This window comes from Bradyrhizobium sp. USDA 10063 (genome assembly GCF_054063735.1).
Genome location: NZ_JBSSGP010000002.1, coordinates 5,281,829 through 5,338,292 on the forward strand (window position 1 = coordinate 5,281,829; position 56,464 = coordinate 5,338,292).

The window sequence follows — 56,464 nt, forward strand, 5'->3', positions numbered from 1 at the left end:
TGCCGCTGGAGGCGCCTCGGGATTGGACCAGGGCCAACACGCTCACATGCAAATGTAGCGATTGCCGTGAACTGGGCGCGTTCCTGACCGCGCCGGATCAGCAGCAATGGCGCCTGAAGGCGGTTCAGGGTCGCAGGAGCCATGTCGAGGAAAGCGTCCGAAGCACGACGTGCGACCTTGACCTCACGACCGAGAGGCGTGGCAGCCCCCATACCTTGGTCGCCATCAAGAACCAGGCCAGCTACGAACGGCGCGCAAAGCAACGCCGGCAAGACCTGGAGCATGCCTCGGCGCTGGACCGATGACGTTGATCTTACGCCGTACGGAATGGGAAGCTCGAGTCCACAATGAGCCGTAAGAGCCGAATTCCACTCGCTGATCGTGTCGCCGAAGCCGCAGCTGCGGCGCTGGCCGCCCGGCGCTTTGTGAGCGCTATCGACATCCTCGTCGGGATCGGGTGGCTTGATCCTGAAGCGTTGGAGCGTTGGCGCCGCGGGCAGATCGATTGCCTGGAGGAAGTTGTCCGGACAAATCTGCCGCGCATATCGGAAGCCATGCGGCTATTCCGATCTTGGGCAACCGCGAGAGGATTGTTCGCGAGCCAAACCGAGTATGTCGCTCGTACACCGTGGCGCCAGACCCTGCGCTTCAGCCGAAGCGGAAATCCTGCCATCGAGGCGTCGTATCGCACGCATTGGGTCTCGCCCGAGCTTTCCGAGAAGAAGCGCGAGCGGCTGGCGGAAAAAGCAAGCCAAGCTCCGGAACTGGTGGTGGTCCAGCCCTTGAACACCGAATGGACATGCCATCGGTGCGGCGGCAGCGGTAATCTCCTGATGATGGAAACTCCCGGCCCAGCCTGCATGCGCTGCGTCGGCCTCAATGATCTTGATTATCTACCGGCGGGCGATCCCCTGCTCTCGCGGCGCGCGAAAGCGAAGAGCACGCGACATGCAGTTGTCGTGCGCTTCAGCAGGACCCGTCGCCGCTACGAACGACAAGGTCTGCTGATCGAGCCGCGGGCTTTGGCAGATGCGCGGCGCGCTCTCGCCCGATAGATGTGGTCTCGATCTCGGGTTCCCTCGAATCACATCGAAATTTTCAATCACATACGAGTTCGCAGTTTTATTCTGAGTGGCGCGCCATCGTTCTCGATGGCAAGTGAGGCAAAGTTCTTTCCTCGAACAAACGCGAGCCCAGGAACGAGTGCTGCAGGAACAACTCGTCGATGCGCCGCATTAGCGCCGGATCATTGTCGTCGTTCGCCGCCCGCTGCCGGTAGACCCCCGAGCGCGACAGCACCAGCATCGCGCATCGCGCCCGGATCGACAGCTTCGCATCATTGCGATCGAGCATTCCTCTGCGGTCCGCCGTGCTCATCGTCCGGACCTCTTGGCGAAAAAATCGTTCTCGGCCGGCCGATCTTGGCGTGCAGCTTCTCGATCTCCCGCTCGCGCGCCTCGTCCGCCTCCATGCCGACGCCGAACGCTCGCACCGCATTGTCCAAGAGCTGCCTCTTCCAGGCATAGATCTGGTTCGGATGCACCTCATAGCGCTGCGCCAGATCGGCAATCGTCGCCTGTTCCCGCAATGCGTCCAAGGCGATCTTCGCCTTCAGGCTCGCATCGATCTTCCGTCTCGTCTTCTTCTTCATCGTCTCCGTCTATCACGACGGAAACGGCTCCGCTCCAATCAACCGCCTGGTCTCAAATCCGGGGTCCACTTCAGAACTTCGCAATTTGAGCGAGAAACATCTTCGTGTGCTGATGGCGATTTACAACCAACAGTGTTAGACCTAGATAGGCTTGCAGTCCGAACGAAGCGAAGGCCTGAGAAAGAGCCGGCAACGGCAAATATCGCAAATGAGTTTGCTGCGCGTGCGAGTGTTGGCCTGAACGCGAATTCTTTTGCCATTAGATCCGGGTAATTCGGACGCTCATCTCCCGTCTTTGGGAAGATCTCTCCACAGCATTTCTACGTGACCCCGACGGCCGCGCGAGCTTGCACGTGCTCCGCGGCGGCAGCGCCGTTCTCGACGCAAGGAGTTTCTTGTGCAGCAACGCACCACATGTGCGGCTCTTGTCTTCCTGATCTTCGTCGTCCTGGGAAGCAGCGGCGCCCGCGCGCAATGCACATTGCCGTACCAGTTGACCAACGGACAGGTCGTATCTTTGGAAACCTCTACTCCTACGCTGACGGAAAATGCGGTCACAAAGATAGACCCGTGGGGACTCTGGGGATTGGGTTACGTCGCGGGAGGCTCAGCAGAACTTGGGTTCGTCGCGGGCGGGGGCGCGACGGCTTCGGGGGGCGTTGGGGTGTTTTGGGGGCCGAGCGAAATCTGCAATCTGCGGCTGGAGGACATCAACTGGCGGGCGGAGTCGATCCGCATTCGGCACACAAAGACCAAGGCCTGCTCCTTCCTGCCTCTGATGGAGCCGGTCGGCGAAGCAGTGCTGGCTTATTTGTGCGCGGGGCGGTGGCGTGCGATGTCCGGGAAATCTTCATCCGCACGCGTGCGCCCTATCACAAGCTCGGGATGTTGGACAGCTTGGTACGACTCCGGCTGCCGCAAATCTCGTAGAGCCGCTTAAACTAAGGCTCCTCGGAAAAATCCCCTTAGGGAGGGGGGCAGACGTTGAAGAGGATTCAATCGGCTGGCGACGCTCTCGCGCGCGAAACGGCCCGCAGATCCACGCTGAAGATCCAGTGAATCTCGATGGTATCGGTATGGGCATCGTCAATAAGCGGATCTCTGAAACGAGCGTCGACGCGAACATCGGCGCGGCGGCGATGCAGCACGAGATTAAGAAAGTCCCTGCCCCATCTCGCCTCGATGCGGCCGCTTGCGGTAATCGAAGCGAAGAACAGGGCCAGATTGCCGTTCTGGAAGCCGAGCTTCGTCCAGTCCAATTCGGCCCAAGCGTCGGTCGGAGCCGGAAGTTCGGGGAGTTCGATGAAGAGTGTTTCGATCTGGGCGGTGTCATAAGCGAAGCTCCGCCCTCCTTTCTTGCGCCGCGCAATCAGCACATGATTCGTCCCAGGCTCGAGGGCGAGCGCCGCTCGTTCAGACGGATCGACCAGGACGAGGCGGCAACCGGAGTACAATTCGGATCGAATGTTGCCGCCGGCTTTCCAGGGTAGGCTCATCAGCAACTGGTGGCGCGGCGCTACCAGGTCGTGCGGCATCGCACGCGGCTCAAGAACGAGGTGCATTCGATCCTGCACGCGCACCTGATCCCGAAGTGCCCGCATGCCGATCTTTTCAACGCCCGCGGCCGGGCATGGTTGGCCGCTCAACGGTTGCCGGACGATGAGCGCGCGGCCATCGATCGGCATGTCCGTGAGCTTGACCGGCTGGCGGAAGACCTGGCCCTGCTCGACGGCGAGATCGCACAGGATGCCATCGACGATCCCGCGGTCAACAGATTAATGACGATCACGGGCGTGAACCTGGCGGTCGCCGCCGGCATCGTGGCGGCGATCGGCGACATCAGCCGGTTCAACAGCCCGCAGAAGCTGGTGAGCTATTTCGGGCTGAACCCGCGGGTGCGGCAGTCCGGGTTGGGAGCCGCCCACCACGGCCGTATCAGCAAGATCGGCCGCAGTCATGCGCGCGCCATGCTGGTCGAGGCGGCCTGGGCAGCGGCCAAGGCGCCCGGCCCACTGCATGCGTTTTTCGTGCGCATCCGCGCCCGGCGCGGCCATCAGATCGCCGCGGTGGCCGTGGCTCGCAAGCTCACGGTGCTCTGCTGGCATTTGCTGACGAAGGGCGAGGATTACCTGTGGGCGCGCCCGGCGCTGGTCGCCAACAAGACCCGCGCGATGCAACTTCAAGCTGGACATCCGCAACAGAAGGGCAGCCGGCGTGGACCAGCCTATGTCTACAACATCAAAGCGCTGCGCGATCGTGAGATGTTGATTGCCGCCCAGGCGGAGCGAAGCTACGAACGATTGGTGTCGCAATGGAAACCGCGGCGACCAAAACCCGGCGCGCGGGCGCCTCAGCTCGGCAGGACAAAATAGGCAGTCCGGTGACGCTTGCAGCCGACGCGTCACGCTTCGCCACGAGGTCGCCCGCGCCGGACAACCATAGTCGCGGCCGACGGCAAGGTCTAGCCACGCCAGGAACGCAGTCCCGTTCCACGCCAGCGTGCCGTCGTGCTCGGACCGGTCAAGGCCAAGCCTTGCGGTGGCCGCAAATGCGGCCAGCCTTGACCGCCCTGCGCGCGGCGGCTGTGAGATCGGTGGCCGGGACGGAAGAATGGCCCGCAGCGCGACCGAACAAAAGAATGGACTTGCAGCGATCTCCGCAATCGTCGTCTCGGCCATGAAGAAATCGCTTGTCCATCTCATCCGTCGTGTAGATCATTTTGCGGATGCCTGGGGCAAAGGCGAAGAAGAGGATGACCTGCTCCCAGGCACGGCGCCAGGCCTGGCCGACTGCCGGGTAGCGCTCCGACCCGGTTTATCGAACACCGTCAGCGGAATGGTCGCTTTCCCGACATGATGGAGCAGCGCCGCGAGCCTAAGTCGCCCCTACTGGCGAACCAAGACCGCGACCGAACTCCGCGGCGAACACGTAGGCAGGGCTGAAAGGTGGCCCTCGTGACGGTTGCGCGCTTGGTGAGCCCATGCGAACAGCGTCTTTTACTTCGCTTTATTTGGCTGCTCGCAACATTGGCGTGAGCGGCGGCGAGGAACCATGTTGTATTCTACCGATGATCTTGAAGCCGTGGTTTCGATAAAAGGGAATGTGCTCAGGATTCGAGCTTTCAAGATAGGCGGTAATGCCCTGCTCATCGCATCGTTGAAGAGCGTATTTCATCAGTAATGTGCCGAGTCCTTGTCCGACCCAGTTCGGATCGGCCGCGATGAGAGGTAGGTACCAGTGCGGCTCGGGCGGATGATGTTCGGCCATTTCGTGCCGCAGGAGCGCCATATCTTCGGTAATCTCCGGGTTCAAGGACAGTGCCATTATTTCGTCCAACGCGGACTCGTCTTGCTGCACGCCAGGCGGCAGCCACAGGGCTGCGGCGCGGATCCCTCCTGTGACGTACGCCGTGCCATGCTCGAATGCTCGTCCGCCAGAGGCGTTAACGAATTGAGGCATGCTTCGAAGATATTGCCTTACGTCAGGCCAACTCCAGCGCATCAATGGATCGGCGGCAAAGCCGAGCACAATTGTCCAGACGGTGCTTGTTCGAATGTCTGCATTCGCACATGTGATATCAGACTCCGCGAGCATGATGTGGTTTCCTGGTTGTTTTCTATCTGTCAGAGTTAAACGAGCACGACAAATGGCGCTTAACGAAACAGGAAACATCCGGAGCTGCGCCGGATGCGCGGGGCTCTGTTTCGGCCCCCTGCTAACAAGGCTGCCGCGGAAGAGTCCTAGTGACCAGACAAAGAAGACGCGGCCGATCGGCAGATTCGTGATATCGGCCGGCTGCAAATGCTTCTGCCCGCTGATGGTCATGTCGCGTAACAGTTCAGGATAGATCCATAGCCCGGCCCCGGCTCGCTCGTGTTCGGCTTCCCGAGCGCTTTTCTTTCCATCAGTGCAATTGCTATGCCATATTGAGTATCTAGCGACGCCCCTGGCGACTTACCCATCCGATTGGCTGGCAGCTTTAGTGGGATAAGAGCCGCGGTGGTCGGGCGTGAGATCGCACCTTCGGTGTTGCAGCAGAAGGGGCCGGGTAACTCTAGTGCGCAAACCGAAACGCGCGCCGCCAGATAGGCGAAAAGTCGGCGAGCTCGCGCTGAGAGCTACTAGATGAGATAGTTCGACAGGTTGCCGGTAGTGATACATATCGAACCTAACTAGGCAGGACGAGGTCCGGGAGTGGCAGAGCCCGCCTCTCGATCAGTCTACCCGGTCTAGTGTTTCGGTGCCTTGCGGGTCACAATCCGCGACGAGGGCTGGTCCGCAACAAGGCGGTCTATGTCGCGCTGGCGCTCAATCCGGTGGCGAAGGACGTTCACCGGGCGCAAAGGACTCGGTCGAAGGCGCACTTTCGTATCCAGTGCTACGTTCGCTTTCCACCCGTTCGATGATGGCGAGACATGCCCAACACCACGCGCGAAGTTCTGAATGCGTTTGTCGATGGCCATTGAAATTCGTTCACACAAGCTTCATGATTTGAAGCGGCCTACGTTAGCCCGAGACAATGCAAAGCAGGAGGCATGTAAATCGTCTGAAGGACGTCAGCAGGAGCTCTCGACCGCGAGGATGCTGGCGGCCGAAACCAATCGGCTGAAGCTCGAAGTCGGCAAATTCCTGTCGACGGTCCGCGCGGTTGACATGGCTATCCCACGGAAGATTGCGATCATCCTCCATTACGGCGCCAGTCATAGTCTGACTTTGCCGGCTCCAAGAACAAGAGGATGAAACTGCAACACCGCGATTATGCTCACCCGCACCGACAATCGCCGCAACATAGCGGGGCTCTATAAGCTCGATGTTCAGCCGACACTATTCGGTGGCTCGTCCCTGGTGAGGGAGTGGGGACGTATCGGCCGCGCTGGCACCTCCGCTTACAGGCCTATTCTTTGCGCGGTCTGGCCAATCTTGCCTGAACTCGACCAAACATTTGGTGTTCTTGCCCAGAACCCATAGCTCCGCGGCAGCGGCAGAATCAAAGCTCCCGACTAAAGCGGATTCCTGTCATTTAGAAGCATAGCCTGCGTGAGCGAAATAGTTGGTGCATTCGCGTGGGCTTAGTTGTGGGATGAACGAACGGATCGCGCGCGTGAGATGCGGAACTGTTCGTGCCGCGACCTTACGCAAGTATGCCTTAAATTTGCTGTAGGGCAGCTCGATCGGATTAAGATCAGGCGAGTATTTCGGGAGATACCGCACGCTCGCCTTTGCCCTCTCAATCGCGTGCCTAACGGCAGGCGCCATGTGAACTCGGCAGTTGTCCATCACGACGATGTCGTTGCGCCGGAGGGTTGGAACCAAGCACTGCTCAACATAGGCGAGGAACATTTCTCCGGTCATAGCTCCCTCGATCACCATCGGGGCAGTCATTTTATTGTGGCGCAAGGCCGCCACGAAAGTGATGGTCTCCCATGACCCCAGCGGAACGGCGCCGATCACCCTGACACCCCTTGGCGCACGCCCCCGGAGCCGCGCCAGATTTGTGCTGACCGCAGGGTGAGTAGGCCGGGGGATTTTCACCCCCGGCACCGGGTCACCGGAGGCGGTCGCCCGCCCCCGGTTCCCACAGAACGTGGCGTGCGGATTTCCCGCACCGACGCTCTTCGACAGTTGGTTCACAGCACTGCAAGCGCCTGCAGCTCCCGATAAGGGAGGCGCAGCTTAGGCTTTAGCAACGGTGTCCGTTCTTTGATTTGGTTGAAGGCGTCCCAAGTGAGGCGTCGGCCTGCCCAGCTGCGGCTGCGCAGCATTCCGCGCCAGTAACGCTCCACTGCCCGATAAACTTTTACGAGGCTCCGGAGATTTCCGGCGACGCCGTAATAGGTATAGTGGCCGCGTAGGACGACGTTGATTTCATCGGCCTGGTCACTGATCTTGTAATGCCGTATTCGCCGCATCAGCTCCTGCAGAGACATAAGGCTGCGCTTTAGCCGAGATTTCTCGGTACGCATCCCAACCTTGAAGTTGCCTCTTTGGTTTCGCGTGCAATAGAGCGTTAGACCCAGAAAGTAGATTGTTTCCGGGCGGTTTCTGCCGCGTTTGCCCGCGTGTCTTTGCGCGAACCGACCAAACTCGACCAACTTGGTCTTGGTCGGCTCTAGAGTGAGGCCGAACTTCCCCAACCGAAGACGCAAGGCCTCCTGTACGCGGAGGGCGTCCGATCGATATTGGAAGCAGATCACAAAGTCGTCGATATAGCGCACCAGTCGGGCCTCGCCCCGCAGCCGGCCCTTCACCACGCGTTCGAACCAGAGGTCGAGAACGTGGAGAGTAGGCCGAAGGAATTGCACCTTCGGCCTCTCGCAGAACGGTGCATGAGCCTCTCGACTCACACCGCTCCCATCAGACAAACGCGCCGATCCCTCCAAAACGCCAATGGGCGAACAAAGACGGGTTCTGCTCTGCAATTCTTTGCATGAGCATGCTGGCCCGCACTTTGTGTCCACGTAGCCGGCGGTATTTCCGCATGATCCAGGCGCGTATCGTGTAGTCTGCGTGCCTGTATATCGGCCACATCGCCGAGGGATAGAATTGCCCGTAGTAAGCGATCCAACCCCGGAGGATTGGATTGAGAATGCGAGCAAATTCTTCCAAGCTGAGATGGGACTGATTGCGGAGATTGAGCCGCCGCGTGTGTGCCCGCATAGCTTTAAGAGATTTTGTACTGACCGCAGGTGAGAAGCTTGTGAAGAGTACGCCCCTTGCACGCGTTCTGGCACCCCGCGCTCGGAACTCGTAACCTAAGAAGTCAAACTTCATGTTCGGGTACGAATCCCTTCGATTTGAGTCCTTGCAGTAAACAGTCTGCGTTTTATCTGGATGCATTTCCAGGCCACATGCTGCAAGTCGAGCTTGCAGTGCCGCCTTAACGGCGTCTGCTTCCGCTCCAGTCCTGCAATGCACGAGCCCGTCATCAGCATAACGGCACCAAGGAAGGTCTGGAAACATTCGCGTCATCCAGACATCGAACGCATAATGCATAAACAAATTACTCAAAACGGGGCTGACCACACCGCCTTGAGGCGTTCCTCGGGTTCGTTCAACCAGAGTACCGTCTTCTTGTTGAAGCGGCGCGATGAGCCAACGTTTGATGTAAAGCGTTACCCACTTACACGTCGTGTGTTTCTCGAGCGCCTTCAGTAGAAGCGCGTGGTCGATGTTGTCGAATAGACCTTTTATATCAAATTCCAAAACCCAATCGTATCGCCAGCAACGATCGCGGGTGACAGCGATTGCATCCAGCGCCGATTTCTTCGGACGATAGCCAAAGGAATCGGGCAGGAAGATAGATTCTAGAATCGGTTCAAGGTATTGCTTGACAACCGTCTGTGCCACGCGGTCGGCCACTGTAGGCACGCCGAGAATTCTTTCCCCGCCATTCTTCTTCGGAATGGCGACCGCTTTGACCGGCGGCGGAAAATAGCTTCCCGACGTCAGCCTGTTCCAGATTTTATACAGATTGCCCTTCAAGTCCTTTTCGAACTCAGTGATTGTCTCCTCATCCACGCCGGCAGCGCCCGCATTGGCTCGGACGGCCTTGTAGGCTTTCCACACTTGCTGTTTCGAGATATCAAACGGTTTCGCTGCACTCACGCGCCTCCTCCTCTTGCGAGTTGAACGCCAAATACAGCTGTCTGACCCGACCCCTTTGCTCCAGCCGCATTACCAGCCTTCATCGCTCGTACGAGTCGGTCCGTCCCAGTGCTCCGCATCGGGCGTTTCGCCTTGTGGTTTTGGCCACTTGTGCTTTTCCCTTGACATCGGAACGACTGGTTCCCGCAGTGCCGTACTGAAGCCTGAGTCAGAGTCACGCCCCCTATACACCGGCCGCCATCTGCCCAGTAATCAGGTTTCCGACAGATTTGTCCCGGGCTCTGCACTCGCGCCCGGTTTTGACGACGTTTGACTTTAACGACGCGTCTTCGAGGGTTTATTTGCATTCGTCTCTCTGACTCTTACCTGCTGGGGTTCTTCTCCCCACGCTTTACTCCCGCGCTCACGACCATGGCTCTTTACCTAGGCCGCCTGGAGTGGTTTGAAGCCTGCTCCTGAAAGCCGACTTCGGAGGGCCCGCCTCCATCTTCTGTACAGCTTCTTGTTTGATTGGATCAGTTCATTCTGAACTCCTCTCTTACGACTGCGGCACACAATGAAGGTAGAGGTTGCTCAAAAGCACACTGATCGATCCGCCTTGTGGCGTTCCTTGTTCGCTCGGATGCACCGCTCCGTCTTCCAAGATACCCGCTTTCAACCAGCGCCGGATCAAGCTGATCAGGCGCGGATCACCGACTCGATGTTCGACAAACCGGAGGACCCAATCATGATCGAGACTCCCGAAAGACTACTCGACAGACTACCCACCACCGCGCTCATCATCTCGACGACTATCCCGATCAGGTAACCATCGTTCGGTCGCGCCATCCCTTTGAGGGATCTGCGCTTAATGTGCTTGGCTGGTGTCATCGACGCGGCGAACTTCATCTGACGCTTGTACTGCCCGATGGTACCCGTGCCCTTGTACCGGCTGCGTGGACAGATCTGCCTATCGCACAACATTTACCGCGTGCAAGCCCGCAATGCGCTCAAGCGGCATTCCTGGCTTCGCACGCCGAGCTGCTGCACGCCCGGACGATCGTCGACGCTTTGCTGCGGCAGTTGGATGCCGCGCATACTGTCCTGCCACCGCAATCGGAGGACAGCCATGCAGCAGCTAAGCTTTCTCGACCCACCACCTCAGCGCGGGGCCGTACCCGTATGGGAGGCCCTCGATAAAGAGCAGCGCGCACATCTCGTGCTGCGACTCGCCCGACTAATCGCCCGAGCAATCGCCACTGCCGGAGATCACAACGATGAACGAACTGAGCAAGATCACCGCTGAGCACCTACGCCGATGCGCAATCGTCTACGTGCGTCAGTCCAGTACGACGCAGGTCGAGCATAATCGCGAGTCCACTGCCCGTCAGTACGAGTTAGCCGAACGCGCCGCGCGGCTTGGTTGGCGACGCGATCAGGTGAAGGTCATCGATGAGGACCTCGGTATTTCCGGTTCCGGCCTTTCCGAGCGCACCGGCTTCGCGCGTATGACCGCGGAGGTCGGCCTCGGCCAGGTGGGCATCGTGCTCGGCTTGGAAGTCTCGCGACTAGCGCGCAATAATGCTGATTGGTACCGTCTGCTCGATCTATGTGGCCTGACCCACACGCTCATCGGTGATGGAGATGGGATTTACGATCGATCATGTTGATACCTTCATTTGTTTGGTCTCGGGTCGAAAACGAGGTGATCTCGAGCTCCTGTCTTAAGCTCTCGCAACGCAACAATGCTGGCTTCCGTATCAGGAAAGAGGAATCGCTTGTCCCAAGGATCGCGCTGGATATCAATGGTGCCGCTGCGGATACGTCGCTTGATCCAAGAACTCGAAACTCCCAAACGCTTTGCCATTGCGGTCACCGGCAGCCAACCAGCAATGTGACGAGCACGCGTTGCGACGCCGTCCTGCAGTACGCGATGGCGCTGCCGCACGATCTGAACGGTTCGTACTGGAACATAATTTCGGCGCGGTGAGCGGTGCCCCTCCTGGGTCAAGGTGTTGGCGATTTCGGCATCATCGAAGCCCTGGCGGGCCAGCTCAAGGATCCGTGCTTGCATCTCAGTCCCTCGAGTTAGAGCATGCAGTGCATGGACCCTCGGCTCGACTTCCAATTCGGATATCTCGCCACCACACCAGACGATCCGAACCGCGATTCGATCGCGCGTGATGCGGTGGAGAACAACCTTGTCAATCAGCGTTCGTAATAACTGCTTCTTATCTGCCCGGCTCACATCAGGCCGCCGCCAGAGCTCAGGCAAGTGTGGACCAAGCGCAAGAAACTCATTCTGCTCCTCTGGGGTCAACATGGCTGATTTGCTCTTCGTGGCTCGGCGGGTGGTCAGCGCCTCTTCAGCCTGCCGGAGTTCGCGTAACGCGTTTTCCCATCGCCGCTCCAACTCAGCGGCGATGAGGCGATTGTCAGGATCGACCCGATTATACTGTCGTTCGGCCAGGAGTGCCTGATAGCGCAGTCGCTCAACCTGCTGCTCTTCGGCGCGATCAAGCGCTTCGTCAGTCTGCTGCCGCGCATTGAGCGCACGCCTCCAGGCCTCCACCTCAGCGGGAGCGATCGCTGCAAAGAATGCAGCCACCACCTGTGCGTCGATTGGATCGGCGGGAAGATGCTGGCATAGCGTCTTGCCTTGGTGGTTCAACAGGGAATTGCAGACGTAGCGGGACCCGCCCTTGTATTGTATCGACATCTTGTGGCCGCACCGGCCGCACCAGGTGATGCCTTGCAAGATAGCGGCCCCCTCTCGGGGCACGCCACGCGTCTGATTGCGTTGGTATTCGGCATGGTTATCGCGCAACATGGCCTGGATCCGCTCAAAGCCATCCCAATCGATGTATGCAGGATAGCGGTCCTTTACTACTACCTTCCACTCTGCCATTGGGCAGCGGGCCGTCTTCAGTTTACCACTCGTATAGGTCGTGCGGCAGGACTTGGTGCGGCCATAGACGAAAGCGCCAGCATAGGCCGGATTCCTCAAAATTCCGGAAATCATGCTGGCCGATGGTGTCCGCCACGCAATATCGCCGAACCGGTCCCGCCGCGGTATAGAGAGCGCACGATCTCGGAATGACCGGATTACCTTGCCTACGGAGCCTCCCTCCAGAAATGTCGTGAAAACCAGTGATATCCGCTGCTGCACCTCCCTGCTCGGATCCTTCGATGCCACACCATTGGCGTCACGTTCCAAACCCGCCGGTAACAGTAACGTCAACTCGCCGCGCTCGGCCTTGGCGCGCAGCCCCGCCGTCAGACGGCCGCGCAGTGTGTGCAACTCCACTTCGGAGATTGTGCCCTTTAAGCCGAGTAACAGGCGCCCATTGGTTGAGCCAGGATCGTAGACGCCGTCGCGATCCGCAATGAGGCATTGCCGGTAGCCGCACAGATCGAGTAGCGGGTACCAACCAGGCAACGATCGGACGGACTATAGCATCGAACTGGTTGAACCGGGTTCGGTAGATCCCCGCCATGGTGTCAATGGTCGAGAACAGATGCAGGAACCTCAAGCAGTAGCGCTTGAACTCGACCGCGCTGTGCCAAGGCGCGAACCCGAAGGTTGTGCACCAGATGAACCAGAAGTTGCTCCGGAAGAAATGAGGGTTGAACCAATCCTGGATGGTTCGAGCGTCGAGGGCCGATTCAGATGCCATGCAAAGGGCTAGCAGGTCGAGGCGATCTTTCTTGCTGAAACCCAGATCGGATACATCGACGATCTCGCCGCCGCAAACCAGACGCGCTTTGTCGTTCCAGAAAAACTCTTGATGGAAATCCATTAGTTCGTCTTTCGCCGACTTGGCAGGATCGCTGATCGAGGGAATGAAGGAGAGCAGGTCGTAGGTGCAGTTGAACTTTTCTTCGAACATGCGTCCGCCGCGCATGACGTAACCCTTGCTCGCATCGCCATGTGCGTCGAGGCTGCCTCCGAACCGTTCCGTCTCCTCGAACAGGACGATATTGTCGCCTGATAGCCCGCCCTCCTTGATGAGATACGCTGCTGCCGCCAAGGCGGCGATGCCGGTGCCAACCAGGTAGGCATTGCAGGGAGCACTCTGCGCCGCTGGATCAACGCCGGGCGAGGGGGACGCAGAGGGCATGAGGTTCTCCGGAGGTGACTGGTCGGAACATGGAGCCTGCTTCAATCAGCCGATGGAATGTCAGATAATCCGATCGCAAAAGCGGAACTCCCGCCATCTATAGTGCAAAGCTTGCGCCGCCGAAGGCGCTTCCGGAGTGCTGCCGTGACATCGGATGTCCCTCGCATGCGCTCTTCACTTAGGCGACAGCGCCCCCGAATGATCTGTAGATCGACTGAGCCGCTCATAACCAGCAATGCCCGTGCCAAGTGCGAATCTGGTCAGGGCTTGCCTGAAGGGAGGCAAGACCAATGTTTCCCGCCAAGCCGCGGGACGTCAGCTGGCTTGTCAGGTTTCCAACATTTGGGTGTTCAACCGAACAGCAGATGAGACGGGAAGCAACAGAAGGGAGCCGCAGTTGAGATGCGCCAACCAGCTGGGAATACGAAAAAGAAATCAGCACCGGCCGTTTGGCACGCGCCTTGAAATGAAAAAGCCGTTCACCGTGTGATGGCCCTGCAAGAATAGGTGACGTTGCAATGAGCGCCCCGAATTTGACGGAAAGAGCCAATGCCCTCGGAACTGACAAGGGAAGTGAGGTTGCCTACGCCCATGGTTACACTAGCTTTTACTCTTTTCTGTTCGAGGAATTCCGGCACGAATCTTTCACGATGATCGAGATCGGATTGCAGCACGGGCATGGCTCTCTTGATCCCGATGCACTGCCCGGTCGCAAGGTCGACGACATTCCATCCATTAAGATGTGGCTGGAGTTCTTTCCCAAAGCCGAGATTGTCGGCTGCGACATTTCCGATTTCAGCGCGTTTAAGATGGACCGGTTCCGTTTCGAGCGCCTTGATATGGGTGATGCGCTAGCCCTGGAACGTCTTGCGAGCTCACTCCCGCCCGTAAGGATCATCATCGATGACGCTTCGCACGCCGCTTACCACCAACAGCTCGCTCTAGCGAAGCTGTTTCCCATCGTCGAGCCTGGTGGCTTTTACTTTATCGAGGATCTGCATGTCACGCACCCGATTGCCGCAAGGCTACCGTCCTGCAATCCGACTGAGGTGGTGGTTGAGAAGTTCACTCAGACGCGTCAGCTCGATATTGCGTTCCTGGCCGGGATCGAGCGCAGAAACCTCGAAACCTCAATTCGGAAGATGTTCATCCATCGCAACGATAAGGGAGGCGTCAATTGCTGGAGGATGAAAATGGTTGGATTTGAAAAGTATTAGAAGGGCAATCAATATTTTGCGTCAATCAAGGTGCCAATCTAGGCCCTCCGGGTCATTCTGCTCCAACCACGTCTCGGCTGCGTCCTGGTTCGCCAAGCCTCTGTCGGTCTAGCTATCAGGCCGCGATTTTCGCCTAACCGTGATTTGCAGGAACGGTATTTCGTCGATCTTTGCTTCCGTGTTGCTGGCTTTGCAAAAGCGCGCCTAGATGGTGACATGCAGGCGGGGTGGGTGGCCGAGTCGACGGCTGTCGACGGAGGTTGGACGTGTTTGTGCGCGGCGACGTCGAGGATGCAGGACTGACAGGCGCAGAAACGGCAAAGCTGGGTGCCCGCAGTGGTGGCAGAGCAGCGGTTCTGATGGTCTGTTGCTGGATGCTGGCGCCAAGTCGACATCAAATCCGGACGAAAGACGTCCGTGGGCTACCTTGACCAAACCATGATCCGTCATGCGGCGCTGTCGAGCACGGTAGCGGCGATTTCGCTCGGCATGCATAGCGCGACCACGCGGAGTTGCCTGATAGCGTCGCCGAGCCTCCCTTTGTCGGTCGCGACGTGCTTCTTGCGCACAGGTTCCAACGCAATAGATCTGGCCGCGATCACACCGCCGGCAGACAAGAACCTGACAGCGGCAGCGAGCACACAGAAACAACCGGCAAGACGCTTCATCGGTATACGCGGGACCGCGTGCTATTCGTGCCGAAGGTTCGCACCCTGTCTGGTTCGGCAATATTTTTATGGTGCCCCCTGCGAGTCCGCGCTCCTTGGCCCGCGCTCGCGCGGTCTCCGCAACCCCGACCAGCTCCGACCGCGCGAGCGCTACCATCAGGCTCGCCTTACTCGAATGAAGCAAAAAATTGGACGTCGATCGAGCCCCACGTTCCGCCCTCGATCAATGTCGTCAACATCTCATGTCGCCAGATTTGCGCGGTTCTCGAACGCCATCGACATTCCGTGAGATCCCGCTTATCCACCGCCTTCAGCCTTTGATGCTGCATTCCTTGCGGCGGGCTTTCTAACGCTACACTCCACCATTTCCCCTCCGTCACTGACCTTGACCTGCCCCACCTTGAGCGCACCGTTTTCTTCATCGTAGGCATGGGCGGCCTTCATGAGCCCTGGCTGCGCGGCCGAAAAATCGGGATTTGTCCGAAGTTGCGTTACAGCCATCGGCAATGCCGCCGGGCGGTGAGGATCTTCCGCAATCCGTCGAGTATCGCCAGTGGAGCTTGCTCCCGTTCGTGGACGCCCTGAGGATGGTAGATTCCTCTGAAACGGACCCCGATTTTGGGACCATGTGCTTAGTTGGAAGGGGCTGCTCCGTTTGACAGACGGAGCGCATGATGACGCCGAAAACGAGACGCAAGATTGACGCGGCACTGAAGGCAAAGATCGCGCTGGAAGCCGTGCGGGAGCAGGCGACGGTGGCCGATCTGGCCCAGCGCTATGAGGTTCACCCGAACCAGATCTATGCCTGGAAGAAGCAACTGCTGGAACAGGCGGCCCGGGCCTTTGACGCGGGTGTCGGGCGCGAGAGCGAGGACGCTCGCGAACGCGAGATCGAGAAGCTGCACGCCAAGATTGGACAACTGACAGTCGAGCGCGATTTTTTAGCGCGGAGGTCCGGAAGATGAGCACGCCGGACCGTTGAGGAATGCTCGATCGCGCCGAGGCGAGCAACCTGACAGGCCGTAGCAGATGTGAACCAGTGTAGCCCCGAAATGAACGCCCACGTGAAACGGATTGTGGAGGTATCGGGAGTGTCGAGCCCGTGTTCCCTTGGCGAAGACCATGTCGGCATCGTGAACTTGGACGATACGATGTCCGAACTCCCCGGGGTCGGAGAGGGCGGCATGTCAGGAAGGAATGTGCAGCGAAAGCTCGGAACCACGCGCGGGTCGCCTCGGCGCTCCCGCACAGCGAAGACATCGCGTATAAGCCGCCGTGCGGTGAAATCGCGGTGTGCCCACGAGTGGGGCGGATGGGGTCAGTTAAGTGATGACGGCTCGAGACAACATAACTCGAGCAAGAGCGAGGACCCCTGGGGTAGTGGTAATCCCACTTCATGGCGGTGCACGATCGAGTCAACGACCCGACACTGTGCGGGATAACCGTTGGACCACGAGGTGTACGAAGGGTGGATGCAAACCGGCTGACACGGCGCGTATGTCGGCAGCAGACTTAAGCGCGTGTGGCATCCGGGAAGGCGCCGCCTGAAAATGCCAGCCTTCCAGCCGTATCGGGGAAAACCCGCCGTACGGAATGATGGGGGGATCGAGGAGACGTCGGCATCATGCGAAGCCCGGTCCGCGCCTCGGTCCTACCCGACCGGGGGCGGGCGACCGCCTCCGGTGACCCGGTGCCGGGGGTGAAAATCCCCCGGCCTACTCACCCCTGGATCAAGACCAGTATGGCCCCCTTGCGCGGGTGGGGACCGAAGGGCGAACGGGTGCGAGGTTTTGCACCCCACGGCCATTGGCGGACCTTGACCTTTCTCGGCGCCTTGCGCTCTGACAGCCTCGTCGCTCCCTGCGTCTTCGACGGGCCGATCAACGGCGAATGTTTCCGAGCTTATGTCGAACAGCAGTTTGTTCCAGTTATTAAGGAGCTATGCCTGAATTTGGGTGATGTGGCCGATCAGGCGGCGTGGCTTTGCTGGGTCGGAACGACCTCGATGCCGTCGGCGAATCTGACACCAGCGATGATCTTCGGCAACTGATTTGTGCCTTTTAGTCGTCGCCAGGTCTTGGACGCGGCATCGATCAGTTTGAACACCATCAGCCTGGCGGTCTGCGGCGACAACGATCCCTTGGTCCGCACAGTCCTGTGCCGCACCGTGGCGAACACGCTCTCGATCGGATTGGTAACCGGTATGAGATGTCTCGGTGCCAACGTTCCGCTGCGGTATTCTACATCGTAGCGTATGGTGCGACCATCGGGACAGAGGCACCGGGAGCACGATGTGCGGGCAGGCCGATACACACGATGAGCCGAGAGAGCTCGAGTTAGTAGCTGGCCGCCTCTGCGACTCGCCCGGTTGCGCCGAGAGCGCGAATCCGTAGTTGTCGTGTCGCCCGCAGCTCCCGTCATGTGTCTGGCAGGAGGTGCGAATGCGACGGGTAATTGGCATTGATGTCCACCGAACCTTCGGGGAGGTGGTATTTTGGGAGAACGGCAGGCTCCGACATGCAGGCCGCATTGATATGACGCGGACTGCGCTGGAGGGATTTGGTAAGACGCTGCTGGCCAGTGATGAGGTTGTACTCGAAGCGACTGGCAACAGCATGGCGGTGTCGCGAGTGCTGGCGCCCTTCGTGGCGCGGGTGATTATCGCCAATCCGTTGCAGGTGAAGGCGATCGCCCAGGCTCACGTCAAGACCGACAAGATCGATGCTGGCACGCTCGCCAGTCTGCAGGCGGCGGGATACTTGCCGCAGATCTGGACGCCTGACGCCGAGACCGAACGCAAGCGCAGACTCGTGGCGCGGCGCTACCAGATTGTGCGGCACCGTACGCGGCTCAAGAACGAGGTGCATTCGATCCTGCACGCACACCTGATCCCGAAGTGCCCACATGCCGATCTGTTCAACGCTCGCGGCCGGGCGTGGTTGGCCGCTCAACAGCTTCCAGACGATGAGCGAGCGGCCATCGATCGGCACGTCCGTGAGCTTGACCGGCTGGCGGAAGACCTGGCCCTGCTCGACCGCGAGATCGCGCAGGACGCAATCGAGGATTCCGCGGTCAACAAATTGATGACGATCACCGGCGTGAATCTGGCGGTCGCCGCCGGCATCGTAGCGGCGATCGGCGACATCAGCCGGTTCAACAGCCCGCAGAAGCTGGTGAGCTATTTCGGGCTGAACCCGCGGGTGCGGCAGTCCGGGCTGGGAGCGGCCCACCACGGCCGTATCAGCAAGATCGGCCGCAGTCATGCGCGTGCCATGCTGGTTGAGGCGGCCTGGGCAGCGGCCAAGGCGCCCGGTCCACTGCATGCGTTTTTCGTCCGCATCCGCGCCCGGCGCGGCCATCAGATCGCCGCGGTCGCCGTGGCTCGGAAGCTCACTGTGCTCTGCTGGCATTTGTTGACGAAGGGCGAAGATTACCTGTGGACGCGCCCAGCGCTGGTCGCGAGCAAGACCCGCGCGATGCAACTTCAAGCCGGACATCCACAACAGAAAGGGAGCCGTCGCGGACCAGCCTATGCCTACAACATCAAGGCGCTGCGTGACCGCGAAATATTGATTGCCGCCCAGGCGGAGCAAAGCTACGAACGATTCGTGTCGCAATGGAAAGCGCGGCGGCCAAAACCCGGCGCGCGGGCGCCTCAATCCGGCAGGACAAAATAGGCAGTCCGGTGATGCTTGCAGCCGACGCGTCACGCTTCGCCACGAGGTCGCCCGCGCCCGACAACCATAATCGCGGCCGACGGCAAGGTCTAGCCACGCCGGGAACGCAGCCCCGTTCCACGCCAGCGTGCCGTCGTGCTCGGGCCGGTCAAGGCCAAGCCATGCGGTGGCCGCAAACGCGGCCAGCCTTGACCGCCCCTGCGCGCGGCGGCTGCGAGATAGGTGGCCGGGACGGAAGAATGGCCGGCAGCGCGACCGAACGAAAGAATGGACGCACGGCGATCTCCGCAATCGTTGCCGGCCATGAAAAAATCGCTTGTCCATCTCATCCGTGGTCCGCAAGTGGACCCTGTGCTCGGCAGGAAAGTCATAGAACGCCAGCAGATCGTCGCGATCCTTGTTCAAGCAATCCACGGCGCGCGCATATTTGGCACCGTATTTCTCGGCGAAGGCTTGGAGTGCAAGCTCCGCGACAGCCCGGCTCGGCGCCATCGAGATGTCCTGCAGGGCTTTCTTCATGCCGCTCTGCACGGAGCTCGGAACCTTGTTGAGCACGTTGACTGTCTTGTGTTGCCAGCAGCGCTGCCGCCGCGTGCCGGGGAAGACTTCGTCCAGCGCCTTCCAGAAGCCAAGGGCACCGTCGCCGACCGCAAGCTCAGGCGCGATCTGCAGTCCGCGCCGGCGAATGTCGATCAGAAGTTCGCGCCAGCTCTGGGCGCTTTCGCGGACGCCGGCCTGAAAGCCGATCAGTTCTTTCTTGCCCTCGGGCGTCGCGCCGATCAAAACCAGCATGCACTCGCTGTGGTCCTCCATCCGGGCCTGCAGGAATACGCCGTCGGCCCAGACGTAGACATAGTGCCGTGCCGACAGATCGCGCTTCTGCCAGCGCTCGTACTCGCCCTGCCATTGCGCCTTCAGGCCCGATATCACCGACGGCGACAGGTTCGGCGCATCCTTGCCGAGCAGCGCCGAGAGCGCCTCCTGGAAATCGCCGGTCGAGATGCCGCGCAGATAGAGGATCGGCAGCAGGGCGCATCAAGGCTCTTCGTCCGCCGCGCCCACAGCGGCAGGATCGCCGAAGTGAAGCGGATCCGGTCGGCCCCGGTCGCGCCGCGGTCCCTCACCTTGGGCCGGGCGACCTCCACCGCGCCGATCCCGGTGGCAACTGGCGCGCTGGGCCATGGCCATGCCGGACCACCCGGGCGCGGCCATCCGGCAGCTTCAACTCAGCCGTCGTCTCCAGAAACGTCTGCAGTTCGATTTCGACCGCCCTGGCGAGCAGGTCACGGGCTCCATTGCGCAGGATTTCTGTCAGTGGATCGTCAACCGCAGACGGCTGACGGAAGGCCAGGATGTTGGTAGTCTCGTTCATGGCGTATCGCTCTCCTCGAGAGGTTCTGGCAGGCTCGACACCCGCCTCGATACGCCGCCTCTCTCAACCCGTCATCACCCACTTTCCCGCATAGCTCGTTATTAAGCCGGGCGACATCGTGATCATGGATAATCTCGGCAGCCACAAGTCGGCTGCTCTGCGCCGCATCATCCGAGGCGCCGGCGCCAGACTCTGGTATCTGCCGCCTTACTCACCCGACCTAACAGACCTTCGCCAAGATCAAGCACTGGATGCGCATCGCGCAGAAGCGCACCCTCGAAGACATTTGGCGACACATCGGCGACCTCGTCACCTCGATCCAGCCTACCGAATGCAGCAACTACTTCGCCAACGCAGGATATGCTTCCATCAAAACGTGAAACGCTCTAGTGGAGACGTTCTGAGACGATGCAATATCCTCAAGCCTTCGCTGAACGATTTCGACCAGGATTGCTGGGCGAGGTCGAGGTGGCACTTCAGCACCTCAAAGGATTTTTAGGGTCGGCAAGATTCTTCAGCTAATTGGCCTGATCATGCAGAGAGGAAGTAGCCAATCTTAATCCGTCCTTTAGTGCCGCAGCGAACAGGATTCTTGTTGCCTCGATTGTTTTTGCCATTCCAGAACGTGAAGAATGCGCGATGCGGCTGTTTTTCCACCATGTAGCCACTCCTTAGGATTGAATCTTTTCGGTCAGTAAGTACCTCCGGTGGAGACAGCTAAACTCTCCCTGGCTCTGGAAGTGCGGCGCAGGCAAAAGCTGATTCCGATATAGCTCGCGCCTGCTACAATTAGATCGAGGCCGAGAAACAGGCCCAGGATATAAACACTGTTGATCGGCCAACGTGCTAGGATCAACAATCCAACCAGCAGGGTAATCACGCCGGATATCGCCAGCCAGAACCGCGCCGTTTGGCGCTTCATGCTGAATGCCAGGATCACGCGCATAATGCCGGCGGCGACCAGCGATCCGCCCAGGATCAGCGTAAGCAGCGCAGCAGCGAGCGCAGGATTCTCAAATGTCACAAAGCCCGCAACGATGTAGAGCGCACCTAAAGGAGCCCACAGAAAAAACTTGCCCCAAGTTTTAACCTGGAAGGCGTTGATCAACTCGGCGAGCCCAGCGATGATCATCATCACGCCGACGACAAGCACACTCGCCACCGTCGCGAGCGCAACGCTACCGAGCGCCACGAAGCCAGTGATCAGATAAACTATGCCGAGGGCGAAAATCCAGCCCCACTTTGGCAGTGAAGCGATGTCCAGACCGGCTCGAAAACGCTGCAGGATATCAGAAGAATTTGCCATGATGGTGCTCCGATGCGAAGGCTGCGCCGCTGCATGGCGCGCACCCTGAAATTGTCGCCGTCGCTTGTCGCGGCGAGATCACCGGGCTGAGCTCATCGTCCGTTGCGAGCAGCCGGCTCAGCGTGCTTATGCCATGCACGCGCTGCGCGAGGTGCTCGCCGCCGAGGCCCACGAGGTGGGTTGCTCACGATCTCACCCAGATGCCGAGGCCAAGATCTCGAACACCACGTTGGTGTTCGGGCTCGGCGGCGACTTGTTGAGCATCGCGAACAATTCCCACGACACCTTGTCGGGATTGTTCAGTGCGGGATTGGGATCAGGAGCCTGGGCGCGCGCAGCGCCCACGAGCGCAAATGTGACGAGAAAATTGATGCGGTCCGCTTCATCGTTGCCTCCTATTGTTGTCGTAATCGCAGTCAAAAAAGAGCGTTCCATACCCTGGCCAGCCGCAACGTACGGCTCCGGTCGCGGAGGGAATAGCGCGCCGTCGGCCCTATCTCACGCTTGGCGAATTGCTTAACTTACCGCAGATTGATGGCTGCGTTTAAAATGATCCAACATCTTCGAGCCTTCGCGGAACGATTTCGACCAGGATTGCTCCGCGAAATCCAGGTGGCACTTCGATACCTCAGAGGGAGATTTGGAGTCGGCAAGGGTTTTCAGAAAATTGGCCTGGTCGTGCAAAGAGGAAGCAGCCAATTTTAATCCGTCCCTCAGTGCCGCGGCGAACAGGTTTCTTGTCGCTTCGATTGATTTTTGCCATCCGGAAACGTAAATGAAATGCGCGATGCAGCTGCCGCCTTTTCTCCAACACCATCGGCGGCGCCACCTGCTCCAGGGGTTGATGCCTGGGCCAGTTCGGGCCCTGCACGTGTCCGCCGTTCGGGTTTCTCGTCTTCGCCTGTGGTCGCGGGCATTCGATATCTCTCGGAAAGGATTGCTACGTGCGGAGTGGTTCGCTGCTCAGTTTCGATCATCAAGCTTCAGAGGGTACCACAACCTTCAACATGTCATACCTGCCTTATCTGGTAGCGCTTGATTGCGAGGAAGAAGCACGGCATCCGTTAGGCGTCCGTCTTCGAGGAACAATGTGAAGCTCGTGCATGATTCAGGATGTAGTTGAAAGACGTGGTCAGTGTGCACGGGAGAGCTTGGCCAGTTGCTTGCGCATATACGTTGAAGACCACCGATATCAGTCGGCTTAGCGTCTGCCGCCTCCAGGCGCTCTTCGGGGCTCCTGCCATGATGGAGCGCTCGATCTCGAACAATGCATCTATCCGTTGCACTACCTCGATCGCGATCGGAGAGAGCGGGATTTCCTTTTTACCAGTGGACTTGCCGGGCATTCTATTCGATGTCGGCCACGGCAAATAATGGGCGCCTTCCGTGCGACCAGCAGGCAGCTTCTCTGATTGGTCCGGGGCGCCGGCCCGGCAGATAGAGACGGTTGTACCCATCATAAGCGTCGGCCTGCAGGATGCCGGCTAATCGCGAGGTGGCGGTAATGTGAAGGAACGTCGCTGGATCCGAGATTGATGTTGTTTCTGATTGACGTTCCTCCGCATTATTTCAGAGCGTGTCGAGCCAAGCGAGCAGGCTCGTATCTCGCGTCCATGACGGGGGATGTCGTGCCGTTTCCGGAACGCTGACCCGTTCCAGCGCCTTTCGCTTCGTTTCCAGATTGGCCCTGGCGTAGTGATTGGTGGTGTCGAGGCTCACATGACCAAGCCAGCTGCGGATGACGGTGATGTCGACGCCCGCCGAGACGAGGTGTACAGCGGCGGCGTGTCGGAAGCTGTGCGGCGTCACATGCTTAATCCGCAACGTTGGCGAGGTTTCGGCCGCTGCCTTCACATAAGCCGCAAGCTTGAACCGAACGCCGGATGCGCTGAGTGGCTCGCCATACCGGTTGACGAACAGCCGCTGGTCCGATGCACGCGGCTGTCGCTCCAGCAGCTTTTTCAGCAACCGAACGGTTTCCGGCCAGAGTGGGCAAATCCGTTCCTTGCGGCCCTTGCCGGTAAGGCGAACGCAACTTGGGCTATCGAACCGGATCGCCTTGGGGCGAAGCTCGAGAGCCTCCTGTATCCGTGCCCCGCTGTTATAGAGGAACGAGAGCAGCGTGTGATCACGCATGCCTTCGAGCGTCGAGCGGTCTGGCTGGGCAAGAATCGCTGCCACCTCCGCCGGGTCCAGATAACAGGGTTCTGATACCGGCGCCCGCTTGACCGGGATGTGAAGGATTTCCACGCACTGAGCGATTGATGCGGGATCCTTGGTCGCGACGAAGTTGAAGAAGCTGCGGATCGCGGCAAGCCTGCAGTTGCGCGTGCCGATCGTGCCGCCGCGATCGTGCTCAGTGTGACCGAGGAAGACAGCCACCTCGCCGGCGGTCAGATCGGCCAGCGTGATCACCGCCACCTTCTTTTTAGCGCGCTGTGCGACGAACCGCAGGAACAGTCGCCAAGTATCACGATAGGATCGGACTGTGTGGACGGATGCGTTGCGTTGCTCGACGAGCCATTCGTAGAAGAACGCACGCATCAGATCCGGGAACGCATTCGCCTTGCTCATGACCGCACCTCCTGCCCCAGATCGAGGCATGGGGCGCCCACCGCCCGGAACCGCTCGTTAGCGTGATGAAGCAGGTCCTGTGTAACGGTGATGTAGATAAGGGTGGAGTGGATATCCTTATGGCCAAGATATGTCGCGAGGAACGGCAGCCGGTCTTGCGGATTGATGCCCGAGCGGTACCATTCGAGGATGCGGTGCACGACCATCGAGTGGCGCAAGTCATGAAGACGGGGACCCGTTCGCCCTTCTGGCGGCTTCAGCCCGGCTCGGCGGATCACGTCGACGAGCAACAAGGCGATGACCTGCTTTGTGTAGCGGGCGTTGCGCCCCTCGTGCCAGAACAGGGCGGAGTGCGGATCCTGCGGTGCACCGGCCTGCCGCCGAGCATCGAGATAAGCCCGAAGCTCGGTGATCACGCTGTCGGGCAACGGCAGTATCCTCGTCTTGTAGAACTTGGTCTGCCGGATCGTGATCGTGCCGCCGTGGAAGTCGACATCACCAAGATCGAGGCGGGCAAGTTCGCCACGCCGAAGCCCCGCGCAATAGGCCAGCAGAAGCATGGCATGCATGCTCGGCGCACGCAGCGGGGCCCGTCGCGAAGGATAGGAACGGGCAATATCGAGCATCTGCTGTACGTCGGTCGGCGTATAGATGTAAGGCTTGCGCCACTGCTTCGCTAATTCCGTCTGCGGTCGCGGGTCCGGGCGGCGAGGCGGGAGCGACGGATCCTTGTGGCGCAGGACCCTCGCAAGGATCCGCTTCAGTCTCTCACATTCCGCCGCGTGATTGAGGGTCGGTTTTGCCTTCTTCCAATGCTCCAGCATCACCTCGATCGGTTCATCCTGCAGCGCAGGGTTCAACTGCAGGAACCGGTCGAACCGCAAGAACCACGCGGGCTGCGAGGTGTATTTGTATCCCCTGTTGCGCATCAGCGCGACGTGCTCGGCCATGATTCCGCCCAGTGTGCTGCCAAATGGCTTGGGCTGGCGGAGTTCGGCAAGGGCTTGTTCGGGGTCATGCGACGCCAACGCGCGCCAGACTGGCCGACATCGCTTGATATTGCATGCCTCACACAAGGCGCTGACGGGATTGCGCTCGATCGCTCCGATTTTCAGAAGATGTTCGAGGAACCGATCGATGATGCGGGTGCGGTTCATCAACGTCGTCGCCATCCAATGGTCGGACAATGTCTGTAGCCACGCCACCAGAACATCCTTGCCGAGTTCGGCATGGCATTCAGCGACGTCCTGGAAGCTGTTTAGCACCTGCCTGTAGTAGGTGCGGCTTGCGCGGCGCAGCCTAAGGCCTGCCAGATAGTGCGCGATCAACAACCGTTCGGGATCAGGCCATGCTGTCATGACAGCACCTCCCCTTTCGGCACGTCGAGTGCGATGGCCCTGAGGTCCTCGGTGGCAAGCTTGAGATAGGACACCGTCGACTCCGCCGACCGGTGCCCGAGCAGATCACCGATGACCTTTTGAGGAACCGATGCGCGCAGCATCTCGACCGCGCGTGCATGTCGGAAGCCATGCGCACCGCTCTTGCCCGGCGGCCTGACACCGGCGTGGCGCAGCCGGCGTCGTACCACGGTGTCCAACATACTGAGCTTGCGATAGGGCGCGCGCGTGCGGATGAAGATTTCCCGGGCGTCGATCGCCGGCCGCCCCGCACGTAAATAAGCAAGCACTGCTTCGCCGACCGGCTCCATCAAGGGCAGGAAGGAACAGGCTCTGGTCTTGGTGTGCCGAATGCGGATCGATTCCGCCCGCCAGTTGATGTCCTCAAGCCGCAGGTTACAGATTTCGCTCGACCTCAGGCCGTAGGTCGCGAGCAGTTGCAGGATCGCATGGTCCCTCAATCCCCTCGGAGTCCTGTCCTTTTCCACAGCCTTTAGGACGGCCGCAACCTGGTCGCGCTCCAGAATCGAGGCACCCCCTCATGGGCGTAGATCCGCGGACCGATGACATGCGGCGACAGGTCGATCGCGGTACGGCCGACCCGGTGCAGATGCCGCAACAAAGAGCGCAAGCGGTTCGTGACGGCACTCAACGATTTGCGCGTCAGCTTCGGCGCGCGCATATCCATATAGCGGTCGATGTCATCGACCCTCAGGCTCGCCAGGCTATTGTAACCGTTCCGCTCGAACTGCCAGGTCAGGAAGTGCCGAGCCTCCCAGATCAATGCCTTGATGCTGGCGCGGGCAAGGCCTCGCGCCTCATGAAGCCAGATCTCGTATTCGTCGCAGATCGCAAATCGCGCCGCCTCGGCGGCGCAGACTGCTTTCGGACGGGGCGGCCACTCGCCCTGTACAAGCCGCAGCAGCGCATGGATTCCAGAGCGCGGGATCGGGTGCTGGTATGGCCCTGATTGACCATGGCGTTTGTGCAGCATCCCACTCGCGTGGCTTATGTATGCCGACACCAGCGTCTCGGTCACGTCCTCAACCTGGATTTCCCGCCGTTCGAGATAATCGAGGAATCTGCGCGCGCTCCTGCAGTAGTTACCGATCGCCCTCGAATGATAGCGCTGGCTGGCCAGTATGGCCTTGAGCTCGGCGATCAGTTCTTCATTGGATTTCAGCATCATCGACTCCTCTGCTGGTCAAATGACTGCAGAGGTCGCCGAAAAATAATGCGAAGCAAAGCCCGTACCGAATCCGCGGAATTTCTCGACATTCACGCGTCGAGCCGACGTTCCTTCACATTACCGCTACCTCGCGATTAGCCGGCATCCTGCAAGCCGATTGCTACAACGGCTTCGAGCCGCTGTTCGACCCGCAGAAAAAGGTGCTGCCGATTACGCCGGCGTTTTGCTTCGCCCATGCGCGGCGGGGCTTCTTCGAGCTGGCTGACATCGAGAAAAATGCTCGGGAAGGTAGGAAGGGCAAACCGGTCTCCCCGATCGCGCTGGAGGCTGTCAGGCGCCTTGATGCGTTGTTCGAGATCGAACGCGCCATTAACGGCTGCGGCGCCGACGAGCGGCGCGCCGTGCGCCAGGAAAGGAGCAAGCCGCTCCTCGGGGACATGCACGCCTGGTTGCTTCGTGAGCGCGAAACCCTCTCGCGCTCTTCCGAGGTTCTGAAGCCTATGAATTACATGCTCAGGCGTTGGGACGACTTCGCCCGCTTCCTCGACGATGGCAGGATCTGCTTGACCAACAATTGCGCTGAGCGCGCATTGAGAGGCATCGCCTTGGGAAGGCGCAACTGGACCTTCGCTGGCAGCCAGCGTGGCGCCGACCGTGCCGCCATTATGCTGACGATGATCACGACCTGCCGCCTCAACGACGTCGATCCCAAGGCCTGGCTCGCCGACGTCCTCGCCCGTATCGCCGATCTGCCCGCTTCGCGTCTGCACGAACTGCTGCCCTGGGAATGGAAGCTCCTGCGCCAAGCCGACAAGCCCGCCGATCAGCAGGCCGCCTAACCTTCGCGCAACGCCATCATAGGGCTCGTCACGCCCGCGCGCATGCGTCAATCAGGCGGTCTTCGTCGTATGCGTACCCAAGAAGTGCTGAGAACGGCTCTGGTATTGGTTCTTGGACGAACAGCCGTCTCGCGATGAGAAAACGTTCAACGGCGCGTCGGGTGCCTTGCAATGATGCGGGGGCAAATGCTTGCGACAAGACCACTCCTGAAACGCCGCTATCGCAATCAAGCCGCGCTGAACACATCCGGTCGAGAGCTTCTTTTAGGCCTCGTACGTGGTGGCAGGCCGTAGATCGGGCGTAGCCAGCCGAGATGAGCCAAGTAGCGAAATCTTCCAACAAAGTGCCATTGGGCGATGCCGTGTAACCCGCGTGAACCTTCCGGAATAAGTGTTCGAGCATGGTTGCCTCCTTCGGATGAACGAGAGAGAACCACGCTACCGTCGTCAGTTATGTTGAGTAGGGACGGTCGAAGCGGCTGTTAATAGCGGGGAGATCTATATCGCTCCACATCATTGCGCGCTGCACATAAGTCCAATCACGTTGAGCTCAACGTGATTGGACGACTGGGGACCCGAAGCGCTCACTGGCGACCAGCGCCGGGATCTGCTCGAGATCGTCGATGATCGCTACGACAAGGGATCATTGTTGATCACAAGTCAGGTCCCCGTGTCGCAATGGCATGACGTGATTGCCGATCCCACGCTCGGCGACGCCATATTGGACCGCATCCTTCACAACGCCCACCGCATCGAGCTCAAGGGCGACAGCCTGCGTCGTCGGGCCGACGATAGGACAACAGCGTGACCACCGCGCGCCCGATCGCCCCACCGGCCCACAGGTCCCTCCCGCGCGCGCCGCTGCGTCGCTCGTGGGGGCCACTCCGCGCCGCGCGCGGGGCCCTCCCATGGACCGCTGGACCGATCTCCAAGCCCTCCCGCCCGTCTTGACCAGGAAGACCATTTCCAGCACACAGAAACCCGTCAGTCGTGTTCGTCTCCGCAAGTGATCACCATCGTCTGGAAACCGTGATCACGATCGCCTGGAAGCGCTGATCACCATCCCTGGAATACGCATGGATGGCCGTGGCCTGCTTGCATCCTGCCTTTATGTCGAAATCGACATCGGTGACTTCGACGTCGTAGCGGAAGTTGACGCCCTGCTCCAACAGCCATTTGCACAACGCCAGAACTAGCGATTCATACTGATTGTACTTGGTGAACTTCAGCGCGCTGAAATCCGGCAAGCCGCCGATATGGTGGATGAACCGATGCAGATAAAGCTTCATCTCGAGGGCGGAATGCCATTCCTGAAAGGCGAACATCGTCCGCCAATAGAGCCAAAAATTGCTGTTAAAGAAATCTTTCCCGAACACTTCGTCGATCCGCTTGTTCTCCATCTCCTCACGGGAGGCAAGAAGGATGGCAATCAATTCCTTCTGCGCCTTTTCACTCAGAGTGAAAAGGCCATCGGTGCGCGCATCCTGTCCCTGGTTCACCGTCGCCCGCTGCAGCGAGTAGTTCGGGTCATCCTTGTTCAACCAGTAGAACTCGTCGAGCACACTGGCACCTTCGGTTTCCAGCGAAGGGATCGACCGGAATAAATCCCATAGGCACTCGAAATGATCCTCCATCTCGCGGCCACCACGGACCACGAAGCCCCTTCCCAGGTCTTGGTTACCGTCGAGAGCTCCACCGGGTATCCTCAGCCGTTCGAGGATGGTGATCCGGTCGCCGCACATATGGCCATCGCGCGGACTCCCGAGGCCGCGGCTTCCAGCGCTGCGGACTTGGTGATGCCCCGCACGCCGAACTTCGAAGCGACATACGCGTGAAGTCCGGCACTGCCCCGCAGCCCCCTCGACCGACGAGACGTTGACAATCGAACCTCCGTCCGCGCGCCTGATGGCCGGCAGGGCCGCCTGCATTCCGAGGAATACCCCGGTTAGATTGACGGCAAGGGTCTTGTTCCACTGGTCGAGCGGGAACTGCTCGATAGGGGCCATGTTGGCGATCCCGGCGTTGTTGACTAGCCCGTGCAGCGCGCCGAAGTGACGCTCGGCGCTTGCAACCGCCTTGGCCCACTCCTCCGGCTGGGTAACGTCCTGACCGACATAGAAGGCGGATCCGCCAAGTTCGGCCGCGAGAGCCTCTCCTTCTGTATGAAGAATATCAGTGATTACGACCCTGGCCCCCTCAGCCACCAGCAGGCGCGCATGAGCCGCCCCCATCCCGCGAGCCCCGCCGGTCACCAGAATGACTTTGTCGTTCATACGTCCCATGATCCTCGCCTCGTAGCGTTGGGTCAATGGCGGTGCAGCGTCTTCCAAGCGTCGAAGAGGACGCGGGGATCATGCTGGCCTTTGTACAATGGTGAGACCGGGCGCTGGACGTCGAGCAAGCCGAAAACGGCGGTCTGTGCCGCTCGCACGGAATATTCGACGGTAAAGACAACGTCGTCGGGAATCTCGCAGAACTGGCCGATGAAGGCGAGGTTGCGCGAGCCCTTCGGAATGACCTTCGGCCGGTCGGTCTCCACGCGCGGCATGAACTGAGCGGTAATGTAAGGCATCATCGCCGTTACGACGCGCGAAGTCTCGAGAATGTGCGGAATATTCTCCGTGAATCGCAGGTGCGAAAGCAATTCGATGAGAATTTCACGCCCCGTACACCCCGACATGGGCTTATGCACAAAGTTGCCCGGTTCGTCCGGGAAGAGCCCATAGCCCCACCACACCCAGACATTCTCCGGCTGTTCGTAAAGTGCGGTTGACGATTAAGGACGATAGTCAGGAGCCAATTAGAATCTTTGATCGTTACCAGGACACCATGGTCAAAGCGACCGTCTCCGACAGCTCGGCTGGGCCTTGCCTCGGCTTGCGCAGGACGATTGGCGCGAAGCGGACTGCGAGTTCACTCGTGCGCGCCTTGCGTCCCGGAGCCGCCGGAATGTCCACCTTGAACCGACCTTGCTCGGGCAGGGCATCAACGTGCGAGAACAGCAGTTCGATCTGCTCCCCTCATCCGTCTCGATCCGCCGGTTCTGGCAGGCACGCACGACCATATGCATGTTCTGGGGACGGAGCGCGAAGTGCTCGTAGATGTCGCTTTCCCGGTCCGAAACGCCGGTAATGCTCGCAGCCCCTCCAACACCTCTGCCGTATGCGTGGTGGCATCAATCCAGCGCTGCGATTCCTTCTGCGCTGTTGTCCACGACCGCCGGTGCTTGGCCTTCTTGCCGCCGCTCCGGTTCCAAATCTTGGCACCGACCAGCCCGAGCGCGCCGCCATTGCTCGCATCCACCGCCAAGGTCGCGTGCAGCAGCAGGCCGCGCAACGCACCGCCTTTGCCAATCGGCCCGTAGCCGCTTGCCTTCGCGCGCCGTCCGCCCAGCGAAAGCTCACTCGTATCCTGTGCGACGACGATATCACGCCCGCTCACGCGAGCGGCCGTGCGCTCCGCCGCGTGTGCAGTCATCTCCTCCGCCGTCACCGCTTTGTTGCGCAGAAAGCGCGTGAACTGTATTTCGCGCGCCCGGTCCCGTTGCGCCAACTGACGAATACAGGAGCCAGGCCGCCTGACCAGCGCTGCATGCAAATGGGCCCCCCTTTTTGCAGCCGCGGGTCGTCAAACCGACCGGTATTCCATCCCAGACATTGCCTACTCCCGCGGATCATTGCCTAACCTACGGAATCAGCAATCAAATCGCTTCGCAAGAGTGTGAATACAACAGCCGAAAGTTCGGTGGACGTCGATGCCAATCACCCGTCGCATTCGCACCTCCTGCCAGACATATGACGGGAGCTGCGGGCGACACGACAACTACGGATTCGCGCTCCCAGCGCAACCGGGCGAGTCGCAGAGGCGGCCAGCTACTAACTCGAGCTCGCGGCTCATCGTGTGCATCGGCCTGCCCGCACTTCGTGCTCCCGGTGCCTCTGTCCCGATGGTCGCACCATACGCCACGATGAAGAACACCGCAGCCGAACGTTGGCACCGAGAAATCTCATATTGGTTACCACGCGATCGAACGACTGCACGAAGAGTTCAAGCGGCGGACCAAGACGCAAACCGTGCTGCGTCCGCGGACACTGCTGCCATGCTGTTCTGGGCGCTGCTCGCCTCCGGCAGCGCAAGATCGGTGGCTGGCAGACGCTCGCCACCAAACCCATCGATCAGCCAACTGACCTCGCAACCTGATCCAGTACCTTCATGCTATTCGGAGATCGCGCCAACGCGAATTCCAACCACTCTCCAGGACGGCACCCCGCCAACGCTGCTAATCCTCTCGTGGAGACTGGTTCCGTCGGCCTTTTCGATGCAACGAATACGTGCGCGCTTGGCCATTTTGAAATCTTCCATGGGCTCTTCACAAAGCAATTGCAAATGTGAGAACCGTAGGCAGAGTTTCCAATAGCCGCCCCATCTGCTCTTGCCACCAATCCTGGTAGGTGCCTCGCAGGTCTTTCTTGGCGATGCTATCCAACGCGAACATAGAGACCAGCAATGGACTCAACAATAAAATGGCTGTTTGGAGTGCGCTTGGTGTCCTTGGGATTGGCGTCTTTGCGTTAGGTGGCTTCGGATGGAAGTTGGGCCATTTGTCGGTGAGAGAACCGCTACAGCAAGCCTTTGTCCGCGTCCTAAAGTTCAAGTTTCAATTCGACTCTAAACCATTTTTCGCGAGTCCGTGGTCAAATCTTAGGTACCACCAGTCCTCTCGTTACCTCAGCACCTGACCTGAGTGTCGTCGGTCAGGTTTTGAGTTGTACGTCCCCTGACGGACGACTCAGACTCGCATAATGCAGATCAGAGGCTAGCGAGCGGTACTAACCCGCCAGGACGAAACGTCACGCCGGCGCTTCCCCTGGCGCCCAGCACCAAGCTGCTGCGGCCGTAGAGCGAGGCTGTCGGATCCAAAGCCCCGATGAACATCGGACGGTGTGCGCGGAAACATCTCCGGAAAGCAAGCATTATCACGCACCTCGTGCGGTCATGGACGGCAAATCAACCAGAGACCCGAGCTGCCATAGATGTCTGACGGCTCAGCCCCAACGCCGGCGCAAAGCGAGCATTCGCGCGGTTAGCGCGGCGTGCTTTTCGCCTAGTGCGGATCACCCATCACCACCATTAGCCGCGCGAGGGCAGGGTGAGCAAGACAACCACAGAGTCGGCGCGTCATATTGGCGCACAAGGCCCAATCCCTAGTTTCCATTTCACGACCTCCGAGACCGATGCCCCCTTCGACGCCTGGCGATCTCTGGTCGAGATATTGTTCGACAGCCACCCGTCAAAAAAAAACTTCCGGATCCAGTACGTTCCAAGCGGATCTCCTCGTTCACCATTTCGGCACATTCCTGCTTTGCCGAAGCATCGCCGACGGCGGTCGCTATCGACGCGCCACAGCACGTTTGGCTTGGGATGACCTCGACCATATCATCGTCTCATGCATCCAGCGCGGACGTGTCGCGTTGTCGACTCCTGCGTTCCGGAGGCTTGGACCGGGCGATGTAGCGGTGCTCGATCTGTCCACACCCGTGGCCTTCGTGATGGAAGCCGCCGAGGCGGTACACCTGATCGTCCCACGAGCGTCGCTGCCGGCATCGGTCGCTCCAGTGCAACCAATTCACGGGCGCATTCTAACCCAAGGCACTGCAATGGGCGTTTTCGTTCGGAGGGTCGTCGAAGCTCTTGCCGCGGCGGCACGGCACTTCGGCTCGAACGAGGTGATTGCGGTCGGGGCATCTATCCCGGACTTGCTCGCCTCCTGCCTCGGACCTTCAGATGTTCTGTCCGCGACAGAACGCAAAGATAACCTCGGGCGCCGCTTGCGTCGCTTCATCGAGGAAAACCTGCACCGCAAAGACTTGACCCCCTCCCGTTTAACGCGTGAGCTTGGCATTTCGCGCAGTCAACTCTTCCGACAATTCGAGACGATGGGTGTCGAGGCCTATATCCGCCAGCGCCGCCTGAGGCGCTCCCTGCTGGCTTTGTGCGATCCGCGTCATGCCCATCGAAGAATAGGCGATATCGCCTACGACATGGGGTTTGCCGACGAGGCTCATTTCAGTCGCATGTTCCGGCAGGCCTTTGGCCTCTCTCCGCGCGCCGCTCGCGAAGCGGCACGGCAAGCGGACAGCTCGGCCGCGGATGGCATGTTCCGCCCATTCACCGCGGGCAACTCCTTCTCCGATTGGGTGATGGAACTGCGGGCCGGCTAAGTGACGCTTGTTGGGACGCTCGTCCAACTTTTCGGGACGCTCGTCCAGGGACACCCCGAAAGAACATCGGTACCGTCACATGCGTGCTTAGGACCGCAGATGAGCAGTGCCAAGACACCGCAGCCGAAAGGAAATTCTTCGATGTCGGTTAGAGCGATAGACCACCAGTCCAACATTCCAGTCGGCGCGACGCCGCCTGCAAGAGATAACTTTCAACCTGACCGTCGCGAACGCGTCGCGCTTCCTAAGTGCTTAGTTTCCCTCGCTTCTTACTCCTCGTTTTGAGTGAGCAAGGGTCGGCGCCGTTTAAGCCCCGGAACCAGTGCCGGCCACCAATAATCCCGGGCGCGATCCTTAGAAATGAAGGACAAGATCAATGACGTCATACTCTCTGACCTGCGTGAACAATTCACAGCTTCACGGTAGCTTCGCCGTATTCCAGAAAGCGCCGCCCACGACGATCCCTGGCAACGTATTTTCGCTCGCCTGGTTTGCCCGTCCAACCGCTCCAGGTAGCCGTGTGACCTTTACCTGGAGTCTCGACTACAGCTTCGTCTGGTCGGAGACTGGAGTGCTGCAACCAGGCGTCAACTTCTCGGCAACGCAGGTAAAGCCGGCCGATCCGAACGGCCAAAATCTCATTCAGCTTACCCAGGACAGTGCCGGCGCGACGACTTTCATCAATCCCAGCGTCAACGGCGCTGTGGGCTCACTGACCATCCGACAACTGTCGAATGTCGTGCCCAACCGCACATCCGTCGGCGTCGGCATGGCTGGTTCGGGCACCTTCGTGGTCCAGGCCGCTCCGAACATGACTGCCGTCTTTACTCCGCATCCCAACTATTGGGTGATCTTCGGCAATTACCAGACCGGGGACGTCATCGACATTGAGGATGTAACCGGAGCTGTCGAGGCGACCTACGGAGGAGCCCTCACGGCTCGGACCGCGGCAATCGGTCTCGAAAACCTTATCACAGTATCCTAACGCATCAGGCGGCGGCTGGCTTCAGCCGCCGTCGTCCTCTTAACGTCCAGGAGCCGCAAATGTCCGAGTACTGGTGAGCTGACGGGCGGCTCGCCCCACGGCAAGCTCCTATCTATCGAGGGTTGCGCTGGGTGGACCGGCGCCGAGCCTCAAGCATGGGAGCGGGCCTGATGAACGATAGCATTTTCGTGGGACTGGATGTCCATAAGGCGACGATTTCGGTTGCGGTTGCCGAAGGGATGCGTGGTGGTGAGGGTCAAGACGGACTGCCGCGACGCGGCGATGCTGGCTAAATCCGATCGGGCCGGCGAGCTCACGGCGGTGCGGTCCCCGATCCGGCGCATGAGGCCACGCGCGACCTGGTGAGAGCCCGCGCCACGGTAGTGCGCGTGCTCGGCAAGGCGCGCCAGCATCTGCAGGGATTCCTGCTGCGGCATGGACGGATCGACGCCGGCAAGAACGGTTGGACCCTGGCTTACCGGCGCTGGCTGACCACGGTGCGCTTCGATCACCCGGCGAGCCAAATCGTCCTGCAGGATTACGTTCACGCCGTGATCGACGTCGAGGCTCGAGTGGACCGCTCGGCCAAGCAGATCGAAGAGCTGGCGCCGCAATGGTCGATGGCACCGGTGCTCTAGGCTGAACAGGTGGGGTTGAGTGGTATTCCGGGAGGAGCAAATGTTGGCGAGCGAAGCAGCTCGAATTTTTCGCGACTGGGCGGTGGCAGAGGGCCTTATGCCCGACAATGCCACGATCACGATCAACTCGACTCCGGCTGAAATGGCGCTCATACAGCCAGTCTCTGATGCTGGGCGGCAAGCGCTAAGGTCCAAGGAGATTGAAGCCATTGTCTTTGCTAACGGCCGTGACGAGATCACTATCTTAACTAAGAGGGCTGCCCCGAGTAAGCGGATGATTGGTTCGCTGCCTGCGACCCTGGACAACGTCAAAATTTGTTATCGACAAGGAGCGCAAGATCCAATCGGTGGTGATATGGGGCTACCGTTCGCAGGGCCGGCTTATGTTGTGCGAAGCGCAGGCGGTCGCGCACGGTATACGTGCGGTAGTTCAATTTCAGTCGGCAATTGCCGAGACGCTGGAACGCTTGGGGCTCTTGTCAGAGATCAGACAGAGATCCTTTACGGGCTTACCAACAACCACGTCTCTGGAGCGTGCAATTTCGCCGCGGTGGGGCTACCAATCATAGCACCCGGAGTGTGTGATGTTGCTCCGAACAACCTGCCACCGTTCACTGTCGGATTTCACTCACGGTCGCTCCCGATCATACCTGGATCAGCCGACAATATCTCAGCCGCGGATAATCTTGACGCGGCCATTTTTCGGATCGGCGATGAGGCTAATGTTTCCTCGTTTCAGGGCGACAGTTACGATACACCGGTCAGTGTACTACCTTTTTTCGATGGCATCGAAGTAGAGAAAGTCGGCCGGACCACGGGACACACGCGGGGGCGAGTACTCGGGCAAATCATCGGCCCATCCCCGATCAAATTTGAAGCTGTTATTTATGGCTTTACCGGACTAGTATTCTTCGAGCCCCTTTGGATGATCGTTGGTCAGGGCGCGTTGTTCTCTGATAATGGCGACTCAGGTTCCCTGATCACAACTGTCGTTAACGGGCAACGATTCGCCGTCGGAATCGTTGTTGGAGGGAAGCATGACGGTTCAGCTCCGGGCGGAAAGGTAACGCTAGCTTTACCGATCTTGCCAATACTACAAAAGCTGGGAGTGTCTCTGATTGCGGGGCACAACCTATGAGCACCAACGCAATAAGTGCAGCTAAGAAGCTACTGAGCGAAATGGAAGCTCCAGCAGGGGCCGTGAACGCGTGGGTCGACCGCGATCCTTCGGGCGATTTCATCCGGATTTGGATTGACCCTCTGCAGGGGTTTCTCGCGGCGCGCGTGCCCAACACCTATGCTGGCTTCCGGGTAATTGTTGAGACGCGCGAACCGGCTCTAGGTGTTTAGTCCCAGGTTTTGATGGTGCATTCTTGTCGCACGATTCGAAGGATGCGCTATGGGACAAGTTTTACACGGCTGCGCCACCACGACGGAGGCAGTCCGTCGAGCAATACAAAATAGTCAAGAGAGCCTGAGAGCACTCGCCAAGCGCTACGGGATCAATCAGAAGACTGTCGCGAAGTTGGAAGCAGCGCGAGACCGTCGCCGATCGTTCGACAGGCCCCAAGGAAGCCAATTCGACAGTCCTTTCCATCGAGGAGGAGGCGATCATCGTCGCTTCCCGGCGGCATACGCTGCTGCCGCTCGACGATTGTCTCTATGCCCTGCAGCCGACCATCCCGCGTCAGACGCGCCGGCAGTACTCGGCAGAAGAGAAGATCCGCATCGTGCTGGAAGGACTGCGGGACGAGGAGAACATCTCCGAGTTGTGTCGCCGGGAGGGGATCGCCGCCTGGCGGGCGATACGGCGCGTGCGGCAACCTCCGGCGAGGTAAAGGATCTGCGTCGTGAGACGGCCGCGTTGAAGGAAGTTGTGGCCGACCTCGCCCTTGAGAACCGGCTGCTCAAAAAAAGCATGAACGGGGATGGGAGGACGAGGCATGAGATATCCTGCGTCCGAGAAGGCCGAGATCATCCAGTTGGTCGAGCAGTCGCATCTGCCGGCCAAGCGCACGCTGGACAAGCTCGGGATCCCACGCGCCACGTTTTATAGGTGGTATGATCGCTACCGTGAGGGCGGCATTGAAGCGCTGGCCGATCATCGGTCGCGACCTGACCGGGTCTGGAATCGCATCTCCGACGATGTGCGGGGCCAGATCATTGATTTAGCGCTGGAGCTTCCGGAGCTGTCGCCGCGCGAACTGGCCGTGCGGTTCACCGACGAACGGAAGTATTTTGTCTCCGAGGCGTCGGTCTATCGGCTGCTGAAGGCACATGACCTGATCACCAGCCCCGCCTATGTGGTGATCAAGGCAATGATGGCGACTATGAGCCGGGTAACGTCCGCTGGGCCACTGCGTCTGAGCAGAATCGCAACAGGCGCCCGACCAATAAACGGCCGCGCTCCCCTGTCCATGACTGGGTAAAGGCAGCCCTCACATAGGAACCATGGAACCATGACTAGAAAGCAGACCGCCAAGGCCCCGAAGGCTAGTGTCCCGACTCTCAAATGCCCTGTAATAACTCATGCTGCCTCGACTTTGACGAGTGCGGCACGGGCGCGGTTGATTTTTTCAAGGATCGCGGTGCCTTCGGCCTTCCAGGTGTAGGGTCTTGGGGCGGCATTGCGATCGGAGAGATAGGCTTCGATGTCACGGACGAGTTCGCCGATCGAGGCGAAGCTCCCGGAGCGGATCACGTCCGCGGTCAAATCAGCAAAGAAGCGTTCGACGAGGTTCATCCACGACGAAGATGTCGGCGTGAAGTGGGACTTGAAGCGCGGATGACGTTCAAGCCACGCCTTGACCTTCGGGTGCTTATGAGTGGCATAGTTGTCCTGGATCAGATGGACGTCGAGTTCCTTGGGCGTTTCGCGGTCGATCTGCTTCAGGAATCTCAGCCATTCGACATGGGTGTGGCGCTCCTCGGTACGCGTGATCAGCTTGCCTTTCATCGCATCGAGTGCGGCAAACAATGTGATCGTGCCGTGCCGGATGTAGTCGTGGGTCATCGTGCGGGGGCGTTTCGGCGCAAGCGGCAGACCGAGCTGAGTACGCTCCAGAGCCTGGCATTGGCTTTTCTCGTCGCAACATAACACCAGAGCCTTGGCCGGTGGATCGAGATAGAGCCCGATCACGTCCCAGAACTTTTCTTCGAATTTTGGATCGTTCGAGAGCTTGAACGTCTTCACGACATGCGGCTTCAAACCGTTCTTCGACCAGATACGCTGCACGGTGCTGTGCGATATACCGGCGTGGCGGCCCATGCTGCGCACGCTCCAGCGCTTGCGGCTCTTCGGCGGACGCGTGACTTCGGCAACAACACGTTCGATTTTCTTCTGTGGTATCGACGGCTTGCGCCCGCGACCGACCTTGTCATTGAGACCGTCGAGGCCGTGTGTCTCGAAGCGCGCGGACCATGTCGACACCGTGGGCATCGATGTCTTCAACCGCTCGGCGACACTCTCGATCTTCAGTCCTTCCAGACGCAGCAGGATGATGTTCGCTCGGAAGCGGTCACGATGCGCACTTGTCGACGCCTTGGTCCTGCGCTGCAATTCCGCCCGCACCTCCTCACTCGCAGTGATCATCTTGACTGGCCGCGCCATCCCTCAGCTCCCCGCTTGCCTGCAGCAACCACATTTATTTAAACTGATTTGCGAGACAGAACACTAGGGCCACCAAGGCGAAGGCCGCCAGACCAATGTCACAGGGCGAGTTGGGTTCGCTGCTCGCCATCACGCAACAGCGCTGCTCGCAGTTGGTGTCGCAGGGCACGTTTCCGGTTACGGAGGACGGCCTGCTCGATCCCTACCGGTGCATACCGGCCTATATCGGCACCCTCAAGAAGCAGAACGATCCGGCGGCAGAGCGTTACCGGACGGCGAAGGCGAAGTTGATCGAGCGCCGCATCGCGCGCGAGGAAAACGAAACCGTCAAGATCTCCGAGATCAACGAAGGCCTTGCGCCGATCATCAGCGTGTTCTGCAGCGAATTGCACAGCGTCGCCGCCGCCTCGACGAGGGATATTCCGCTCCGGGAGGCAATTCAGAACAACATCAATCGAGCGGTTGCGCGTTGCAAGGCGCGGCTCGATGCGATGGCGGATGCAGCGAAGTCCGGCCGGCCGCTCGTCGACCACAACGGGGCCGTTGATGATGAAGATTAACGGCCGCACCATCTGCAATGCCGCTTCCGACGCCGCTTGGGAGTTGATCGACAAGGCAATGCGGGCCGGAGGAACTGTCGAGGACGTGATCAAGGCGGTCATGGCGGTTCATGTATCGATCGCGGCTGAGCGGCGCTTCGGCAGTTGGTGCCATCGGCACCGGGACGTCGAACTGACATACCTGGATTGCCTCGCTCTTCGCCTACAGGAAGTCGACGATGGCAACCTCGAGCTTGCGCGGGATGTCGCCACCGCGATCGGCCGAGCACGGGAGGCGTGCGGTGAGCGACGCGGAGATCGACGCGGCGATAGCGGTCCACCGGCGCGCGATCGAGGCCCTAGTCGCGCTGAAGCAGACGCGCGCCAGCACCTCGTCGACGACACCAGCTATCTCAGCGCCAGCCGTCGCGAGAAAGCGGCCGACAGCAACACCTCGGTGGGAGCTGGCCGCGCGAGCATTTAGGCGATTTCCGTTCGAACCGCATACGGTTCGGCGAGTCTGCAGCGATCATCCCGAATGGGCATTGAAATTCACGGGCGGTGTTTGGCACGTTGACGCTGACAAGTTCGACGCGTTCGCGGCTCGTGTCGAGCGCGGCGAAGCCTCGTTCGCGGTGTCCACGAAGTTCGCGGTGTCAGTGGCGCCGGACGCCCAACTCGCATTAAATTATGACGAACACAATCCGATCCGTGAAAGGGAAGTTTGAAGTGACGAAGACCGAGAAGTTGCTCGCCAATGCCCGAGCCGATCTGGCCGTGGCAAATGAGATGGTGGCGGCCCTGGACGCACAGAAGGCCGATGCCATCCGTAGCTCTAAGACATACGCGATGTGGCGATTGCCGTTTGAGGAAGCCTCGCTCGAGTGCGAGCGTCTTGGGCAACTCGTCGCGACGCTCGAGGTCGACCTGCAGCAAGAGCAGGCAGAGACCGTAAAAGCCGCCTTGGCGTCACGCCGGGCTGAACTAGAGCGGCAGTCTGCAGCGCTCGCGAGCCGAATCGCCAAGGACGGCGCAGCGGCGGCAGCGGTTCTCGTGCGGCTGGCCGAGGAAGCAAGGGCCAACGCCGCGGCCGTCGAGCGGTTCAATCGCGAAGCATCAGACGACGTCGCGCCCCTGTTCTCGGCCGACCAGCTGGCGCGCTATCGCGATCCGGCACCGCGTGAAGACCTTGAAGAGAGCATCGTCGACCTGTGGACGTTCGAGGCCACCGGCGAACTGGTCAGCGACCAGGACGCTGTGGTCGAGCGGGATTACTTCCACGGTCGGATACCGGCCATCCCGGGCAATCATGTGAGCAACCACCCGACGCACGTGGTCCGCAAGCGGTTCCGGCAACTCACCTATCTCGAGGCCGACGAGCGCGAATACTTCAATCCGCTGACGGATGCCCTGCGCCTGCCGCGCTTCGATGGTCCGGGCATGCTGTTTGATCGCGGTCGGGCAGTTGAGCCAGCGCAGCGGCGCGAGTTGATCGAGTTACTTCCTGTGGATGGTGCTCCGGCCCAGCCAGCCGCCGCAGAGGCCGCGTGATGCCTGAGCACGATTACGGCGTACCGATCGACCAGTGCCCTGCCTGCATCGAGTTCCGGCAGCGTGGACCTGGAGCGCAATCTTTCATGAGCAGCAAACGGCAGACAGCGGCCGCCTCGTGGGATGAGGTGGTCGGCGAACTCAATCATCGAAATAGATCGTCGTTCGGTTGCGGCCAAGCGTGACCGAACGTCTGCGGCGCGCGGCGGGCTTCATTCCTTTCACCTCCGCGCGCCGCCCCCAGAACACCGCCGGCGAACCACAGACTCCCGGCGCACAGGCGGCGCGCAGTTTTCGGTTTGAGTTGCCTGCGCGCCGCCACCTAACCATTAACCCGGACGGATTGGAGGGTCCGTTCACAGCACGAACAGAGGAACTACATTGAGCCGCATCATAGAAGCCGAAGCCCGGATTAGCGCGCGTGACGCCACAGGCAGCACGTTCGACAAGATCGCCGCGAAATTTAAGGGCCAGGAGAAGAACGCGAAGGCTCTCGAGCACATCAAGGCGCCGAAGTTCACCGGCGACATGTTCGCGGAACTGAAGAGGCTCGAGATCGGCGAAAAGAACCTGCAGAAGGTCCGCAAGGAAATGCAGGCTTTTGACGCGCAACTGAAGGGCGGCGCATTCGGCCAGATGCGAGCGGGCCACTACATCCGCGCCATGAATGATTTTAAGGACCGGACGGTCTCGCTTTAGCGAGAGGTCAAGGCTGCCACCGAGTCAGCACATGAGGCGGAAAAGAAATTCGCGACGTGGTGATCGAGCGGAGCCGGCGCCGCGCTCATTGGTGCCTGGCGGTGGCTCGGCGGTGGGTATGCGGTCTACCGAGGCACGCGGTACGCTTACGATAGGGCGAAGGACTCATCGTCAGAGACCGAGCGTCAATATCAGGCGGGGTCTAACGAAGGAACAAAGCGCTCGAATCGACGCAGAGGCTGATTGGCAGTCTCGGGCCTATCCAACGATCTCTAAGACCGACTTGCGTGGATACATCCGCGACGCCGTTTTGCAGACAGGCAACACGCAGACCGGCCTTGATGCAGCGGGGCCAATCGCCGCGCTGGCGACAGTTGGTCGGCCCTTTTGGAAAGATCAGACGGGCCATCAGGTGCACCGGGCGATGCAGACGGCCGACGCGTTCAACATCACGGACCCCGGCGAGCTTCGCACGTTCATGGATTACCAGGCGCGCGGCGCTCATGTTGAGGGGGCCGTGGACGTCAACCCGCAAGAATATCGAAATGCTGTTTCGACCGGCCGGTCGGCGATCAAGGGCGCGTCGCTCGAGTTCAGGTTCCAGGAAGCGCCCGGCATGATCGCGGAAAAGGGCGGCGACAGGGCGGACACAGCCATGGCGGCCTACTACTCCGCGATGCTCGGCAATGGCGGTATGGGCAAGCTCACGGCGGCCGCCCGGAAGTACCAGCAACAAATCGGCCTTCGCGACAAGAACGGCAAGTTGATAGACGAGAAGCTGTTCCGCGAAAATCAGGCCGCGTGGACCGATAAGTACTACCGCGATAGACTCCGCGAGCGTGGGATTGACCCGACGACCGAGGAAGGTCGCGCGGCAATGGCCGCCGACGCGCAGAAAGCGCAGTCGAACCCTCGCGCCGCAGATGCCATGGATTACTACGGCGCGAACTACGACTAGAGGCGGCGTAAGCGCGAGCAAATGCGCAACGCCAAGGGCCTCGAGGGTGCGGAGACGCAACACACTAGGGATTTGGATTCTGCGCAGGCTGCCTTGGCAGCAGCGTTCAATAATGCCGCGACCCAGTTCAATGAGACGACCGGGGCGTCGCAGAAGATGATCGCAAGCATAAACGCTTACTCAGACGGCTTGAACGACCTGTCATACTTCATGAAGAACGGCGAATGGCCCGAAAAGACCAAGAAGGATTTGGAAGATCACCTCAACTCGCCCGCGTATGAGGACCCCGTCAAGCAGATCCTCAGAGAGGACTACGAAAAAAAGCGCGCGATCGCTGGCCTGCCGCCGTGGACTCGCACGCCCCCTGTGAATCAGTCATCTGGCTGGGGCGACGTCCCGCTTCCGGGGGTGACTCCATCCGGCCCTCGCTGGGGAATGCTGCCTCACACGATGCCTAAGCCGACGGCATCACCAGGGATCACGCCAACGATGACCTATCGCACTGGAGTTGAGGGCAGCGGCGGCGCTCAATCGGTGAGCGTCAACGGCAGCGTCACGGGCGAGGTTTCGGTTAAGAACGAGGTGACGACGTCCAGTACGTTGCTTTCCATCGTGGATGGCTGCGAAGGATGCGGTCGCTCGCGTCAACGGTTTTATTTCAAGCGGCAACGGCCCCGGCAGCAACGGTAAGTCCAGCCCCGACGCTGCGGCTCCGCCGACGCCATCACATCCATCTGGCGGGAGCCACTGAAATGACAACCGAAGGTGTGGACAAACTGCTGGCAACCATCGACGAGCTGACGCTGCGCCTCGTGACGATCGAGCAAGCCACGATGGTGCTTTGGGGCCTCGGCCTACAGCACCTCGACGACGCGGCGCTGAACCAGTTCATTGGATGCCTGCGTCAGTCGATGCGGTCCGGCGACGAAGGCTCAGACGATGAGCAGCGCGTCGAGGCTGCGCTCAAGCGGATCGTCGATGGCATCGAAGTTATTGCCAAACGATCGGACTCGGCGAGAATGAATTGAAGTGAACGGCGGCACCCTTAAATTCTACAACGAGAGCCGAGGCTTTGGTATCATCCGGCCGGATCTCGGCGGCTCGGACGTTTTTGTCCATGGCAGCGCGTTCGCAAAATCAGGACTCGCGCCAGAGCGCGGGATGCGACTGCGATACGAGAGATACAAGCTGCCGGATGGGCGCCACAAAGCTGTTAAGCTTCGCGCGGAAATCGACTGAAGTTTGGTGGGGCGGTCTTCGCCCTGTCACGCGGCCCGGTGACGTCGGATGAACACGCACCGGGGCTGCATCATTTCCCAGTATTCGAGTCGAGGTGATCAATCGTGACGCTTGCGCAGATTTGTTCCGACCTGGAAATCGAGATTGTCCCCGTTCAGAAACATCCCGGTCCCGGCCAGACCACGGCGGCCTCGACACTGCAGGAAATCCTCGATCGCCGCGGCGCGGGCCATCTCGCGCAGGTCGTTAGGACTATCACCGAAACCGAGAACCGCACTCGCGCGCGCATCGATGCATTTGCGCTTTACGCCATTTCGGACATCATGGTGGCGCACCCGCAATGGGCCGATAGCGGATTGCGGTGGTACGAGATATTCGACACCATCGACCTTGGCGCCATTCAGCGCCAGGCTAAGGCGAACCGCGGCGCAGTTCAGCAACGGCACGGGGTCGCCACGCTGCTCTACCGAGAACTTGCCGACGTCTTTGCAATCGATTTTCCCCCACCTAAGACCCACGCCCAGCGCCGAGAAGAGCGGGAGGCGGCAAAGGCGGCGATAGCGAAACGACGGACTGATGCCATCGAAGCAAAAGTCGAGCTTGGCCGTCAGCTTGCGGCACTGCGCGATGCCACACCGAATAACAAGCGTTTCGGCAACCTCGTTCGCAAGCAATTCGACATCCATGATTCCCTGTTTGTCGGCGAGGTGCAGCGCGTTGCTCGGCGATACGGCGACCGGCCGGACGTCACCGGGCGGGTACGCAACTGGCATGTTCTCGTGGCGCTGGCGAGCCCGTACCTGCAGGAGTCAGGGCGCCGAGAGTTTGAGGCGAAGATCGCGGCCGGCGAGAAGGTGACCGCGAAGTCGATTGCCGCAGCGGCTGGCCCCAGGAAGAACAGCAGGCCGAGCAACATCGCCACTATCCGAGCCGCTGGCCAATGAAATCACCCGAAATCGTCTCGAAGCCCGAGCTCGCCCATCGCGGCGAATTCACGAGGTCAGCGCGACTCGGATCATCCGCGCGAGATCGGAGCTGAGGTAGGGCTTCGGCAGCAACAGCACCCCTGGCTCGAGCCGGCCATGATGCACGATGGCGTTCTCGGTATAACCTGACGTATAAAGCACTTTGAGCCCTGGGCGTCGCTTCAGCGCCTCGGTCGCGAGCTGGCTGCCGTTCATGCCTCCGGGGATGATTACGTCGGTGAACAGCAGATCGATGCGTTCAGCGCCATCGATGATCGCCAGCCCTTCGGCGGCATTGCTGGCGGCCAACGTGTGGTACCCGAAACGGCTGATCTGCGTCACCACATATTCACGGACCAGCGCGTCGTCCTCGACGATCAGGATGGTTTCATCACCGTGTCCGCCCACGGAGATGGTAGTTTCGGTCGCCGGCGCGTCCACAATACCCGCGGCTTGCGGCAGGTAAAGCTTCACGGTGGTGCCGTGGCCCTGTTCGCTATAGATCTTGATATGTCCGTTCGACTGTTTGACGAAGCCGTAGACCATGCTGAGACCAAGCCCGGATCCTTTTCCCACGTCCTTGGTGGTGAAGAACGGTTCAAACACCTTATCGAGCAGGTTGTCCGGGATTCCCTTCCCGGTGTCGCTCACCGCGATCATGACGTAGTTGCCCGGCTTAACCTCGCTGTTCATGCGGGCGTAGTTCTCGTCGAGCACGACATTCTTGGTTTCGAGAGTCAGCTTGCCGCCATTCGGCATGGCATCCCGCGCATTCAGGGCGAGGTTCAGGAGCGCGGTCGAGAGCTGACTGGGATCGATCAGAGCCGGCGCGCAATCGTGCACCAGCATCGAATCGATTTCGATCTGTTCGCCGAGGGTCGGTCGTAGCAACCGCGCCGACTCGATGACCAGCGCGTTAATATCAGTGCTGCGCGGCTGCAACGGCTGCTGACGGGCAAAGGCCAGCAAATGCTGGGTCAGGTCGGCGCCCCTAGATGCAGCGGCGCTTATCATCTGGGTGATTTGAACCAGATGCGGGCGATCCTTGACCGCGTCGGCGAGGATTTCGATGGTTCCGGTGATCACGGTCAGAATGTTGTTGAAGTCGTGCGCGACGCCACCGGTGAGTTGGCCGACGGCTTCCATCTTCTGCGCTTGCCGGACCTGGGCCTCGTTGGCCTCGATCTCCTGAAAGCGTTTGACCATGGCTTCGGCGGTGCGCCGTTGTCTGATTTCCTCCTCAAGTGCCGCATAGGCTTGCTGAAGTTGCATGCGTGACGGCAGCACCAGGATCCGCGGCAGCAGCAGCAGCAGAGCTGCCGTGATCCCGACCGAGATCAGCGCCAGCAAGCCCTTGGTAAGGCCCTCAATGTGGTAAGCCGGGACCCACAAAGTGACGATCGACAGCAGGCGGGTCACTCCGCAGACGCCGGCGAAGAGGGCGAAGGCCCAGAATACGCTACGGAACATAATGTCGCGCCGCCGCCACACGAAGAACCCGAGGACGAACGCGGTCGTAAAGAAGGCGCCGGCGAGCATGGCATCGGAAACGGCGTTCAACCAGATCAATTCCAGCTTCCACAGGAGACACGCGCCATGCGGAGTGAGCGTCGACATTGCAGATAACTCCCAGAAACAAGCGTTACGAGGCTCCATCGCGATCCGATCGGGCGCCGGAACAACCGGGTGAGAGGTGTGTCTATGTCCACCGCGGCCCAGGCTGCGCTTTCGCCTGCATCCACAACGCTCTGATGGCATTTGGGCGCGGCGTTTTCCATGATCAAAATCATGGCGGTGTCGCAAGCACTTGGGGCGAAGAGCGTCCTTGAATCCGGGGCGTGGCGATCGGCCCGTTCATCTAGGATCGGCCCGCCCGTTTTAGCCGCGAATGTAGACTGCGTATCCTATGGCGATTTCTTGGGGGACTACCGCGAGGATCGCCAGCGCAACGATGGCCAGCAAGATTAGCGACTGGGCTTGGGCGATATGTTCTTGAGGCGCTTGGCTTGTTTGCTCTTCAAAGAAGATTGGCGGATATTTTCTGACCGGCCGGGGCGCGACTCCCGACATCCTCGGTTCACTGGCGCAGCCAGCTGTCGTGGGGCATTGCCAACGCCACGGCCAGATATATGCGCGAGCAAGCGCATTCGGAGCCGCCGACTTGCTGCAGAGGACACCCGCGCCCCCTGTGGGGAATCCGTTGGCGGCAACAGCTCCATTAAGCCAAAACCAGCCAGTCGATTCAAATGAAAGTTTTATGATGCCCTGGTGAGTCTCCGGCATTCGCCGCACCGGGGCGTCTTAACGAACGACTGGCCAAGATCGCCGAGCTCCACGAATTCGGGCCAGCACTATCGCGCGCTCAAACACGCTGCTTTTACAATGGTTGTGGACGCCAGTTGACGTGCCTGGTGTTAGATGCCGGATCGCGTCAAGTTGGTGCCGGAAACGCTGTACATGGTGCGAGCTGTTGATTCTGGCGTACCGCAAGAATGGGGCAAAATGCCGAAACGACACACCTTCACGAGTGACGATCACCCAAAGGAACGCCTTAAGAGGACCTCTCGCTCTTCCTTGTAATCAGCCCGACAGCCTCTACGCTCCGCTCCTACCTCTAATCCCGGCACAATCGTTCAATTAGTGGCGTGTGGCGCGCGGTTCCGGTTGTGGTTGGGTAATCCTGGCGACTAACCCTTCGAAACCCACTACTCTCTGCCTGGTCAATTCGCCGTGGAGTTTGCGAATTTTCAGCGAGTCGGCGACGAAAGTCTCGAAAGCCTCCTTCGCGAATTCCGTCTGCAGCTCAAACACCTTGTCAAGCGAGCGGACGGCCGCAAGCTTCTCCAGGAAGGACACGGTTTGTTTCAGCGATTTCCTGGTGTAGTCGCTATAGGCATCGGCGATCGTTGCAATGCTGACGGCGACGGGCTCGGCCGAAACCACGGGGACGGTATCGGTCGCGGAAGCCGCAATCGGAGCGCTTTCAATCGATGCGGCCGGCGTGCTGACCGGCTCGTTGAACTTAATCTTCTCGCTTATCTGCGCAGGTTCATTGATTTGTTCTTGGGGCAATTGGTCCGCCACAGGCGCCGGCTCGGGGACTCGTTGTGCGCCGGCTTCCTTGCTCCACCCGGCCTTCTTGCCCTGCCGTTCTGTGTTCCTGTTGCGCTGGCTGGATTTTCCGATCGGCTTATTCCCATCCGCACTCGACATTGGCGCTCCAGATCTCAAATATCAATTAAGCTGCCAGCCTCCGTCATGTTTGCGCTGAATTCGCGGCTGGGCTTTGTTCCTCGCGTGGCGGTCATGTGTCGGCATTGGGAAGGAGAGCGTCGGCGGCCATCTCGCGCGCATTTCAGGCTGCCCGCGGGGGAAGCTCATGGGCGGTTTCCCGATAGTCGGCGCAAAACGCAATCCGATGACGACATTTCGCGCGGGCTCGTTGATCGGGGTCACCGTCATCTGGCAGGGGCCGACTACATCGAGGACGCCGCACGCACGCGGCGCGCTGCAGGACGACAACGCCCACAACTGGAACGCATCGTTCCCGTCGGCACGGTTCGATGCGGCGGTTGTGGCCAGCGTCAGGAAGGGCTACAAGCTCACGCGTCAACTGGGATGGTCCTTGTCTGGCGGGTCGAGCGAGTTGTCCCGGATGGCTTCGGCCGCATCACGTTGCAACTGACGGCACGGAAGAGAGTCGCGAATTGAGCGCGGCACATTAGATTTGGTCGGGCGATCTTCAGATTTGGTGGGGCGATCTTCGCCCCGTCATCGCCCCCAAGGGGAGCGGCGGATGTACCCGCCCCTTGGGGGGTAGGGTTCTAGAGGTGAACTCTAACGGAGGGCTTCGTGATGGACGTAGAAAGTGAAATCAGTGATCTGAAGGCAAGACTCCAAGCTACCGAGACGGTCCACGCCCTGCTTATCGGCATATGTGCTCGACTGTTGACCGGAAACGCCCGTATTTCGCCAGAAGAATTACTCGGTGGCGTTCGAGAGAGCATTTCAGCAAGTTATACAGGAAGCGACCCGCTTGTCGTGGAAAGAGTGCAACTGCTCAGCGAGCAATAGGTTGAAGATGCCATTCACCTCGTCGAGGATTGCATGAAATCCGTTGATCGGCCCCTCTAAAACGGGGCGGACCCTTGCGTCGTCAGTGAGGTCGTCCGCAATAAAGTGCGACGTACCCTCGTCTCGCCTCAGCCCAAGCCCCTAAGCAAGGAAGGAGCGCCGCGATGCGCTCCAGCAGGCGAGAGAGCAAGACCGGCAGGCCGAGCAAGGCTGCCGACGCGGCAGCCACTCAGACCCCTTAAATTACAGGGGTTGCGGAGACCGCATTGACAAGGATGGACCTAGACACACGGAGGTGTCATTCAGACTTCAATCCGCGCTATTTTCAAATGCAAGCCATTGCAGATGAAGGGATCTCCTTTTGTCGACGGATATATAGCGGATTCCTACTAACTTTTTCATATGCCCCCGAGCGCCGCGCTACGGGAACCGATGACGGGATGGCGTCGGTGGTGTAGATGAGTGTCGCGGATGAGTCGGGCGCGAGCGCTATCGTTCGATGTGCACACACGGATCGCACATCCTCAGGAAGGCCTTTAATCGCAATAGTCGCGAAATGAAGATGACTGGGGTGCGAAAAGGAAGAGGTAACCGATGTCACCCCACGGGCTTGGCCATTACGCTGCTCTGTCAACTTCGTGCCCACGAGTAAACCATCACTACGATGACAACGATAGTGTGAGGGCAATCAGGACTGGGGACAGCATCGAAGCCTTCCGGCATTCCGTGCCATACTGAGAAATTTAGCGCTTGATGGTGAAAGAAGCGCGCGACGGCCGCCACTTGAAATGTGATTTCCGCTATTGAAGATTACCTCAAGAACGGCACATGCCGCTTTGATCCAAATCAACCAGCGGTACGGCGCCGCGCCGCGCGATGCCCCGAGCCAACGATTGCCGGGCTTGTGTAGGCCACCGAACTCACAACCGACCTTGTCGGATATGACACAGCGCCGATCGTCAGCCTTGAGACAATTCGTGCACGTGACGCGACGCACGGTTCAAGCGTCTCGACGATACTTGTATCAAGCGCTTGCAGAAGCGCCGCAATTTCAGTGCGGCACGCCGCTCGCTTAGTGCAAGGGGCATCACGAAGCAACCGGTGATGTAGGGGCGGACCCAGCGCGTGTACCGAGCGCATCTACTCTGCGCCGGGGCCGCCTCTTCTACTCTCTGAACCCGACCGGCACGGGCCGGCACGAAATGGCATGTTGGGACGGGTGCCACTCCGATCGCACCCGCTCACTTAGGAGCATTCGCTGCGTCATGCGGAAATCAGATTCGATCGTGAGGAGTAGCTCTATGATTGAAACGGAAGCTCCTTCGAAGGCCTGGTTCTCGATTCCCGAATGGCTCGGATCACTCAGGGAGATGCCAAGCAAGCTATTCGTATGGACATCAAAGGAAGCCTTGAGATTTTCGGCTTCGTGTCTGCAGGACCAGGCCACTTATCTCAAGGATCTTGCCGACTGCACAACTCTTTCGGAAGCGCTGAAGTGCCAATTGGATTTTGCGCAGCAATCGTGGTCGAGATCGTTCAGCCACGGGTCGAAGATACTTGAGGGCCTCAACACACACTCGCCATTGAGTAGCCGAGGAGAGAGCGAATGAAAGAGGAACGAATCACGGATGGCTCGTCGTGGATTGATCCACGGGGGCAGGTGATGAAGACGCCGGATGACGTGGCGGAGATGTTGCGCCTGAGGGCGTGCGGGTGGGGTCTGAAGCGGATTGCGCGGCAGCTGAGCTGCAGCCATCACACGGTGAAGGACTACGTGGCGGCGGGGCGGGGTGAAGCCGTTCAAGTCACCTGAGCCCCCGAAGCGGCTCGATGGCCTTGAAGGTTGGCTGCGCGAGCGGTTCATCCGGCACCGCGGCAATGCGGATGTAGTGCGCCAGGACCTGTTGGCCGAGAAAGACGTGGCGGTCAGCCGGCGAACGCTGCAACGCGCCGTGCAGCCGTATCGCCAGGCGCTGAAGGCCGAGGCGCTGGCAACGACGCGCTTCGAGACGCCACCGGGCCGACAGCTGCAGATCGACCTCGGGGAGCGTCTGGTCGAGATCGGCGGGGCGAAGATCAAAGCATTCGTGTTCGTGGCGACGCTTGGGCATTCGCGGCGGCTGCATGTGCGTGCGTTCCGGGCCGAGAAGCAAGAGCACTGGTTCGCCGGGCTCGAGAGCGCATTTACGACTTCGGCGGCGTGCCGGAGGAAGTGCTGATGGACAATCCACGCGCGCTGGTGGTGCGCCACGACGCGGTGAGCCGGTCGGTCCAGTTTAACGACAAGCTCATCGCGTTCGCGAAGCATTGGGGCTTCCGTCCTCGCGCCTGCGCGCCGTATCGGGCGCGCACGAAGGGCAAGACGGAGAATGGCGTCGGCTACGTGAAGAAGAACGCGATCGCGGGGCATTCCTTCGCGAGCTGGGACGCATTCGAGGCGCATCTCGCCGAGTGGGAGCGTGAGGTGGCGAACGTGCGTATCCACGGCACTACCGGCGAGGCGCCGATCGTCCGCTTCGCGCGTGAGGAGGCACATCGGTTGAAGCCGCTTAGCGGGCAGCCGTCGTTCGGATCGTTGCGCGAACTGGCCCGCGTCGTCGGCAACGATTGCGCCGTCGAGATCGACACGAACAGCTATTCGGTGCCGTGGCGGCTGATCGGCGAGCGCGTGGCGGTGACGGTCGCTGCCGGCGAGGTGCGCATCCGCCATGGCATGCGCGAGGTTGCGGTCCACAAGCAATTGGAGGGGCGCCGGGTGCGGATCGTCGATTCCGCCCACCTCGACGGGATTGCCGGCCGCAATGGCGCGGTCTGCCGACCGGCAAGCGCGACACCAAGAGTGCCGGCGCCTTCTCCACTACCCTCGTTGTTGCGTCCTCTTACTGAATACGAAGCAGCGATCGGAGGGAGCTTCTGATGGCGCGCACAAAGAGAACAACCGAAGCCCCCACCGATCCGCTGGACGCCATGCTGGCGCGATTGCAGCTCTCCGGTATCCGCGACCAGCTCGACAACCTGCTCGACGAGGCGGCGCGCGCGAACCTGTCGGCACGTGAGACACTGATCCTGCTGTGCGAGCGCGAGATTGCGCGCTAGGATCATCGCCGCATCGAAATGGCACTAAAACTCGCACACTTCCCGGCCGTGAAGGAGCTTGCGGGCTTCGACTTCGAGGCGCAGCCGTCGATCGATCCGAAGCAGATCCGCGACCTGGCCGCGTCACGTTGGATCGCCAACGGCGAGAACGTGCTGCTGCTCGGTCCGCCCGGGCTGGTGACATGATGCACATCTCCCTATGTCATTGATAATCGAAGCTTTGTTGTCGAGTATCTTGTGATACTGCACGACCATTCTTTGCCGCGTGGCGGACCGTTTGCAGATCGAGATCGATTTCCCGGATCACATATGGCGCGCCGACGCAACTTTGCTTGGCCGGCAGAACGCCATCCTTGATCAACCGGACCACCGTCATCTTGCTGACACCCAAACGGCTTGCTGCCCCGTGTAGGACCAGCTCTCCACGCTCGGCGCGCTCGCCCTCCCGGTACACCGCGATATTATGATCGTTGCGGAATACGCAAACGCGCTGCTGAGTCCACGTGTGGCCTCTGGCCGTGCGTGTGCCGAGTCGATTGAGAATGGATGCGATGCTCCCGTCCGGCAGCAAACGCGCCAGATCGCGGATCAGATGTTCGGTGGTTGCACTGGTCTTCCAACGATGCTGCCCGCTGCGGTTTTTCACGACCTCCAGCATGGTGTGATCGCCGCCCTTCCAGTGCAATTTTACATGCAGCACTCCCGCCTCGACGGTGACGATGATCTCTTCAAGCACCGTTCTCAATATCCGTTTTCGTGTCGCAACCGAGGCAGATGGGTGGCGCCACAAACGCGCGACGTCCGTTCCAAGGGCCAAGATATCCGCACGCTCGGCCTCGGTGAGGGCCGCTGGCAGAGTCTCGCGAGCAGTGCGAATCTCCTCTTCGAGGCGTGCGACCTCGGCAAGACGGTCATTCCAGCGTCGTTCAAGGTCTCCGGCAACAAGCCGGTTCTCGGGATCGACGGCATCAAATTGTCGGTGCGATCGAGCCGCTTCATAACGCGCCTGTTCAAGCGCCAGCTCGATATGTCGCAGCCGTTGTGTACCATCACCCTCGCGATCCGCGATCGCTTGCAACGCAGCTTCCAGGCCAAGCGGGGCAATTAGCGATAAGACCTCTGCTGATACTGCAACATCGATGCGCATATTGCCGAACGCAATGCACTTGATCCGCCGCCCATGATTGACGGCGGCATCATTGCACAGATATCGCGCAACACCTCGCAAGCCATTGTGTTGTACCTTGAGCTTGCGTCCACAGTGCCCACAGCGCAGTGGCCCGACGAGCAATCCGCCGCCGTTGCGCACCGAGCCCTTCACCATCTCGCCCCTCATGTTGGCGTTCCCATTGATCGTCCGCTGGTTGGACTCATATTCGTCCCAGGAGATATAGCCTTCGTGATGATCACGAATCAGCACCTCCCATTGCTCTTGCTGGCGGCGGACTCCGCGCGTGATCAATTTGCGACCACCTTCGACACGAACCTGTGATCCGGTTCGACCAAACACATAAGCGCCAGCGTAAATCGGATTGGTCAACAGCCGATGGATTGTATTGTATCGAGGCAATCGCCATTCCACCATTCGACCGCGCGGTCCATACACGACAATCAGCATCTTCAGGCCTTCATCGCATAGCCAAATGGCGACTTGGCGGACGCTGCTGAATTCGGCGAACTTGCGGAATGCCAGGTGCAGAGCTTCGCGTACGCGTTTGTCTGGGTCGACCTCCAGACGGTCATCGGCGCTACGCACATAACCAATCGCAACACTCGTGTGGAGGTCGCCTCGCACCGCCTTAAGGCGCAGTGCCTCTTGAGAACGCTGGCGCAAGATCGACAATTCGAGTTCACTGAAAGTCCCCTTCATTCCGAGCAACAGACGGTCGTTGACATTTTTTGGATCGTACGATCGATCATGTTGATACCTTCATTTGTTTGGTCTCGGGTCGAAAACGAGGTGATCTCGAGCTCCTGTCTTAAGCTCTCGCAACGCAACAATGCTGGCTTCCGTATCAGGAAAGAGGAATCGCTTGTCCCAAGGATCGCGCTGGATATCAATGGTGCCGCTGCGGATACGTCGCTTGATCCAAGAACTCGAAACTCCCAAACGCTTTGCCATTGCGGTCACCGGCAGCCAACCAGCAATGTGACGAGCACGCGTTGCGACGCCGTCCTGCAGTACGCGATGGCGCTGCCGCACGATCTGAACGGTTCGTACTGGAACATAATTTCGGCGCGGTGAGCGGTGCCCCTCCTGGGTCAAGGTGTTGGCGATTTCGGCATCATCGAAGCCCTGGCGGGCCAGCTCAAGGATCCGTGCTTGCATCTCAGTCCCTCGAGTTAGAGCATGCAGTGCATGGACCCTCGGCTCGACTTCCAATTCGGATATCTCGCCACCACACCAGACGATCCGAACCGCGATTCGATCGCGCGTGATGCGGTGGAGAACAACCTTGTCAATCAGCGTTCGTAATAACTGCTTCTTATCTGCCCGGCTCACATCAGGCCGCCGCCAGAGCTCAGGCAAGTGTGGACCAAGCGCAAGAAACTCATTCTGCTCCTCTGGGGTCAACATGGCTGATTTGCTCTTCGTGGCTCGGCGGGTGGTCAGCGCCTCTTCAGCCTGCCGGAGTTCGCGTAACGCGTTTTCCCATCGCCGCTCCAACTCAGCGGCGATGAGGCGATTGTCAGGATCGACCCGATTATACTGTCGTTCGGCCAGGAGTGCCTGATAGCGCAGTCGCTCAACCTGCTGCTCTTCGGCGCGATCAAGCGCTTCGTCAGTCTGCTGCCGCGCATTGAGCGCACGCCTCCAGGCCTCCACCTCAGCGGGAGCGATCGCTGCAAAGAATGCAGCCACCACCTGTGCGTCGATTGGATCGGCGGGAAGATGCTGGCATAGCGTCTTGCCTTGGTGGTTCAACAGGGAATTGCAGACGTAGCGGGACCCGCCCTTGTATTGTATCGACATCTTGTGGCCGCACCGGCCGCACCAGGTGATGCCTTGCAAGATAGCGGCCCCCTCTCGGGGCACGCCACGCGTCTGATTGCGTTGGTATTCGGCATGGTTATCGCGCAACATGGCCTGGATCCGCTCAAAGCCATCCCAATCGATGTATGCAGGATAGCGGTCCTTTACTACTACCTTCCACTCTGCCATTGGGCAGCGGGCCGTCTTCAGTTTACCACTCGTATAGGTCGTGCGGCAGGACTTGGTGCGGCCATAGACGAAAGCGCCAGCATAGGCCGGATTCCTCAAAATTCCGGAAATCATGCTGGCCGATGGTGTCCGCCACGCAATATCGCCGAACCGGTCCCGCCGCGGTATAGAGAGCGCACGATCTCGGAATGACCGGATTACCTTGCCTACGGAGCCTCCCTCCAGAAATGTCGTGAAAACCAGTGATATCCGCTGCTGCACCTCCCTGCTCGGATCCTTCGATGCCACACCATTGGCGTCACGTTCCAAACCCGCCGGTAACAGTAACGTCAACTCGCCGCGCTCGGCCTTGGCGCGCAGCCCCGCCGTCAGACGGCCGCGCAGTGTGTGCAACTCCACTTCGGAGATTGTGCCCTTTAAGCCGAGTAACAGGCGCCCATTGGTTGAGCCAGGATCGTAGACGCCGTCGCGATCCGCAATGAGGCATTGCCGGTAGCCGCACAGATCGAGTAGCGGGTACCAATCAGAGCAGTTGCGCGCGAGACGCGTCACCTCATAGGAGAGAATGATTCCGATTTCACCCAACGTGACGCGGGCGATAACGTCCTTGAAGCCCTCGCGATGCGCTGCTGTCGATCCACTCAATCCAAGGTCGGCATCAACGACATCAATATTGGTATCATCCCAACCGAGATCGGTGGCTCGCTGTCGCAGTGCATACTGCAGTCGCAGGCTCTCCTGGTTGGTTATCACCTGATGAGGCGTCGACTGCCGAATGTAAATTACGGCTCTGCGACAAAGGTGGCTCCCCGTCACAAGATCCGACCTCATGGCTCTTCTCCCAGCGAACCACGCGAGCTTGCCAATTTTGATTCGGAGCCGTGCCTTAAAGAATCATTTGTCGGCTGATTCGCCAAGCTCGTCAGCACCACGTCTCTTGAAAGCCGGAGCAAGTCTCGAATGCTTTCGAGCGAAAGCTTGCTTGACGGGACAGACAGCCGCTCGCCATAGAGGTTGGTTGCTGCAGCTCGAATTCTCAGCAAAATGCCGTCGCGATAATGAACGAGAACGCAGCCGCGGAGCGAGCTTCCGGCCGATACCAAATCAAAGCGCCGTCCGTATAGTGGATGG

53 protein-coding genes and 13 pseudogenes (1 of these 66 only partly in view) are annotated in these 56,464 nt (G+C 59.8%); 36 read left to right on the top strand and 30 right to left on the bottom strand.

All coding sequences use genetic code 11. From position 1 onward, the window contains the following. Both ACVJGD_RS27060 and ACVJGD_RS27065 read left to right on the top strand, forming a co-directional pair. On the top strand, positions 1–305 hold the 3' end of the coding sequence (locus ACVJGD_RS27060) for a 2OG-Fe(II) oxygenase (protein ID WP_456640388.1). 1,630 nt of this gene lie to the left of the window's left edge; only the last 305 of its 1,935 coding nucleotides appear in the window; its start codon lies off the left edge, out of view; the stop codon is at positions 303–305. Positions 306–347: 42 nt separating this feature from the next. Next, on the top strand, positions 348–1,055 hold the full coding sequence (locus tag ACVJGD_RS27065) for a hypothetical protein (protein ID WP_456637114.1): 708 nt from the start codon (positions 348–350) through the stop codon (positions 1,053–1,055). Positions 1,056–1,122: 67 nt separating this feature from the next. On the opposite strand, the gene ACVJGD_RS27070 is transcribed toward ACVJGD_RS27065, so the two are convergent. From ACVJGD_RS27070 to ACVJGD_RS27080, 3 genes are all read right to left on the bottom strand, one after another. Continuing rightward, the gene (locus ACVJGD_RS27070; RefSeq protein ID WP_456637115.1) at positions 1,123–1,305 is read right to left on the bottom strand and encodes a hypothetical protein; all 183 of its coding nucleotides are present in this window, start codon (positions 1,303–1,305) and stop codon (positions 1,123–1,125) included. A gap of 31 nt (positions 1,306–1,336) precedes the next feature. After that, positions 1,337–1,651 (bottom strand): transposase, encoded by a 315-nt coding sequence (locus ACVJGD_RS27075; protein WP_456632682.1) that lies wholly within the window; start codon positions 1,649–1,651, stop codon positions 1,337–1,339. A gap of 995 nt (positions 1,652–2,646) precedes the next feature. Further along, positions 2,647–3,186, bottom strand: coding sequence for a hypothetical protein (locus tag ACVJGD_RS27080; RefSeq protein ID WP_456637116.1), 540 nt, complete (start codon positions 3,184–3,186; stop codon positions 2,647–2,649). Here ACVJGD_RS27080 and ACVJGD_RS27085 point away from each other — a divergent pair. Continuing rightward, the gene (locus ACVJGD_RS27085) at positions 3,157–4,023 is read left to right on the top strand and encodes an IS110 family RNA-guided transposase (RefSeq protein WP_456637117.1); all 867 of its coding nucleotides are present in this window, start codon (positions 3,157–3,159) and stop codon (positions 4,021–4,023) included. The genes ACVJGD_RS27080 and ACVJGD_RS27085 overlap by 30 nt on opposite strands. 148 nt (positions 4,024–4,171) lie before the next feature. Here the strand turns inward: ACVJGD_RS27085 and ACVJGD_RS27090 are convergent, their stop codons facing one another. Continuing rightward, entirely contained in the window at positions 4,172–4,405 is a 234-nt protein-coding gene (locus ACVJGD_RS27090) for a hypothetical protein (protein ID WP_456640389.1), read from the bottom strand. Between the two features lie 252 nt (positions 4,406–4,657). Continuing rightward, on the bottom strand, positions 4,658–5,476 hold the full coding sequence (locus tag ACVJGD_RS27095; protein WP_456637118.1) for a GNAT family N-acetyltransferase: 819 nt from the start codon (positions 5,474–5,476) through the stop codon (positions 4,658–4,660). A gap of 618 nt (positions 5,477–6,094) precedes the next feature. On the opposite strand from ACVJGD_RS27095, the gene ACVJGD_RS27100 reads away from it, so the two are divergent. Continuing rightward, on the top strand, positions 6,095–6,391 hold the full coding sequence (locus ACVJGD_RS27100; RefSeq protein WP_456637119.1) for a hypothetical protein: 297 nt from the start codon (positions 6,095–6,097) through the stop codon (positions 6,389–6,391). A gap of 18 nt (positions 6,392–6,409) precedes the next feature. Continuing rightward, positions 6,410–6,619, top strand: coding sequence for a WGR domain-containing protein (locus tag ACVJGD_RS27105; RefSeq protein ID WP_456637120.1), 210 nt, complete (start codon positions 6,410–6,412; stop codon positions 6,617–6,619). A gap of 48 nt (positions 6,620–6,667) precedes the next feature. Here the strand turns inward: ACVJGD_RS27105 and ACVJGD_RS27110 are convergent, their stop codons facing one another. The 4 genes from ACVJGD_RS27110 to ACVJGD_RS27125 form a co-directional block, all read right to left on the bottom strand. Then, a complete protein-coding gene (locus tag ACVJGD_RS27110; protein WP_456637121.1) occupies positions 6,668–7,282 on the bottom strand; it encodes an IS630 family transposase in 615 nt (204 codons plus the stop codon). Continuing rightward, positions 7,279–7,899, bottom strand: coding sequence for a reverse transcriptase domain-containing protein (locus tag ACVJGD_RS27115; protein ID WP_456637122.1), 621 nt, complete (start codon positions 7,897–7,899; stop codon positions 7,279–7,281). The genes ACVJGD_RS27110 and ACVJGD_RS27115 overlap by 4 nt, the downstream gene beginning before the upstream one ends. A 106-nt stretch (positions 7,900–8,005) precedes the next feature. Continuing rightward, the gene (gene ltrA, locus ACVJGD_RS27120) at positions 8,006–9,256 is read right to left on the bottom strand and encodes a group II intron reverse transcriptase/maturase (protein ID WP_456632677.1); all 1,251 of its coding nucleotides are present in this window, start codon (positions 9,254–9,256) and stop codon (positions 8,006–8,008) included. Positions 9,257–9,934: 678 nt separating this feature from the next. Next, the gene (locus tag ACVJGD_RS27125) at positions 9,935–10,144 is read right to left on the bottom strand and encodes a hypothetical protein (RefSeq protein WP_456637123.1); all 210 of its coding nucleotides are present in this window, start codon (positions 10,142–10,144) and stop codon (positions 9,935–9,937) included. 368 nt (positions 10,145–10,512) lie between these two features. Here ACVJGD_RS27125 and ACVJGD_RS27130 point away from each other — a divergent pair, with 368 nt between their 5' ends. Next, the gene (locus ACVJGD_RS27130) at positions 10,513–10,905 is read left to right on the top strand and encodes a recombinase family protein (RefSeq protein WP_456632522.1); all 393 of its coding nucleotides are present in this window, start codon (positions 10,513–10,515) and stop codon (positions 10,903–10,905) included. A 5-nt stretch (positions 10,906–10,910) separates the two neighbouring features. On the opposite strand, the gene ACVJGD_RS27135 is transcribed toward ACVJGD_RS27130, so the two are convergent. Both ACVJGD_RS27135 and ACVJGD_RS27140 read right to left on the bottom strand, forming a co-directional pair. Continuing rightward, the gene (locus tag ACVJGD_RS27135) at positions 10,911–12,536 is read right to left on the bottom strand and encodes a recombinase family protein (protein WP_456637124.1); all 1,626 of its coding nucleotides are present in this window, start codon (positions 12,534–12,536) and stop codon (positions 10,911–10,913) included. Then, positions 12,442–13,356 (bottom strand): oleate hydratase, encoded by a 915-nt coding sequence (locus ACVJGD_RS27140; RefSeq protein WP_456637125.1) that lies wholly within the window; start codon positions 13,354–13,356, stop codon positions 12,442–12,444. The genes ACVJGD_RS27135 and ACVJGD_RS27140 overlap by 95 nt, the downstream gene beginning before the upstream one ends. 518 nt (positions 13,357–13,874) lie before the next feature. Between ACVJGD_RS27140 and ACVJGD_RS27145 the strand changes: the two genes are divergently transcribed. Continuing rightward, positions 13,875–14,573 carry a hypothetical protein gene (locus ACVJGD_RS27145; RefSeq protein WP_456637126.1) on the top strand — a complete coding sequence of 233 codons (699 nt, stop codon included), beginning with the start codon at positions 13,875–13,877 and terminating at the stop codon, positions 14,571–14,573. A 446-nt stretch (positions 14,574–15,019) separates the two neighbouring features. On the opposite strand, the gene ACVJGD_RS27150 is transcribed toward ACVJGD_RS27145, so the two are convergent. Continuing rightward, the gene (locus ACVJGD_RS27150; RefSeq protein ID WP_456637085.1) at positions 15,020–15,241 is read right to left on the bottom strand and encodes a hypothetical protein; all 222 of its coding nucleotides are present in this window, start codon (positions 15,239–15,241) and stop codon (positions 15,020–15,022) included. A 671-nt stretch (positions 15,242–15,912) separates the two neighbouring features. Between ACVJGD_RS27150 and ACVJGD_RS27155 the strand changes: the two genes are divergently transcribed. After that, a complete protein-coding gene (locus ACVJGD_RS27155) occupies positions 15,913–16,206 on the top strand; it encodes a transposase (RefSeq protein ID WP_456637127.1) in 294 nt (97 codons plus the stop codon). A gap of 761 nt (positions 16,207–16,967) precedes the next feature. Further along, positions 16,968–17,177, top strand: a pseudogene (locus ACVJGD_RS27160) (transposase); the annotation flags it as partial. Positions 17,178–17,209: 32 nt separating this feature from the next. Here the strand turns inward: ACVJGD_RS27160 and ACVJGD_RS27165 are convergent. After that, positions 17,210–17,437 (bottom strand): annotated as a pseudogene (locus ACVJGD_RS27165) (IS256 family transposase); the annotation flags it as partial. Positions 17,438–17,700: 263 nt separating this feature from the next. Here ACVJGD_RS27165 and ACVJGD_RS27170 point away from each other — a divergent pair. Next, on the top strand, positions 17,701–18,918 hold the full coding sequence (locus ACVJGD_RS27170) for an IS110 family RNA-guided transposase (protein WP_456640390.1): 1,218 nt from the start codon (positions 17,701–17,703) through the stop codon (positions 18,916–18,918). 332 nt (positions 18,919–19,250) lie between these two features. Here the strand turns inward: ACVJGD_RS27170 and ACVJGD_RS27175 are convergent. Next, positions 19,251–20,290 (bottom strand): annotated as a pseudogene (locus ACVJGD_RS27175) (IS256 family transposase); the annotation flags it as partial. A gap of 100 nt (positions 20,291–20,390) precedes the next feature. Here ACVJGD_RS27175 and ACVJGD_RS27180 point away from each other — a divergent pair. After that, positions 20,391–20,670 (top strand): annotated as a pseudogene (locus ACVJGD_RS27180) (transposase); the annotation flags it as partial. A gap of 151 nt (positions 20,671–20,821) precedes the next feature. Here ACVJGD_RS27180 and ACVJGD_RS27185 read toward each other — a convergent pair. The 8 genes and pseudogenes from ACVJGD_RS27185 to ACVJGD_RS27220 form a co-directional block, all read right to left on the bottom strand. Then, on the bottom strand, positions 20,822–20,950 hold the full coding sequence (locus tag ACVJGD_RS27185; protein WP_456637128.1) for a hypothetical protein: 129 nt from the start codon (positions 20,948–20,950) through the stop codon (positions 20,822–20,824). Between the two features lie 31 nt (positions 20,951–20,981). Then, entirely contained in the window at positions 20,982–21,596 is a 615-nt protein-coding gene (locus ACVJGD_RS27190; protein WP_456637129.1) for an HdeD family acid-resistance protein, read from the bottom strand. 192 nt (positions 21,597–21,788) lie between these two features. Continuing rightward, positions 21,789–22,016, bottom strand: coding sequence for a hypothetical protein (locus ACVJGD_RS27195; RefSeq protein WP_456637130.1), 228 nt, complete (start codon positions 22,014–22,016; stop codon positions 21,789–21,791). 933 nt (positions 22,017–22,949) lie between these two features. Beyond that, positions 22,950–23,081: pseudogene (locus ACVJGD_RS27200) on the bottom strand (IS66 family transposase); the annotation flags it as partial. 84 nt (positions 23,082–23,165) lie between these two features. Beyond that, complete coding sequence (locus ACVJGD_RS27205) at positions 23,166–24,170, bottom strand: site-specific integrase (RefSeq protein WP_456637131.1); 1,005 nt, start codon at positions 24,168–24,170, stop codon at positions 23,166–23,168. Then, on the bottom strand, positions 24,167–25,498 hold the full coding sequence (locus ACVJGD_RS27210; RefSeq protein ID WP_456637132.1) for a tyrosine-type recombinase/integrase: 1,332 nt from the start codon (positions 25,496–25,498) through the stop codon (positions 24,167–24,169). Before ACVJGD_RS27210 ends, ACVJGD_RS27205 begins: the two co-directional genes overlap by 4 nt. A gap of 26 nt (positions 25,499–25,524) precedes the next feature. Further along, on the bottom strand, positions 25,525–26,055 hold the full coding sequence (locus ACVJGD_RS27215) for a site-specific integrase (RefSeq protein WP_456637133.1): 531 nt from the start codon (positions 26,053–26,055) through the stop codon (positions 25,525–25,527). Positions 26,056–26,060: 5 nt separating this feature from the next. Beyond that, positions 26,061–26,756, bottom strand: a complete 696-nt coding sequence (locus tag ACVJGD_RS27220; RefSeq protein WP_456637134.1) for a hypothetical protein — start codon at positions 26,754–26,756, stop codon at positions 26,061–26,063. Positions 26,757–26,893: 137 nt separating this feature from the next. Between ACVJGD_RS27220 and tnpC the strand changes: the two are divergent. Next, a pseudogene (tnpC, locus tag ACVJGD_RS27225) lies at positions 26,894–27,595 on the top strand (IS66 family transposase); the annotation flags it as partial. Between the two features lie 559 nt (positions 27,596–28,154). Next, positions 28,155–28,403 (top strand): annotated as a pseudogene (locus tag ACVJGD_RS27230) (ATP-binding protein); the annotation flags it as partial. 202 nt (positions 28,404–28,605) lie between these two features. Here the strand turns inward: ACVJGD_RS27230 and ACVJGD_RS27235 are convergent. The 3 genes and pseudogenes from ACVJGD_RS27235 to ACVJGD_RS27245 form a co-directional block, all read right to left on the bottom strand. Then, positions 28,606–29,868, bottom strand: coding sequence for an oleate hydratase (locus ACVJGD_RS27235; protein WP_456637135.1), 1,263 nt, complete (start codon positions 29,866–29,868; stop codon positions 28,606–28,608). Positions 29,869–29,900: 32 nt separating this feature from the next. Then, positions 29,901–30,418, bottom strand: a pseudogene (locus ACVJGD_RS27240) (oleate hydratase). 162 nt (positions 30,419–30,580) lie between these two features. Next, a complete protein-coding gene (locus ACVJGD_RS27245) occupies positions 30,581–31,192 on the bottom strand; it encodes a hypothetical protein (protein WP_456637136.1) in 612 nt (203 codons plus the stop codon). Positions 31,193–31,614: 422 nt separating this feature from the next. On the opposite strand from ACVJGD_RS27245, the pseudogene ACVJGD_RS27250 reads away from it, so the two are divergent. From ACVJGD_RS27250 to ACVJGD_RS27285, 8 genes and pseudogenes are all read left to right on the top strand, one after another. Next, a pseudogene (locus tag ACVJGD_RS27250) lies at positions 31,615–31,795 on the top strand (IS256 family transposase); the annotation flags it as partial. Positions 31,796–33,111: 1,316 nt separating this feature from the next. Beyond that, positions 33,112–33,816, top strand: coding sequence for a helix-turn-helix domain-containing protein (locus tag ACVJGD_RS27255; protein WP_456637137.1), 705 nt, complete (start codon positions 33,112–33,114; stop codon positions 33,814–33,816). A gap of 376 nt (positions 33,817–34,192) precedes the next feature. Further along, on the top strand, positions 34,193–34,801 hold the full coding sequence (locus ACVJGD_RS27260; protein ID WP_456637138.1) for a protein rhiA: 609 nt from the start codon (positions 34,193–34,195) through the stop codon (positions 34,799–34,801). Positions 34,802–35,163: 362 nt separating this feature from the next. Then, positions 35,164–35,439: a hypothetical protein gene (locus ACVJGD_RS27265; protein WP_456637139.1), complete on the top strand. Its 276-nt coding sequence runs from the start codon at positions 35,164–35,166 to the stop codon at positions 35,437–35,439. 40 nt (positions 35,440–35,479) lie between these two features. Continuing rightward, positions 35,480–36,577, top strand: coding sequence for a hypothetical protein (locus ACVJGD_RS27270; protein WP_456637140.1), 1,098 nt, complete (start codon positions 35,480–35,482; stop codon positions 36,575–36,577). After that, on the top strand, positions 36,574–36,789 hold the full coding sequence (locus tag ACVJGD_RS27275) for a hypothetical protein (RefSeq protein WP_456637141.1): 216 nt from the start codon (positions 36,574–36,576) through the stop codon (positions 36,787–36,789). The genes ACVJGD_RS27270 and ACVJGD_RS27275 overlap by 4 nt, the downstream gene beginning before the upstream one ends. A 49-nt stretch (positions 36,790–36,838) precedes the next feature. Further along, positions 36,839–37,136, top strand: a pseudogene (locus tag ACVJGD_RS27280) (helix-turn-helix domain-containing protein); the annotation flags it as partial. Further along, positions 37,119–37,799 (top strand): annotated as a pseudogene (locus ACVJGD_RS27285) (helix-turn-helix domain-containing protein); the annotation flags it as partial. The pseudogenes ACVJGD_RS27280 and ACVJGD_RS27285, both read left to right, overlap by 18 nt. 167 nt (positions 37,800–37,966) lie before the next feature. Here ACVJGD_RS27285 and ACVJGD_RS27290 read toward each other — a convergent pair. After that, positions 37,967–39,049: an IS630 family transposase gene (locus tag ACVJGD_RS27290; protein ID WP_456637142.1), complete on the bottom strand. Its 1,083-nt coding sequence runs from the start codon at positions 39,047–39,049 to the stop codon at positions 37,967–37,969. A gap of 95 nt (positions 39,050–39,144) precedes the next feature. Here ACVJGD_RS27290 and ACVJGD_RS27295 point away from each other — a divergent pair, with 95 nt between their 5' ends. From ACVJGD_RS27295 to ACVJGD_RS27340, 10 genes are all read left to right on the top strand, one after another. Continuing rightward, positions 39,145–39,609 carry a hypothetical protein gene (locus ACVJGD_RS27295; RefSeq protein WP_456637143.1) on the top strand — a complete coding sequence of 155 codons (465 nt, stop codon included), beginning with the start codon at positions 39,145–39,147 and terminating at the stop codon, positions 39,607–39,609. After that, complete coding sequence (locus tag ACVJGD_RS27300; protein ID WP_456637144.1) at positions 39,596–40,072, top strand: hypothetical protein; 477 nt, start codon at positions 39,596–39,598, stop codon at positions 40,070–40,072. Before ACVJGD_RS27295 ends, ACVJGD_RS27300 begins: the two co-directional genes overlap by 14 nt. Positions 40,073–40,133: 61 nt before the next feature. Then, on the top strand, positions 40,134–40,316 hold the full coding sequence (locus ACVJGD_RS27305) for a hypothetical protein (RefSeq protein WP_456637145.1): 183 nt from the start codon (positions 40,134–40,136) through the stop codon (positions 40,314–40,316). A gap of 1 nt (position 40,317) precedes the next feature. Beyond that, on the top strand, positions 40,318–41,139 hold the full coding sequence (locus ACVJGD_RS27310; protein ID WP_456637146.1) for a hypothetical protein: 822 nt from the start codon (positions 40,318–40,320) through the stop codon (positions 41,137–41,139). Between the two features lie 381 nt (positions 41,140–41,520). Next, positions 41,521–41,838 (top strand): hypothetical protein, encoded by a 318-nt coding sequence (locus ACVJGD_RS27315; RefSeq protein WP_456637147.1) that lies wholly within the window; start codon positions 41,521–41,523, stop codon positions 41,836–41,838. A 283-nt stretch (positions 41,839–42,121) separates the two neighbouring features. Beyond that, positions 42,122–42,796: a hypothetical protein gene (locus ACVJGD_RS27320; protein ID WP_456637148.1), complete on the top strand. Its 675-nt coding sequence runs from the start codon at positions 42,122–42,124 to the stop codon at positions 42,794–42,796. A gap of 21 nt (positions 42,797–42,817) precedes the next feature. Further along, entirely contained in the window at positions 42,818–43,486 is a 669-nt protein-coding gene (locus tag ACVJGD_RS27325) for a hypothetical protein (protein ID WP_456637149.1), read from the top strand. Positions 43,487–43,548: 62 nt separating this feature from the next. Beyond that, entirely contained in the window at positions 43,549–43,824 is a 276-nt protein-coding gene (locus tag ACVJGD_RS27330; protein WP_456637150.1) for a hypothetical protein, read from the top strand. Between the two features lies 1 nt (position 43,825). Next, complete coding sequence (locus ACVJGD_RS27335) at positions 43,826–44,035, top strand: cold-shock protein (RefSeq protein ID WP_456637151.1); 210 nt, start codon at positions 43,826–43,828, stop codon at positions 44,033–44,035. 104 nt (positions 44,036–44,139) lie between these two features. After that, on the top strand, positions 44,140–44,979 hold the full coding sequence (locus ACVJGD_RS27340) for a hypothetical protein (RefSeq protein WP_456637152.1): 840 nt from the start codon (positions 44,140–44,142) through the stop codon (positions 44,977–44,979). Between the two features lie 48 nt (positions 44,980–45,027). On the opposite strand, the gene ACVJGD_RS27345 is transcribed toward ACVJGD_RS27340, so the two are convergent. Both ACVJGD_RS27345 and ACVJGD_RS27350 read right to left on the bottom strand, forming a co-directional pair. Continuing rightward, a complete protein-coding gene (locus tag ACVJGD_RS27345; RefSeq protein ID WP_456637153.1) occupies positions 45,028–46,617 on the bottom strand; it encodes an ATP-binding protein in 1,590 nt (529 codons plus the stop codon). A 1,020-nt stretch (positions 46,618–47,637) separates the two neighbouring features. Next, positions 47,638–48,213: a phasin family protein gene (locus tag ACVJGD_RS27350; RefSeq protein WP_456637154.1), complete on the bottom strand. Its 576-nt coding sequence runs from the start codon at positions 48,211–48,213 to the stop codon at positions 47,638–47,640. A 166-nt stretch (positions 48,214–48,379) separates the two neighbouring features. Here ACVJGD_RS27350 and ACVJGD_RS27355 point away from each other — a divergent pair, with 166 nt between their 5' ends. The 5 genes and pseudogenes from ACVJGD_RS27355 to ACVJGD_RS27375 all read left to right on the top strand — a co-directional run. Then, entirely contained in the window at positions 48,380–48,685 is a 306-nt protein-coding gene (locus ACVJGD_RS27355) for a hypothetical protein (RefSeq protein WP_456637155.1), read from the top strand. 167 nt (positions 48,686–48,852) lie between these two features. After that, a complete protein-coding gene (locus tag ACVJGD_RS27360) occupies positions 48,853–49,074 on the top strand; it encodes a hypothetical protein (protein WP_456637156.1) in 222 nt (73 codons plus the stop codon). 1,370 nt (positions 49,075–50,444) lie between these two features. After that, a complete protein-coding gene (locus ACVJGD_RS27365; RefSeq protein ID WP_456640391.1) occupies positions 50,445–50,684 on the top strand; it encodes a phasin family protein in 240 nt (79 codons plus the stop codon). Continuing rightward, positions 50,681–51,991 (top strand): annotated as a pseudogene (gene istA / locus ACVJGD_RS27370) (IS21 family transposase). Before ACVJGD_RS27365 ends, istA begins: the two are co-directional and overlap by 4 nt. Next, positions 51,991–52,347: pseudogene (locus tag ACVJGD_RS27375) on the top strand (ATP-binding protein); the annotation flags it as partial. The pseudogenes istA and ACVJGD_RS27375, both read left to right, overlap by 1 nt. A gap of 25 nt (positions 52,348–52,372) precedes the next feature. On the opposite strand, the gene ACVJGD_RS27380 reads toward ACVJGD_RS27375, so the two are convergent. Continuing rightward, positions 52,373–54,040 (bottom strand): recombinase family protein, encoded by a 1,668-nt coding sequence (locus ACVJGD_RS27380; protein WP_456637157.1) that lies wholly within the window; start codon positions 54,038–54,040, stop codon positions 52,373–52,375. 60 nt (positions 54,041–54,100) lie between these two features. After that, positions 54,101–56,164 (bottom strand): recombinase family protein, encoded by a 2,064-nt coding sequence (locus tag ACVJGD_RS27385; RefSeq protein WP_456637158.1) that lies wholly within the window; start codon positions 56,162–56,164, stop codon positions 54,101–54,103. Positions 56,165–56,464: the final 300 nt, after the last annotated feature.

Bases quoted from the DNA above. Each gene is read 5' to 3' on its own strand.
- ACVJGD_RS27065 (WP_456637114.1), top strand. From the start codon at position 348: ATGAGCCGTAAGAGCCGAATTCCACTCGCTGATCGTGTCGCCGAAGCC.
- ACVJGD_RS27070 (WP_456637115.1), bottom strand. From the start codon at position 1,305: ATGCTGGTGCTGTCGCGCTCGGGGGTCTACCGGCAGCGGGCGGCGAAC.
- ACVJGD_RS27075 (WP_456632682.1), bottom strand. From the start codon at position 1,651: ATGAAGAAGAAGACGAGACGGAAGATCGATGCGAGCCTGAAGGCGAAG.
- ACVJGD_RS27080 (WP_456637116.1), bottom strand. From the start codon at position 3,186: ATGCCGCACGACCTGGTAGCGCCGCGCCACCAGTTGCTGATGAGCCTA.
- ACVJGD_RS27095 (WP_456637118.1), bottom strand. From the start codon at position 5,476: ATGACCATCAGCGGGCAGAAGCATTTGCAGCCGGCCGATATCACGAAT.
- ACVJGD_RS27100 (WP_456637119.1), top strand. From the start codon at position 6,095: ATGCGTTTGTCGATGGCCATTGAAATTCGTTCACACAAGCTTCATGAT.
- ACVJGD_RS27105 (WP_456637120.1), top strand. From the start codon at position 6,410: ATGCTCACCCGCACCGACAATCGCCGCAACATAGCGGGGCTCTATAAG.
- ACVJGD_RS27125 (WP_456637123.1), bottom strand. From the start codon at position 10,144: ATGAAGTTCGCCGCGTCGATGACACCAGCCAAGCACATTAAGCGCAGA.
- ACVJGD_RS27130 (WP_456632522.1), top strand. From the start codon at position 10,513: ATGAACGAACTGAGCAAGATCACCGCTGAGCACCTACGCCGATGCGCA.
- ACVJGD_RS27140 (WP_456637125.1), bottom strand. From the start codon at position 13,356: ATGCCCTCTGCGTCCCCCTCGCCCGGCGTTGATCCAGCGGCGCAGAGT.
- ACVJGD_RS27145 (WP_456637126.1), top strand. From the start codon at position 13,875: ATGAGCGCCCCGAATTTGACGGAAAGAGCCAATGCCCTCGGAACTGAC.
- ACVJGD_RS27150 (WP_456637085.1), bottom strand. From the start codon at position 15,241: ATGAAGCGTCTTGCCGGTTGTTTCTGTGTGCTCGCTGCCGCTGTCAGG.
- ACVJGD_RS27155 (WP_456637127.1), top strand. From the start codon at position 15,913: ATGATGACGCCGAAAACGAGACGCAAGATTGACGCGGCACTGAAGGCA.
- ACVJGD_RS27185 (WP_456637128.1), bottom strand. From the start codon at position 20,950: ATGGTGGAAAAACAGCCGCATCGCGCATTCTTCACGTTCTGGAATGGC.
- ACVJGD_RS27190 (WP_456637129.1), bottom strand. From the start codon at position 21,596: ATGGCAAATTCTTCTGATATCCTGCAGCGTTTTCGAGCCGGTCTGGAC.
- ACVJGD_RS27205 (WP_456637131.1), bottom strand. From the start codon at position 24,170: ATGAGCAAGGCGAATGCGTTCCCGGATCTGATGCGTGCGTTCTTCTAC.
- ACVJGD_RS27220 (WP_456637134.1), bottom strand. From the start codon at position 26,756: ATGATGCTGAAATCCAATGAAGAACTGATCGCCGAGCTCAAGGCCATA.
- ACVJGD_RS27235 (WP_456637135.1), bottom strand. From the start codon at position 29,868: ATGAACGACAAAGTCATTCTGGTGACCGGCGGGGCTCGCGGGATGGGG.
- ACVJGD_RS27260 (WP_456637138.1), top strand. From the start codon at position 34,193: ATGACGTCATACTCTCTGACCTGCGTGAACAATTCACAGCTTCACGGT.
- ACVJGD_RS27270 (WP_456637140.1), top strand. From the start codon at position 35,480: ATGTTGGCGAGCGAAGCAGCTCGAATTTTTCGCGACTGGGCGGTGGCA.
- ACVJGD_RS27275 (WP_456637141.1), top strand. From the start codon at position 36,574: ATGAGCACCAACGCAATAAGTGCAGCTAAGAAGCTACTGAGCGAAATG.
- ACVJGD_RS27290 (WP_456637142.1), bottom strand. From the start codon at position 39,049: ATGGCGCGGCCAGTCAAGATGATCACTGCGAGTGAGGAGGTGCGGGCG.
- ACVJGD_RS27295 (WP_456637143.1), top strand. From the start codon at position 39,145: ATGTCACAGGGCGAGTTGGGTTCGCTGCTCGCCATCACGCAACAGCGC.
- ACVJGD_RS27300 (WP_456637144.1), top strand. From the start codon at position 39,596: ATGATGAAGATTAACGGCCGCACCATCTGCAATGCCGCTTCCGACGCC.
- ACVJGD_RS27325 (WP_456637149.1), top strand. From the start codon at position 42,818: ATGCGCAACGCCAAGGGCCTCGAGGGTGCGGAGACGCAACACACTAGG.
- ACVJGD_RS27330 (WP_456637150.1), top strand. From the start codon at position 43,549: ATGACAACCGAAGGTGTGGACAAACTGCTGGCAACCATCGACGAGCTG.
- ACVJGD_RS27345 (WP_456637153.1), bottom strand. From the start codon at position 46,617: ATGTCGACGCTCACTCCGCATGGCGCGTGTCTCCTGTGGAAGCTGGAA.
- ACVJGD_RS27350 (WP_456637154.1), bottom strand. From the start codon at position 48,213: ATGTCGAGTGCGGATGGGAATAAGCCGATCGGAAAATCCAGCCAGCGC.
- ACVJGD_RS27355 (WP_456637155.1), top strand. From the start codon at position 48,380: ATGGGCGGTTTCCCGATAGTCGGCGCAAAACGCAATCCGATGACGACA.
- ACVJGD_RS27365 (WP_456640391.1), top strand. From the start codon at position 50,445: ATGCCAAGCAAGCTATTCGTATGGACATCAAAGGAAGCCTTGAGATTT.
- ACVJGD_RS27380 (WP_456637157.1), bottom strand. From the start codon at position 54,040: ATGAAGGGGACTTTCAGTGAACTCGAATTGTCGATCTTGCGCCAGCGT.
- ACVJGD_RS27385 (WP_456637158.1), bottom strand. From the start codon at position 56,164: ATGAGGTCGGATCTTGTGACGGGGAGCCACCTTTGTCGCAGAGCCGTA.